Annotated in this window: 51 protein-coding genes and 1 riboswitch (1 of these 52 running past the window's edge); of the genes, 36 read left to right on the plus strand and 15 right to left on the minus strand. The window is 59.0% G+C overall.

Annotation, left to right across the window (positions count from 1 at the left end; all coding sequences use genetic code 11):
* Positions 1-179 precede the first annotated feature (179 nt).
* Positions 180-689, plus strand: a complete 510-nt coding sequence (locus AAHA39_RS00005) for a VC2046/SO_2500 family protein (protein WP_320657047.1) — start codon at positions 180-182, stop codon at positions 687-689.
* Positions 690-778: 89 nt separating this feature from the next.
* Here AAHA39_RS00005 and hpf read toward each other — a convergent pair whose 3' ends face one another.
* The gene (gene hpf, locus AAHA39_RS00010) at positions 779-1,117 is read right to left on the minus strand and encodes a ribosome hibernation-promoting factor, HPF/YfiA family (RefSeq protein ID WP_033113440.1); all 339 of its coding nucleotides are present in this window, start codon (positions 1,115-1,117) and stop codon (positions 779-781) included.
* Positions 1,118-1,487: 370 nt separating this feature from the next.
* On the opposite strand from hpf, the gene AAHA39_RS00015 reads away from it, so the two are divergent.
* From AAHA39_RS00015 to AAHA39_RS00025, 3 genes are all read left to right on the plus strand, one after another.
* Positions 1,488-3,977, plus strand: coding sequence for a putative bifunctional diguanylate cyclase/phosphodiesterase (locus tag AAHA39_RS00015; RefSeq protein ID WP_320657046.1), 2,490 nt, complete (start codon positions 1,488-1,490; stop codon positions 3,975-3,977).
* Between the two features lie 101 nt (positions 3,978-4,078).
* Positions 4,079-5,980 (plus strand): transglycosylase SLT domain-containing protein, encoded by a 1,902-nt coding sequence (locus AAHA39_RS00020; RefSeq protein WP_320657045.1) that lies wholly within the window; start codon positions 4,079-4,081, stop codon positions 5,978-5,980.
* A 176-nt stretch (positions 5,981-6,156) separates the two neighbouring features.
* Entirely contained in the window at positions 6,157-7,155 is a 999-nt protein-coding gene (locus AAHA39_RS00025; protein WP_320657044.1) for a LacI family DNA-binding transcriptional regulator, read from the plus strand.
* Positions 7,156-7,227: 72 nt separating this feature from the next.
* Here AAHA39_RS00025 and AAHA39_RS00030 read toward each other — a convergent pair whose 3' ends face one another.
* Both AAHA39_RS00030 and AAHA39_RS00035 read right to left on the minus strand, forming a co-directional pair.
* Positions 7,228-8,292 carry a 3-deoxy-7-phosphoheptulonate synthase gene (locus AAHA39_RS00030; RefSeq protein WP_342689982.1) on the minus strand — a complete coding sequence of 355 codons (1,065 nt, stop codon included), beginning with the start codon at positions 8,290-8,292 and terminating at the stop codon, positions 7,228-7,230.
* A 118-nt stretch (positions 8,293-8,410) separates the two neighbouring features.
* The gene (locus AAHA39_RS00035) at positions 8,411-10,363 is read right to left on the minus strand and encodes a TonB-dependent receptor domain-containing protein (RefSeq protein ID WP_104015233.1); all 1,953 of its coding nucleotides are present in this window, start codon (positions 10,361-10,363) and stop codon (positions 8,411-8,413) included.
* 266 nt (positions 10,364-10,629) lie between these two features.
* On the opposite strand from AAHA39_RS00035, the gene AAHA39_RS00040 reads away from it, so the two are divergent.
* The 11 genes from AAHA39_RS00040 (at position 10,630) to AAHA39_RS00090 (ending at position 24,357) form a co-directional block, all read left to right on the plus strand.
* A complete protein-coding gene (locus AAHA39_RS00040) occupies positions 10,630-11,778 on the plus strand; it encodes an isochorismate synthase (protein WP_320655904.1) in 1,149 nt (382 codons plus the stop codon).
* On the plus strand, positions 11,775-13,421 hold the full coding sequence (locus AAHA39_RS00045; protein ID WP_320655903.1) for a (2,3-dihydroxybenzoyl)adenylate synthase: 1,647 nt from the start codon (positions 11,775-11,777) through the stop codon (positions 13,419-13,421). Before AAHA39_RS00040 ends, AAHA39_RS00045 begins: the two co-directional genes overlap by 4 nt.
* The gene (locus AAHA39_RS00050; protein WP_320655902.1) at positions 13,418-14,365 is read left to right on the plus strand and encodes an isochorismatase family protein; all 948 of its coding nucleotides are present in this window, start codon (positions 13,418-13,420) and stop codon (positions 14,363-14,365) included. The genes AAHA39_RS00045 and AAHA39_RS00050 overlap by 4 nt, the downstream gene beginning before the upstream one ends.
* Positions 14,362-15,129, plus strand: a complete 768-nt coding sequence (gene dhbA / locus AAHA39_RS00055; RefSeq protein WP_320655901.1) for a 2,3-dihydro-2,3-dihydroxybenzoate dehydrogenase — start codon at positions 14,362-14,364, stop codon at positions 15,127-15,129. The genes AAHA39_RS00050 and dhbA overlap by 4 nt, the downstream gene beginning before the upstream one ends.
* A gap of 125 nt (positions 15,130-15,254) precedes the next feature.
* Positions 15,255-19,244, plus strand: a complete 3,990-nt coding sequence (locus AAHA39_RS00060) for an amino acid adenylation domain-containing protein (RefSeq protein WP_320655900.1) — start codon at positions 15,255-15,257, stop codon at positions 19,242-19,244.
* The gene (locus AAHA39_RS00065) at positions 19,241-20,110 is read left to right on the plus strand and encodes a hypothetical protein (RefSeq protein WP_320655899.1); all 870 of its coding nucleotides are present in this window, start codon (positions 19,241-19,243) and stop codon (positions 20,108-20,110) included. Before AAHA39_RS00060 ends, AAHA39_RS00065 begins: the two co-directional genes overlap by 4 nt.
* 268 nt (positions 20,111-20,378) lie before the next feature.
* Positions 20,379-21,467: a pyruvate dehydrogenase (acetyl-transferring) E1 component subunit alpha gene (gene pdhA, locus AAHA39_RS00070; protein ID WP_320655898.1), complete on the plus strand. Its 1,089-nt coding sequence runs from the start codon at positions 20,379-20,381 to the stop codon at positions 21,465-21,467.
* Positions 21,460-22,446, plus strand: a complete 987-nt coding sequence (locus AAHA39_RS00075; protein WP_320655897.1) for an alpha-ketoacid dehydrogenase subunit beta — start codon at positions 21,460-21,462, stop codon at positions 22,444-22,446. Before pdhA ends, AAHA39_RS00075 begins: the two co-directional genes overlap by 8 nt.
* Positions 22,443-23,543 (plus strand): dihydrolipoamide acetyltransferase family protein, encoded by a 1,101-nt coding sequence (locus AAHA39_RS00080; RefSeq protein WP_320655896.1) that lies wholly within the window; start codon positions 22,443-22,445, stop codon positions 23,541-23,543. The genes AAHA39_RS00075 and AAHA39_RS00080 overlap by 4 nt, the downstream gene beginning before the upstream one ends.
* 206 nt (positions 23,544-23,749) lie before the next feature.
* On the plus strand, positions 23,750-23,959 hold the full coding sequence (locus AAHA39_RS00085) for a cold-shock protein (protein WP_005302803.1): 210 nt from the start codon (positions 23,750-23,752) through the stop codon (positions 23,957-23,959).
* A 92-nt stretch (positions 23,960-24,051) separates the two neighbouring features.
* A complete protein-coding gene (locus AAHA39_RS00090; protein WP_043850543.1) occupies positions 24,052-24,357 on the plus strand; it encodes a hypothetical protein in 306 nt (101 codons plus the stop codon).
* On the opposite strand, the gene AAHA39_RS00095 is transcribed toward AAHA39_RS00090, so the two are convergent.
* The gene (locus AAHA39_RS00095) at positions 24,344-24,592 is read right to left on the minus strand and encodes a TIGR02647 family protein (protein ID WP_033113423.1); all 249 of its coding nucleotides are present in this window, start codon (positions 24,590-24,592) and stop codon (positions 24,344-24,346) included. The two genes, AAHA39_RS00090 and AAHA39_RS00095, sit on opposite strands and share 14 nt — an antisense overlap.
* Positions 24,593-24,837: 245 nt before the next feature.
* Here AAHA39_RS00095 and AAHA39_RS00100 point away from each other — a divergent pair, with 245 nt between their 5' ends.
* Positions 24,838-25,392 carry a hypothetical protein gene (locus AAHA39_RS00100; protein ID WP_320655895.1) on the plus strand — a complete coding sequence of 185 codons (555 nt, stop codon included), beginning with the start codon at positions 24,838-24,840 and terminating at the stop codon, positions 25,390-25,392.
* Positions 25,393-25,551: 159 nt separating this feature from the next.
* Complete coding sequence (locus tag AAHA39_RS00105) at positions 25,552-25,944, plus strand: DUF2750 domain-containing protein (RefSeq protein ID WP_071911694.1); 393 nt, start codon at positions 25,552-25,554, stop codon at positions 25,942-25,944.
* Between the two features lie 98 nt (positions 25,945-26,042).
* On the opposite strand, the gene AAHA39_RS00110 is transcribed toward AAHA39_RS00105, so the two are convergent.
* The 5 genes from AAHA39_RS00110 to AAHA39_RS00130 form a co-directional block, all read right to left on the minus strand.
* Positions 26,043-27,893, minus strand: a complete 1,851-nt coding sequence (locus tag AAHA39_RS00110; protein ID WP_320655894.1) for an extracellular solute-binding protein — start codon at positions 27,891-27,893, stop codon at positions 26,043-26,045.
* Positions 27,894-28,015: 122 nt separating this feature from the next.
* Positions 28,016-28,909, minus strand: coding sequence for an EamA family transporter (locus tag AAHA39_RS00115; RefSeq protein ID WP_182927612.1), 894 nt, complete (start codon positions 28,907-28,909; stop codon positions 28,016-28,018).
* Between the two features lie 122 nt (positions 28,910-29,031).
* Positions 29,032-29,778 carry a DeoR/GlpR family DNA-binding transcription regulator gene (locus tag AAHA39_RS00120; protein WP_060390145.1) on the minus strand — a complete coding sequence of 249 codons (747 nt, stop codon included), beginning with the start codon at positions 29,776-29,778 and terminating at the stop codon, positions 29,032-29,034.
* A gap of 93 nt (positions 29,779-29,871) precedes the next feature.
* Positions 29,872-32,304, minus strand: a complete 2,433-nt coding sequence (locus AAHA39_RS00125; RefSeq protein ID WP_320655893.1) for a formate C-acetyltransferase/glycerol dehydratase family glycyl radical enzyme — start codon at positions 32,302-32,304, stop codon at positions 29,872-29,874.
* 52 nt (positions 32,305-32,356) lie between these two features.
* Positions 32,357-33,253 (minus strand): glycyl-radical enzyme activating protein, encoded by an 897-nt coding sequence (locus AAHA39_RS00130; protein WP_320655892.1) that lies wholly within the window; start codon positions 33,251-33,253, stop codon positions 32,357-32,359.
* Positions 33,254-33,381: 128 nt separating this feature from the next.
* Between AAHA39_RS00130 and fsa the strand changes: the two genes are divergently transcribed.
* Positions 33,382-34,032, plus strand: coding sequence for a fructose-6-phosphate aldolase (fsa, locus tag AAHA39_RS00135; protein ID WP_106552945.1), 651 nt, complete (start codon positions 33,382-33,384; stop codon positions 34,030-34,032).
* 98 nt (positions 34,033-34,130) lie between these two features.
* A complete protein-coding gene (locus AAHA39_RS00140; protein ID WP_320655891.1) occupies positions 34,131-34,319 on the plus strand; it encodes a hypothetical protein in 189 nt (62 codons plus the stop codon).
* Between the two features lie 11 nt (positions 34,320-34,330).
* Here the strand turns inward: AAHA39_RS00140 and AAHA39_RS00145 are convergent, their stop codons facing one another.
* Complete coding sequence (locus AAHA39_RS00145; RefSeq protein ID WP_041209843.1) at positions 34,331-35,530, minus strand: HD-GYP domain-containing protein; 1,200 nt, start codon at positions 35,528-35,530, stop codon at positions 34,331-34,333.
* Between the two features lie 166 nt (positions 35,531-35,696).
* Here AAHA39_RS00145 and rsuA point away from each other — a divergent pair, with 166 nt between their 5' ends.
* Entirely contained in the window at positions 35,697-36,389 is a 693-nt protein-coding gene (rsuA, locus tag AAHA39_RS00150) for a 16S rRNA pseudouridine(516) synthase RsuA (protein WP_279008761.1), read from the plus strand.
* Positions 36,390-36,402: 13 nt separating this feature from the next.
* Here the strand turns inward: rsuA and AAHA39_RS00155 are convergent, their stop codons facing one another.
* A complete protein-coding gene (locus tag AAHA39_RS00155) occupies positions 36,403-37,302 on the minus strand; it encodes a DMT family transporter (protein WP_201906910.1) in 900 nt (299 codons plus the stop codon).
* A 156-nt stretch (positions 37,303-37,458) separates the two neighbouring features.
* On the opposite strand from AAHA39_RS00155, the gene AAHA39_RS00160 reads away from it, so the two are divergent.
* Both AAHA39_RS00160 and yfcE read left to right on the plus strand, forming a co-directional pair.
* Positions 37,459-39,096, plus strand: coding sequence for a peptide ABC transporter substrate-binding protein (locus tag AAHA39_RS00160; protein ID WP_320655890.1), 1,638 nt, complete (start codon positions 37,459-37,461; stop codon positions 39,094-39,096).
* A gap of 10 nt (positions 39,097-39,106) precedes the next feature.
* Positions 39,107-39,649, plus strand: a complete 543-nt coding sequence (gene yfcE, locus AAHA39_RS00165; protein ID WP_236763175.1) for a phosphodiesterase — start codon at positions 39,107-39,109, stop codon at positions 39,647-39,649.
* Positions 39,650-39,693: 44 nt separating this feature from the next.
* Here the strand turns inward: yfcE and AAHA39_RS00170 are convergent, their stop codons facing one another.
* The 3 genes from AAHA39_RS00170 to flgA all read right to left on the minus strand — a co-directional run bounded on the left by AAHA39_RS00170 (position 39,694) and on the right by flgA (position 41,213).
* Positions 39,694-40,110, minus strand: coding sequence for a flagella synthesis protein FlgN (locus AAHA39_RS00170; protein ID WP_041209848.1), 417 nt, complete (start codon positions 40,108-40,110; stop codon positions 39,694-39,696).
* Complete coding sequence (gene flgM / locus AAHA39_RS00175; protein ID WP_041209849.1) at positions 40,107-40,436, minus strand: flagellar biosynthesis anti-sigma factor FlgM; 330 nt, start codon at positions 40,434-40,436, stop codon at positions 40,107-40,109. The genes AAHA39_RS00170 and flgM overlap by 4 nt, the downstream gene beginning before the upstream one ends.
* A 93-nt stretch (positions 40,437-40,529) precedes the next feature.
* Positions 40,530-41,213, minus strand: a complete 684-nt coding sequence (gene flgA / locus AAHA39_RS00180; protein WP_082044087.1) for a flagellar basal body P-ring formation chaperone FlgA — start codon at positions 41,211-41,213, stop codon at positions 40,530-40,532.
* A gap of 144 nt (positions 41,214-41,357) precedes the next feature.
* Between flgA and AAHA39_RS00185 the strand changes: the two genes are divergently transcribed.
* From AAHA39_RS00185 to mgtE, 14 genes are all read left to right on the plus strand, one after another.
* Positions 41,358-42,269 (plus strand): chemotaxis protein CheV, encoded by a 912-nt coding sequence (locus AAHA39_RS00185; protein ID WP_033114353.1) that lies wholly within the window; start codon positions 41,358-41,360, stop codon positions 42,267-42,269.
* A gap of 17 nt (positions 42,270-42,286) precedes the next feature.
* The gene (locus tag AAHA39_RS00190) at positions 42,287-43,111 is read left to right on the plus strand and encodes a CheR family methyltransferase (protein WP_033114354.1); all 825 of its coding nucleotides are present in this window, start codon (positions 42,287-42,289) and stop codon (positions 43,109-43,111) included.
* A gap of 242 nt (positions 43,112-43,353) precedes the next feature.
* Entirely contained in the window at positions 43,354-43,755 is a 402-nt protein-coding gene (gene flgB / locus AAHA39_RS00195) for a flagellar basal body rod protein FlgB (protein ID WP_033114355.1), read from the plus strand.
* Positions 43,755-44,174, plus strand: a complete 420-nt coding sequence (gene flgC / locus AAHA39_RS00200; protein WP_033114356.1) for a flagellar basal body rod protein FlgC — start codon at positions 43,755-43,757, stop codon at positions 44,172-44,174. Before flgB ends, flgC begins: the two co-directional genes overlap by 1 nt.
* A gap of 15 nt (positions 44,175-44,189) precedes the next feature.
* Complete coding sequence (locus AAHA39_RS00205) at positions 44,190-44,942, plus strand: flagellar hook assembly protein FlgD (RefSeq protein ID WP_320655889.1); 753 nt, start codon at positions 44,190-44,192, stop codon at positions 44,940-44,942.
* 10 nt (positions 44,943-44,952) lie between these two features.
* Positions 44,953-46,308 carry a flagellar hook protein FlgE gene (flgE, locus tag AAHA39_RS00210; protein ID WP_320655888.1) on the plus strand — a complete coding sequence of 452 codons (1,356 nt, stop codon included), beginning with the start codon at positions 44,953-44,955 and terminating at the stop codon, positions 46,306-46,308.
* Between the two features lie 146 nt (positions 46,309-46,454).
* Positions 46,455-47,201 carry a flagellar basal-body rod protein FlgF gene (gene flgF / locus AAHA39_RS00215; protein WP_320655887.1) on the plus strand — a complete coding sequence of 249 codons (747 nt, stop codon included), beginning with the start codon at positions 46,455-46,457 and terminating at the stop codon, positions 47,199-47,201.
* 15 nt (positions 47,202-47,216) lie between these two features.
* A complete protein-coding gene (gene flgG / locus AAHA39_RS00220) occupies positions 47,217-48,005 on the plus strand; it encodes a flagellar basal-body rod protein FlgG (RefSeq protein ID WP_201913075.1) in 789 nt (262 codons plus the stop codon).
* A gap of 14 nt (positions 48,006-48,019) precedes the next feature.
* Entirely contained in the window at positions 48,020-48,691 is a 672-nt protein-coding gene (gene flgH / locus AAHA39_RS00225; protein ID WP_209298962.1) for a flagellar basal body L-ring protein FlgH, read from the plus strand.
* A gap of 8 nt (positions 48,692-48,699) precedes the next feature.
* Complete coding sequence (locus tag AAHA39_RS00230) at positions 48,700-49,797, plus strand: flagellar basal body P-ring protein FlgI (RefSeq protein ID WP_071911665.1); 1,098 nt, start codon at positions 48,700-48,702, stop codon at positions 49,795-49,797.
* 43 nt (positions 49,798-49,840) lie between these two features.
* A complete protein-coding gene (flgJ, locus tag AAHA39_RS00235; RefSeq protein ID WP_320655886.1) occupies positions 49,841-50,896 on the plus strand; it encodes a flagellar assembly peptidoglycan hydrolase FlgJ in 1,056 nt (351 codons plus the stop codon).
* 3 nt (positions 50,897-50,899) lie between these two features.
* Positions 50,900-52,900 (plus strand): FlgK family flagellar hook-associated protein, encoded by a 2,001-nt coding sequence (locus tag AAHA39_RS00240; protein ID WP_320655885.1) that lies wholly within the window; start codon positions 50,900-50,902, stop codon positions 52,898-52,900.
* A 4-nt stretch (positions 52,901-52,904) separates the two neighbouring features.
* Positions 52,905-54,113 carry a flagellar hook-associated protein FlgL gene (gene flgL, locus AAHA39_RS00245; RefSeq protein WP_320655884.1) on the plus strand — a complete coding sequence of 403 codons (1,209 nt, stop codon included), beginning with the start codon at positions 52,905-52,907 and terminating at the stop codon, positions 54,111-54,113.
* A gap of 182 nt (positions 54,114-54,295) precedes the next feature.
* Positions 54,296-54,465: riboswitch (M-box (ykoK) riboswitch) on the plus strand.
* Between the two features lie 121 nt (positions 54,466-54,586).
* Positions 54,587-55,930 carry a magnesium transporter gene (gene mgtE, locus AAHA39_RS00250; RefSeq protein ID WP_042033338.1) on the plus strand — a complete coding sequence of 448 codons (1,344 nt, stop codon included), beginning with the start codon at positions 54,587-54,589 and terminating at the stop codon, positions 55,928-55,930.
* A gap of 63 nt (positions 55,931-55,993) precedes the next feature.
* Here mgtE and ppx read toward each other — a convergent pair whose 3' ends face one another.
* On the minus strand, positions 55,994-56,918 hold the 3' portion of the coding sequence (gene ppx / locus AAHA39_RS00255) for an exopolyphosphatase (RefSeq protein ID WP_320655883.1). Its footprint extends 566 nt past the window's final position; 925 of the gene's 1,491 nt are visible here — the last part of the coding sequence; the start codon falls outside the window, past its right edge — the gene reads right to left on this strand; its stop codon occupies positions 55,994-55,996.

The raw sequence follows: 56,918 nt of genomic DNA on the forward strand, positions 1-56,918 counted from the left end.
AGGCAGAGCCGTCAGATTTACAGTCTGATCCCTTTGGCCGCTCGGGAACCCCTCCCCAAGTGCGAGGCGCATACTAACAGATCTTCCGCTTTTGTGAACCCCTGAAGCGGATTTTTCCATTAAAAGAATTGGATATGTGGCCGATAAGAGATGAAATCACCATTTCCAAGAGTTATCCCATGCTACCCAGTTCAATCCGTAATCAGCTGCTCGTCGATGAAGGCCAGTTGGGGCAACGTCTCAACCTGGATCTTCAGCATGGCGATCGGGCTGATTTCCGATTGCAGCTGGCGCTGCTGACCGATGCGGTTGAAGAGCAGCCCTGGTTCGATGCCAAGCCGGCGGCAAGCCCGGACAAGCGGGACTGGCGAGCGTACTTTGAGCTGCGAGAGGCTCAGGTGCTGATGGCCGAGGGGGCGGGGAGTGACTGCAGTGCCATCAATGAGCGGTTGCAGCAGGGGGGGAGCATGGTTGATGTACGGCTCTGGCTGGCACTGCAAACGCCGCCACTGGTAGCCAGACAGCCGCTGATCGATGAGGCGGTGTTTGACAATCTGACGCTGCTGGGGCGCGAAAAGCTGCAACACAAGGTAGCCAGTGTGCCGCGCGAGGAGGATCCGCTGGTGCTGTTGCCGGTGCTCGACCGGTTGCAGCAGGGGGTCGATACCCGTCTTCACTGGCTCAGCTAGGGGCTGCTGCTTTTGTTCAGACAGCTGAAAATCAGGCAAACAAAAAGGCGGGATAACCCGCCTTTATGCTCTTTGTGATCCGCGATGCCTTATGCGTCAGCTTCGTCCGTTTCAACCTGCTCCTTCAACGCGGCATTGGCGCGACGGGCAATGGGTTTTTCGGTATGGCGATTGAGTTGACGCTCCAGTTTTTGTCCCAATTCGTTGATGGCGGCGTAGAGATCCTCATGCTCTGCCTGGGCAAACAGTTTGCCGTTGGGGATGCCAGCACTGGCTTCGACAATGAACATCAGACGCTCTTTGGAGACAATCACATGGGGTGTGATGAGAGGCACCTGAAGACGTTCGAGCTTTTCAAAACGGGATTCGATACGCTCGCGAATAGCCGGGGTGATGTCGATGATTTTGCTGGTAATTTCGATTTTCATATAGGCCCCCTTCGGGTCGTCTTGCTTGTGTCTTCACCTTCAGATTACTGATTGGTGGCACTTAAAATGTGATAAGGATCACAAAATGCGGTCATCATTATTCAGCAACTTATAAATTGTGATCTTTTCCGGTTTCGTGCCAAAAATCGCTTGAGCTCCTTGAAACTGGCAGGCAGTATGACCGGAATAGGATCGTTTCTGTCCCCTCTTGGCAGCACCCTGTGTCGACCTCATATCCGGTTCCCACTGCTTGATATCGCATGTTTGCACTTTGCCCCTCCTGTCTTCGACCTCATGAGCGGATCCGGAGCGGTTGCTGCTGCCTGTTGCTGGACATCAAACGTGGTCGGTTGTTGTGTTGGAGTCATAAATGAAGCATCAAGCCACGCAGGTCATGTGGTTTTTTGATCGGCAGCATGATCAGTGGAGTCTCTCTGATCAGGGCACCTGCCAGCAGTGGCAAGGAAAGGGGGTCCATCCATGGGCCGATCAGCTGCTGCCGGAAGATGAAGCGGGCTTTGCCGACTTCCTCATCCGCCTTCATGAATCACACCTGCCGGAACAGTTTATCGGCCACCTCAGAGATAAAGAGGGGGCCCTCAACCATGTGCTCTGGAGCGGCCAGTTTGTGCCCAACCAGGAGGTCTGCTGTGGTTGGCTGATCCCGCTTGCCGCAACGTCTCTCAAGCTCTCTCTGCCTTTGCTGCAGACCAGTCTGCTCACCCAGCTGGCGCAGGCGCTTTCTGCCCGCACCGGGCTCGACTTCTTCAACACCCTGGTCAAACAGCTCTCCCACATTCTGCAAGTCGATGCGGTCTGGGTCGGTGAGCTGAGCTCGGCGGATCGGGTGCGGGTGCTGGCCGCCGACGGGTTGGCGCTCAAGGATTACCCGCTGGCGGGGACCCCCTGCCAGCAGCTCTATCGACAGGGCGCGGTCTGCCTGGAGGTGCTCTCCGAGCAGGAGGAGTACCAGCCGTGGCTGGCTGCCGGTCAGACCTATTACGGTCAGCCGCTGTTTGATGGCCGGGGGCAACTGCTGGGCCATCTGGCGCTGCTCAGCTCGGCGCCGGCAGACATGGCGAACCTCAACTCGGTGCTCAACACCTTCACTGTGCGGATGGTTGCCGAGCTGGAACGGCTGCAATCAGATGCCCAGATGCGCCTCTCTGCAGTAGCTTTTGAAACCCATGAGGGGATCATCATCACCGACCCGGGATTCAAGATCCTGCGGGTCAACAACGCCTTTAGCCAGATCACCGGATTCGACAGTCAGGCCGTGCTCGGTCTGCAGCTGGAACAGGATCTCTGGCCCAATCTGGGGGGGCTCGGTTATGAGCTCAATCCCCTGAGCCGCTGGCAGGGTGAGACCCAGCGTCTGCACGCCGATGGTCATACCTATCCCCAGTGGGAAATCGTGACGCCGGTGCAGGATGAGAAGGGAGGCATAAGCCACTTCGTCATCTGCTTCGAGGATATCTCCGAGCGCAAGGCCGCCGAACGGCGGATCCAGGATCTCGCCTATTACGACGAGTTGACCGGTCTGCCCAACCGCCGCCAGCTGCATGAAACCCTGGTTCAGACCTTCAACGAGGCGACCCACAGCTGCCTGATCGGCGCGCTGCTCTTTATCGATCTCGATCACTTCAAGACCATCAACGACTCCCTTGGCCACGCTACCGGCGACTGGCTCCTCAAAGAGGTCGCGACCCGGCTCAAGCGGCTGGTGCGTCAGGGCGATTGTCTGGCTCGCCTCGGCGGGGATGAATTCGTTCTGCTGCTGCCGTCGCTGTCGGCCAGCCCGCCCCAGGCGGAGATGCAGGCCGACATCATTGCCGAGCGGCTCATCACCGAGATTGCCGCGCCCTACACCTATGCGGGGCAGGTGCTGCACATCGGTGCCAGTGTCGGCATCACCCTGTTTCCGGATCGGGAGCAGGGTGTGGATGATCTGCTCAAGCAGGCGGATACCGCCATGTATCAGGCCAAGTCGGCCGGTCGCAAGACTCGCCGCTTCTTTGACGCCTCCATGCAGCAGCAGGCGGATCGTCGCCTGCACATCCACAACGAGCTGCGCAACGCCCTCAACCAGCAGGAGCTGACGCTCTACTATCAGCCCCAGCATCTGGTGGATGGCGGTGACATCATCGGCGTCGAGGCGCTGATCCGCTGGCAGCCGGCTGGGCGCGCACTGGTTTCGCCGGCCGAGTTTATCCCCATCGCCGAGGAGAGCGATCTCATCGTCGATATCGGCAACTGGGTGCTCCACGAAGCCTGTGCCCAGTATGTGCTGTGGGAGGAGAACGGAATCCATATCCCGCAGATCTCGGTCAACGTCAGTGCCAAGCAGTTCCATGCCACCGACTTTGTCGAGCGGATCCACGACGTGCTGGCGCAAACCGGCATGGATCCGGCCTGCCTCAATCTGGAGATCACCGAATCCGTGGTGCTGGGCCATGCCGAGGACACCATCAGCAAGATGACGGATCTCAAATCTCTTGGCATCAGCTTTGCCATCGACGATTTCGGTGCCGGCTACTCCTCCCTGAGCTATCTCAAGCGACTGCCCGCCGACGAGCTCAAGATCGACCGCTCCTTCATTCAGGACATCCCCAAGGATGGCGACAACATGGCCATCGTCGAGGCGGTGATCGCCATGGCGCGCCACATGGGGTTCAACGTTACCGCCGAAGGGGTGGAGTCACGCCAGCAGCTGGAGTTTCTCAAGGCGCAGGGGTGCAGCTTCTATCAGGGCTACCTCGCCTCCAAGCCGTTGCCGGTGCCCTATCTGGAGAAATATGTGCAGCGCCTCGCAAGACAAGAGTACCCGCGCGAAATCCAGCTGAGCGGCGTAGAAAAATAGTCTCCTCTCCCCGCTGTCGCCTTGGCTGGCAACGGGTAGAATGGGAGGCAGTAGACCCACCGCCCGCGGGCGGTGTTCTTGCCTCGCAATGGAGATGTTCAGTGAAAGCTGTATGGGGAATTGTTTTGTCGGCGCTGTTTGCGCCGGGTCTGATGGCACAAACAGCGGAGCAGTCGCTGTACCGTCAGGCCTACGATGCGGTAAAGGCCGATGATCAGGCCCGTTTCCAGCAAATTCGAGCCCGTTTGGCTCATTATCCCCTGTTGCCCTACCTCGATTACTACCAGCTCGCCTTTCGGCCCGGGGCGGCCGACTACAACGATGTGACCCGCTTTATCCGCGAGCATGGCGACACCCCCCAGTCGAACCGGCTGGAACGCAGTTACCTTACCTATCTGGCCCAGAGCGAGCAGTGGTCGCAATTCCTGCGCTTCTATCCAGCCAAGCCGAGCTCCACCGATCTGCTCTGCATGCACTATCAGGCGCTCTACAACACCGGCAAACAGGGTGAAGCATTGCAGGGGGCTGGCAAACTCTGGATGAGCGGTCAATCCCGCCCTGACGCCTGCTCGCCGCTCTTCAAGCTGTGGCAAGCATCCGGTCAGCGTACCCAGGATAAAATCTGGCAGCGGATGACCCTGGCTTTCGAAGCGGAGAACCCCAACCTGATCCGTCATCTGGGGGCCAACCTGTCGGGTAGCCTGCAAAGCTATGGCGATCAGATGGTGACCCTGTTCGAACAGCCCGCCAAGGCGATGAATCCCGCCTATTTCAGTAGCAATCCCTACTCAAGGAAGCTGCTCTCGCTCGGTTTGGCCCGTTATGCCAATCAGGAGCCGGAAGCGGTACTGCGCCAGCTGGCGCTCTTTCGCAGCCGCTTTGGCCTGACTCAGGCCGAGGTCAAACCGGTTGAGCGTGCCATTGCCCGTCGTCTGTTGCTGGATCGCTCACTGGCCCAGCGCAGCTGGCTCGACAATACCGTGGCGAGGCTGGCCGACCCCGATATTACCGAGCTGCGGGCCCGTCTCGCGATTTGGGAACAGGATTGGCGCGGCCTTTCCGACTGGGTGAAAAAGATGCCGATGGCGCGTCAGAAAGAGGATCGCTGGCGCTACTGGATGGCGCGCTCTCTCGAGGTGCAGGGGCAGAAGAAACCGGCTCAGGATCTCTATCTGGAGACCGCCAACCTGCGCGGTTTCTACGGGTTCATGGCGGCCCAGCGTACCGGCGTGCCCTACCGCATGGTCAATCAGGGGGTGAAGCATGTACCGGACTGGCGAACAGCCAGCCAGCGCTGGCCCTTCCTGCTGCGGGTGCGCGAGCTGCTGTCGATGAACGAAATCACGGCGGCACGGGCCGAGTGGATCCACAACATGGATCGCAACCCGGTGGCCCAGCGCATCGAGTTTGGTCATATCGCCCTCAATCAGGGGTGGCATGAGCTGGCCATTCTCTCCAGCATCCGCGCTGAGGCGTGGGATGCACTGGAGCTGCGCTTCCCCAAACCCTACACCCAGACCTTCAGTCAGGTGGCGCGGGAGCGGGCGGTCAACATGAGCCTGCTCTACGCTATCTCCCGTCAGGAGAGTGCGCTCTATCCGATGGCCCAGTCACCTGTGGGCGCGCGCGGCCTGATGCAGCTGATGCCCTCGACAGCCAAAGAGACTGCCGGCAAGCTCGGTGTTCCCTATCGCAGCGAACAGCAGCTGTTTGATCCGGCGATGAACGTCCGGCTGGGGAGCGCCTACCTCAAGCGCTTGCTTGATCTCTACGATGGCAACCGGATCCTGGCGGCGGCGGCCTACAACGCCGGGCCCGGTCGGGTGAAGCGCTGGCGCGATCAGAGTGAAAACAAGCCGATGGATGTCTGGGTCGAGAGCATTCCCTACAAGGAGACGCGCAACTACGTGCAGAACGTGTTGTCGTTTGACCTCATCTATCAGCACAAGCTGCAGCAGCCGCTGCGCTTCATGTCGGATCGGGAGCTCAACCACGCCTATTGAGCACGGGGCCGCCAGTCGGCCCCGTTTTCAAATCCCGCAGGCAGCGGGTATCATCAGCAACGCTCTGTTACAAAAGGAAACATGAGTGGTGATCGGGCTCCGGGAAATATTCCAGGGAGCGGGATATACTCGGCCGTCGGCACCAGCAGGTTCCCCTCACAATAAAGGAATGGATAGTGGCAACGATAAAAGACGTTTCTCAGCTGGCAAATGTGTCTATTTCCACCGTATCGCGCGTGATCAACAACACGGCGCAGGTCGCCCAGGAAAAGCGCGAGGCCGTACTGGCGGCCATGAAGGAACTCAATTTTCGGCCCAACAGTTTTGCCCAGGCTCTGGTCAGCAAGCGTTCCAACTGCATCGGCGTGCTGGTCGGCGACCTCTGCGGTGGCCCCTTCTTCGCCCAGATGATGCGGGGCATTGAAACCATGGTCGATCGGGCAAACAAGTTCACCATTGTGATGTCGGGCAACCATGACATTACCCGCGAACGCCATGCCATCCAGGCTCTGCTGCAGCGTCAGTGCGATGCCCTGATCCTGCACAGCAAGGCGCTGCCTGACGAGGAGCTGAGCGAGCTGGCGGCGGGCACCACTCCCATCGTCTTTATCAACCGTCAGGTGCCGGGTGCCGAAGATCGCTGCGTCTGGCTCGACAACAAAGCCGGGATCACCACGGCTTGCCAGCATCTGCTCGATGCCGGTCATCGCAAGATTGCCTTTATCACCTCCGATGACGAGGAGTTCGTCGATGGTCAGCAACGGATGGCAGGCTATTCCCAGACGCTGGGGCGGGCTGGTATCGCCCTTGATCCTGCCCTGATCAGCCGCGGCTTTGCCGACGAGAACGGTGGTTATGTGGCGATGAGCGAACTGCTGGCGCGCGGTGTCGAGTTCACCGCCGTGCTCGGTTTCAACGATGGCATGGTGGCCGGAGCCATCTCCTGTCTGCTGGAGCGTGGTTACAAGATCCCGCAACAGGTGTCGGTGGTGGGGTTCGACGATATTCCCTATGCCCGCTACATCTATCCCAAGCTCACCACGGTGCGTTACCCCATCGAGGAGATGGGCAGCCGAGCCGCCGAGCTGGCGCTGCGTCTGCTCGATCACAAGCCGGTAGAGGGGTTGCCGCTCAAATTCGAAGCCCAACTGGTGGAGCGTGAATCGGTCGCCTGATCTGCGGCGAGAAGTCCTGAGCAATATGGCCCCATCGGGGCCATATCTTTATCTGCCACATGCGTTCCGGTTTTACCCCGCCAGGGCAATACGCTGCTGGCGGCGCGCTTCCACCCCTTCTGCAAGGGTATCGAGCACCACCCGCGTCTGCTCCCAGCCGATGCAGCCATCGGTGACCGACTGGCCGTAGCACAGCGGCTGGCTGGCTATATCCTGGCGTCCCTCCTTGAGAAAACTCTCCACCATGACGGCAGCGATGGTGTGGCAGCCGTTGCCCAGCTGGGCAGCCAGATCCCGGGCCACGAGTAGCTGGCGGGCGTGCTGTTTCTGGCTGTTGCCGTGGCTGCAATCGACCATCAGGCGAGGGGAGAGATGGTGCTGGCGCAGCTGCTCGCCAGCCTCTGCCACATGATTGCTCTGATAGTTGGGCAGGCGGCCACCGCGCAGGATCAGGTGACCATCGGGGTTGCCATGACTGCGCACCAGTGCCAGCCGCCCGTCACCGGAAGGCTGCGGATAGAGGTGCGCAGCCCGGCTGGCAAGGATCGCCTCGACCGCGATCCGGATGTTGCCATCGGTGCCGTTTTTAAAACCGATGGGGCAGGGGAGGGCGGAGGCCAGCTGGCGGTGGAGCTGGGATTCGGTGGTGCGGGCACCGATGGCGCCCCAGCTGATGAGATCCCCCAGATAGAGCATGCTGGTGAGATCGAGAAATTCAGTGGCACAGGCGAGCCCCTCTTGCCCGAGTGCCAGCAGCAGCTCGCGCGCCTGGCGCAATCCCTCTGCCAGCCGATCGCTGCCATCCAGATGCGGATCGAAGATAAATCCCTTCCAGCCGAGCGTCGTGCGCGGCTTTTCGAAGTAGGTGCGCATCACCAGTTGCAGCTGATCCCCGTATTGGCCCTGCAGTTCGGCCAGCCGGCCACCATAGTCGCGGGCGGCGACGGGATCGTGGATGGAGCAGGGACCGATCACCAGCAGCAAGCGGTCGTCCTCTCCATGCAGAATATGGCGGGCTTGCTGGCGGCTGCGCGCTATCTGACGAGCGAGTCGGGGAGGGGCGGGGTGATCTTGCAGCAACTCATCCGGGGTGGGCAGGGTGGCAAGGGGTGATGCGTTCAGTAGTGAGGTGAACATGAGCGATCCTTATGGCAATGGAAACCTGCATGCTCATTGCTGTCCAGTGGGGATCTTCCCCTTATTGTGTCGGGCAACGCAGCGCGGGCATGGGCCCGCGCTGTTGGCTTGATGAGCTTTAGAAGCGGGCCGAGCCACTGATGTAGTAGCTGCGACCCGGCTCCACGTTCTGGAAGGTGGGGTCTTTCTCCTGCAGGCGCACATCGGTCAGGTTGGTGATACCGACCCGCAGATCAAAGTTCTCGGTGACCTTGAAGCCGGTGCCCAGATCGAAAGTCTGATAGCTGGGCAGCTTGTGCAGCACCACGGCCTTGTTGACAGTCTGCTCCGCATATTGGGTGCCGGTATAGGTGGTGCCAACGAAGGCGTTGACCCGCTCGGTGGCCTGCCAGGTCAGCTTGGCGTTGGCCTTGTGCTCCGGCCGTTCGGGCAGGGCCTGACCCTGATCGCCTTCCGCTTTCAGGTAGGTGTAGTTGGCACCCAGATTGATGTCGTCGGTCAGATCGAGCCTACCGGTCAGCTCCAGCCCTTTGGTGGTGGCCTTCTCCAGGTTGTACCAGGTGCGGTCAGTGGAGTTCGGCAGCTGTTTGAAGGTGAGCATGTCGTCGATATCGGAGTAGAAGAGGGTGGCGCTGGTTTCCCAGATCCCTTGCCCTGCGATAACGCCCAGCTCGTAGTTGGTGCTGGTTTCCGGCTTGACCTTGTCACTGCCATAGATGCGGCAACTGCCGCCGCAACTCTCGATGCTGTAGCCATTGGAGTACTGGTGCGGTGCCGGCGCCTTGAAGGCCTGGCTGACACCGCCTTTGACGGTCACCACATCGTTCAGCTCGTACACCAGATAGCCGCGTGGGGTGAAGTGGCTGCCGTAGATCTCGTGGTGATCGTAACGACCGCCCAGAGTCAGGGTCAGGCTGTCGGTCAGGCCGATCTCGTCCTGAGCAAACAGTGCCTCCTGGGAGTGACTCTCCTTGCCGCCGATATCCTTGTAGCTCACCGCATCCACCAGCTCCCGATCCAGATATTCACCACCCAGGGTCAGGTAGTGGTTGGCCAGCGCCAGGTTGGTGTAGCCCTTGAGGGTGAAGGTGTTCTCCTCCAGTTCGCGCTGCTGCGGGGCCGAGTAGCTGGTATTGAAATCATCGATCTGGGAGCTTTCATAGTTGGCCATGACGGTGGTGTCACCCCAGCTCCAGTTCCCCTTGTGAGTCAGGCCAAACAGGTTGCGATCGTTCTGCTGCTGGCGGCTGTGCACCTTGTTGCCGGTCTTGCGGAAGATATCGAGGGGGCGCTCATCCTGGTTGTAGAGATAGTCAAACTCGAAGCGCTGCTGCTCATCCACCAGCCAGCTCAGGGTGGAGGCAAAGTTGCGGGTCTGCTTGGCTTCGATAAGGGGGATGCCATCGGCCGCTTCCGGCGGAGTCCAGGCCTGACGGTCGTACACTTCGCCATTCATCCGGATCAGCAGGTTATCGGTCAGCGGGCCGGTAAAGCCCAGGTTGGTTCTGTGCTGATCGCCGCCATCCTTGCCCTCGATGGCCTTGAAGTCGGCATCGGCTGCCCCTTGCCAGGTTTTGCCCGGCTGCTTGGTGATGATGTTGATGACACCGCCGATGGCATCGGAGCCGTAAAGTGCCGACATGGGGCCGCGGATCACCTCGACCCGCTCGATCATGCCAAGGGGCACCGGAGTGTTGTCGAAGTTGCCACCGCGCCACAGGGCATTGGAGGAGGAGAGGCGTTTGCCATCCACCAGCACCAGGGTGTATTTGCCCGACATGCCGCGAATACCGATGTCGCTGCGGCCATTGGTGTCGGTCTCGGCCTGGATGCCTACCTCGTGGCGCAGCAGGTCGGCAAGGTCATTGACCGGTGCGGCCTTGATCTGTTCGGCACTGATAACCGAGATGGAGGCGGGGGCCGAGCGGGTATTGTGCGCCGTGGTGGTGACGGTGATCACCTCGTCGGCTTGAGGGGCGTTGCTGGCGGCGATGGCTTGCTGGGTCAGCAGGGTGACTATGGTAGTGGCCAGCAGGCTGGGGGCAATAAAACGGGAGGTTGAGGATTTCATTATTTACATCTTCCATAACATTCAAATGATAAGCGTTATCATTATCAAGTTGAATTTGCTCCGATCGCAACTCTTTTTTATCGGCGATGTTCGGTTTCGTTCGCCCCTCTCTTTTGACTAAAAAGAAGTTAATGAAATTGATTCTCATTTGTGTTGATCGTTTTTTCACTCCTTGTTAGGATGCCGCTCACCCTGCGATGGCGTGAGTCAAATGACTCACACTTTGTCGTTTCAGGTAGTGATTCATTCCAAGGAGTAGCACCGTCATGTGTGACCATGCACTGGAAGGAGAGTGGCCCGCCACAGCGGCCGGGCTGGATAAAGTGTGCTGTTTTGCCAGCGGTGACAGGGTACTGGTTGCTTCCGGTATCCACGACAGTTTTACCGGCATTCCACCGGAAAAACTGCTCGCCCATCTGCGTCAGTTGCGCCAGCAGGGGATGGATAATCCCATCGCCATCGGCGCCATTCCGTTTGATACCCAATCCCCCTGGCATCTGGTGATCCCGGCGCAATCGCAGTGGGTCGCAAGGGATGCTCTGTTGCCCGCCCGCTGTTGTCAGCTTCGTGGCGAGGTGAGTGAAGTGACCGGCTCTGCCCACTATCAGGGGGCTGTGCGGGCGGCACTGCAGCAGTTCAGTGAGGGCCAGCTTGAGAAGGTGGTGCTGTCACGCGCCATCGACGTGCGGAGCGCAGAGCAGACCTCCCCCGCACACGCCTTTGGCTCTCTGCTGGCCCAGAATCCGGGCGCCTATGTGTTCCAGATCCCGCTGCCTGAGGGAGAGACCCTGCTTGGCGCCAGCCCCGAGCTGCTGGTATCGCGCAGCGAGATGGCGGTGGTGAGCAATCCGTTGGCGGGCTCCCGTCCGCGCCACGCGTTTTCCGATCAACAGACGGCCAGTGCCGAACTGCTGGGGGCGCAAAAAGATCGCTATGAACATGCGCTGGTGGCCGATGCGGTCGCTGCGGCCCTCTCTCCCTTCTGCCGCGAGCTGGATGTCCCTCTGGAGCCGCAGGTGATCGCCACTCCTACCATGTGGCACCTCTCGACCCGCATCGCCGGGCGGCTCCATGAACCCTCTCCCGTGCTGGCACTGGCGTTGGCGCTACACCCGACACCGGCGGTATGCGGCACGCCGCTCTCGGCTGCGCGTCAGGCCATCTCCCGGCTTGAGGGGTACGATCGCCGTTTCTATTGTGGCGCTGTCGGCTGGATGGATGCCGATGGCAATGGCGAGTGGGTAGTCACCATCCGCTGTGGCGTGCTTGCCGGTAAGCAGCTGCGGCTCTATGCCGGCGCCGGGGTAGTGGTGGGCTCTTCGCCGGAAGCCGAGTGGCAGGAGACCGCCGCCAAGCTCGGCACCATGCTGCGGGCGTTTGGCCTCGAAAGCCGGGAGCCGGAGGTAACTGCATGAAGCCGCTGGTGCCCTTTACCCCCTGGCCCGCCGAGCTGGCAGCCCACTACCGTGCGCAAGGGTGGTGGCGCGGGCAACCGCTCACCGCCCTGCTCGATGACTCCGCCGAACGTTACCCCGAGCGCACGGCCCTGATCTGCGGCGAGCGTACCCTCAGTTATGGCCAGTTAAAGCGTGAGGTCGATGCGCTGGCGGCGCGGCTGGCAGCACGCGGGTTGGGCCATGGCGATACCGCGCTGGTGCAGTTGCCCAACTGCGCCGAGTTCTATATCTGCTGGTTTGCCCTGATCCGCTGCGGCGTGGTGGCTGTGCACGCCCTCTACAGCCATCAGCGGCGCGAGCTGGTGGCCTTTGCCCGCCAGATTGAGCCTGCCTTGCTGGTACTCAGCCCCTCTCACCCCGGCTATGCCGGTGAAACGGGAAGCCTTGTGGCCCTTGACGAGCTGGTGGCGCCTTCCTGTCAGACACTGCTTTTCGAGCCGGCAGAAGGGGGCGATCTTCAGTCAGGATTTGCATGGCGTCAGCCTGAAACCGTGGCTCGTGCTGATGGTTCGCCGCTGACGGCTATCGCGCCAACTCCTACTCCGGCCGATCAGGTCGCCTTTTTCCAGCTCTCCGGCGGCAGTACCGGCACTCCCAAACTGATCCCCCGTACCCACGATGACTATGGCTACAGCGTGCGCCAGAGCGTGGCGGTGTGTGGTTGGGATGCGCGGGTGAGCTATCTCTGCGCCCTGCCGGCGCCCCACAACTTTCCCCTGAGCTCCCCCGGGGCACTCGGAGTGTTTTATGCCGGTGGCTGCGTGGTGCTGGCAAAGGATCCCTCTGCAGCAACCTGTCTGCCGCTGGTGCAGCGCCATCAGATCAACTGGGCGGCGCTGGTGCCACCGGCTCTGGCGCTCTGGCTGGAGGCGGCCAGCCAATATCCGCAGACCTCTCTGGAGTGTGTGCAGGTGGGCGGCGCGCGCCTCAGCCCGGCTCATGCCGAGATGGTAGCGAGCCGCCTTGGTTGCCGCTTGCAGCAGGTGTTCGGCATGGCCGAGGGGCTGGTCAACTACACCCGCATCGAGGATGACCAGTGGCACATCGTCAATACCCAGGGTCGCCCGATGAGCCCGGGTGACGAGGTGGAGGTACGGGATAGCGACGGACGCCCCTTGCCCGATGGTGAGTGCGGTGAGCTCTGGACGCGTGGCCCCTACACCTTTCGCGGCTATTTCAAGGCTGATGCCCACAATCAGCGGGCTTTCGACCGGGACGGTTTCTACTGTACCGGCGATCTGGTCTGCCGCTTGCCCGGCGGCCATCTGATGGTGGTGGGGCGCAACAAGGACCAGATCAACCGGGGCGGGGAGAAGATCGACGCCCTCGAGATTGAAGAGTTGCTGATTACCCATCCAGATGTGCGGCAGGCGGCGCTGGTCGCCATGCCCGATCCCATGCTCGGGGAGCGCAGCTGCGCCTTTCTGATGTGCCGCGAGCCCCTCAATCTGCCCCGCTTGCGCCGTTTCCTGCGCGAGCAGGGGGTGGCCGATTACAAATTGCCCGATCGCCTGGTGCTGGTGGAGCAACTGCCCCACACCCCGGTCGGCAAGATAGACAAACAGAGGCTGCGCGAGCAGCTCGCCAAGGAGTGTGCATGACCATTCAATCCCTCGCCGCCTATCCGCTGCCTACCGCTGAGGAGCTGCCCACCGGGCGGGTGAACTGGCCTTTCGAACCGGGCCGGGCAGCCTTGCTGGTCCACGATATGCAGCACTATTTCGTCGATTTCTACGGGGCGGACAATCCGCTGATCAATCAGGTCATCGACCATATCGCCATCCTGATCCGTCAGGCGCGTGCTCTCGGCATGCCGGTGGTCTATACCGCCCAGCCCGCCGAACAGAGTCAGGCCGATCGGGCGTTGCTCAATGACATGTGGGGGCCCGGATTGACCCGAGCGCCGGAGCGTCAGCCGATTGTTTCGGCGCTGGCCCCCGAGCCGCAGGATACGGTGCTGACCAAGTGGCGCTACAGCGCGTTTTGCCGCTCACCGCTGGCCGAGCTGATGGCCGAATGGGGGCGGGATCAGCTGGTGATCTGCGGCATCTACGGCCATATCGGGGTGATGCAGACGGCGGTCGATGCTTTTATGCGCGATATCCGCCCCTTCCTGGTGGCAGATGCCATCGCCGACTTCTCCCGCGAGGATCATCTGCTGGCGCTCTCCTATGTCAGCCGCAATGCCGGTCGGGTAATTACCGTGGCCGAGGTGATGGCGGCCAGCAAACGTCCCCTGAGTCGAGAGTCACTGCGTGATCTGGTGTTGGCGCGGCTGCCCGCCGAGATGCAGCATGAGCAACCCACTGAGGATGACAACCTGCTCGACTACGGTCTCGACTCGCTGGCGGTGATGGGGCTGGTGGAAGAGTGGCGTCAGCAGGGGCTGGTGGTGGAGCTGTCCGAGCTGGCCCGCACGCCGACCCTGGCTCAGTGGTGGGAGCTTCTCTCCAGTCAGCACAATGTCAGCCAGCTCAATGTCAGTCAGGATACGGCTTATCAGGTCAACGAAGATCACGTCAGCGAACCGGAGTGCACCCCATGAGCGAGTGGCAAGGTAGAACCGTCTGGGTGACCGGCGCGGCGCAGGGAATTGGCCATGCGGTGGCGCGCACCTTTGCCGAGGCGGGGGCCTGCGTGGTGGCGTTCGATCTGCAACTGGCCGAGGCGCTGCCCGGCAACGTGAAGAGGGTGGTGATTGATGTCAGCGACAGCGAGGCCGTGACCCGCTGCTGCGAACAGCTGCTGGATGAGGGGCTGGGGCCCGATGTGCTGGTCAATGTCGCCGGCGTACTGGCGACCGGCAGGCTCGATGAGGTGGATGACGCCCTTTTGCAGCGCACCTTTGCCATCAACACCTTCGCCCCCTTCTACCTGATGCGGGCCCTGACCCCCTGGTTTCAGGGGCGGCGCAGGGGAGCCATCGTCAATGTCTCCTCCAATGCCGGTCGGGTGCCGCGAGTGGGGATGGGCATCTATGGCGCCTCCAAGGCGGCGCTGACCAGCCTCACCCAAACGGCAGGGCTGGAACTCGCCCCCTATGGGGTGCGCTGCAATCTGGTGTCGCCGGGCTCGACCCGCACCCCCATGCTGTATGGCATGTGGCAGGAGGGGGAGGTGGAGCAGCAGGAAGGAGAGCTGCGCACCATCGCGGGCCTGCCCGGGCAGTTCAAGCTGGGGATCCCCCTTGGCAAATTGGGAACACCCGACGAGGTGGCTGCCTGCGTGCTGTTTCTCGCCTCCGATGCCGCCAGCCATATCACCTTGCAGGATCTGGTGGTCGATGGCGGTGCCACCCTGGGGGTCTAGCCCGCGCGCTGCCGATCTGGCAGGCGTGACACTCTCTTTATGGAGGAGGCCTTGCCTCCTCGCTTTTCAGCCATGCGGGCAGGGGCAAGCCGCTGCCCGCTCGATGTTTGCGCAAGGACATTCCCATGGAACAGACAATGGCGATGCGCGCCACCCATCAGCGTGGGGAGCACCCGCGCTGGCCGCTTACCACTGCTCAGGCGGGCATCTGGTTTGCCCAGCAAAAATACCCGCAGAGCCCCGCCTGCAATACCGGCGAGTACTGGCTGCTGGAGGGGGCGCTGGCTCCCCATCACTTCACCCGAGCGGTGCGTCAGACCATCGACGAGATCCCCGGTCTGCACTGCGCTTTTGTGGCCACTGCCGATGGCCCGCAGATGGTGGCCAATCCCGCTTGCTGGCAGCTGGCAGAGCGGGATCTGCGCAGCGAAGCCGACCCGCTTGCAGCCGCGCAGGCCGAGATGCGTGCGCAGCTGGCCGTCCCCTTCAATCTGGCCGGGGGGCCACTGTTTGCCACTACCCTCTATCGCCTTGGTGAGGGGCGGTGGGCCTGGTTTATTGCCGTGCACCATATTGCCATCGACGGCTTTGGCCTGAGTTTGCTCTGCCAGCGGGTGGTGAGCTGGTATGAGGCGCTTTGTGCGGGTGAGCAGCCTGCTCCCTGTCGTTATGCGACCCAGCAGGAGTTGTTGGCCGAGGAGGCGGCCTATCAGGACTCACCGCGTGCCGCGCGGGATCGCGATTTCTTCGTGCAGCAGCTGGCCGGGGTGGAGAACCCGGCGTCGCTCTCCCGCCGTCCGGCGCAAGGGCCGGGCTCCACTTATCGGCTTGAACAGCGACTGGCTGGCCGCCAGTGGCAGGCATTGGTGGCGCGGGCGAGCCGCTCGGCCTGTCACCCCTACAGCCTGCTGCTGGCGGCGGTGGCCAGCTATGTGCAACGGATGAGCGGCGCTGGCGAGGTGGTGCTGGGTATTCCGCTGATGGGGCGGCTGGGCTCAGCGGCGGCCGATACTCCCTGCATGAAGGTCAATGTGGTGCCTCTGCGCATTGAACTGAGCGGCACCAGCCGGGTAGGGGAGTTGCTGGCACAGGTCGAGCGGCAATTTGTCGCCCTGCGCCGTCATCAGGGCTGCCGTCAGGAGTGGTTGCAACAGCGTCAGCCGGGCCAGCCGTTGTTTGGCCCTCAGGTCAATCTGATGCCCTTTGCCCGAACCCTCAGCTTTGGTGAAGGGCACAACCAGGTTCGTGGCGAGGTGCAGGTGCTGGCGGCGGGGCCGGTGGAGGAGTGTGCCTTCTATTTTGCCGAGGAGGCAGGCGCGATGACCCTGATCCTCGAAGCACATCAGGGGCGCTTCAGCCAACAGGAGAGTGAACGTCATCTGGCCCGGCTGGTAGCTTATCTCGCCGCCTGGAGTGAGGCGGATGACGAGGTCCTGGCAGTGCGCTTGCCGCTGCTGCTGCCTTGCGAGCAGGCTGAGCTGGCGCGCTGGAACCAAACCGACCATCCGCTGCCGACTACCACCCTGAGCGCACTGCTGGCCGAAGGGCTGGCGGCGGCGGATCAGAGCGCCATCGCGCTGGAGTGTGGCGCCGAGCGCTGGCGTGTGGCCGAGCTGCGCCAGCGTACCCGCCAGCTGGCCAGCTATCTGGCGGGGAGGGGCGTGGGCCCCGGTTGCCGGGTGGCGGTGGTGATCCCGCGCTCTCCCGAGCTTATTCTCGCCCAGCAGGCCATCATGGCGGTGGGGGCCGTCTATGTACCCGTTGATCCGGACTATCCGGCGGAGCGGATCGGCTACATTCTCGCCAGCAGCGACCCTGCGCTGGTGCTGACCAGTCGCACCTTGCGGATGCCGCTCGATGTGGCCGCGCCACTTGTCTGCCTCGATGCCCCCGGTGTGGCAGAGCAGCTGGCGGCGGTAGAGTTGGCAACGACAGCACCTTGTGAGCTGCCAGCCCCCAAGCCGGAAGATGCGGCTTACATCATCTACACCTCCGGTTCGACCGGTCGGCCCAAAGGGGTGGTGGTGAGCCACGGCGCCATCGTCAACCGGCTGCTCTGGATGCAGCACATGTATCCCATCGGGCCGGCGGATCGGGTGCTGCAAAAGACCCCGGCCGGTTTCGATGTCTCCATCTGGGAGTTTTTCTGGCCCTTTATGACCGGGGCGCGGCTGGTGCTCGCCAAACCGGGCGGCCACAAGGATCCCGCCTACCTTGCCGAGCTGATTGAGCAGGCCGGGATCTCCACCTTGCACTTTGTCCCCTCCATGCTGCAGATCTTCGTCGCACAAGCCGAGCCTGCGCGTTGCCGCGCCCTGCGCCAGGTATTCTGCTCCGGCGAGGCGCTGCCCGCGGATCTGGTGCAGCGTTGGTATGGGGCATTTTCAGCACCCCTGCACAACCTCTATGGCCCGACCGAGGCGGCGGTGGATGTCACCTGGTACCCCTGCCGGGCAGACGAGGCGGTGACCAGCGTGCCCATCGGCTATCCGGTCTGGAATACCAGCATCCACATTCTCGACCCCTTGTTGCAGCCGGTGCCGCCCGGTGTGGCAGGCGAGCTCTGGATCGGCGGCGTACAGGTGGCGGAGGGCTACTTTGGTCAGCCCGAGATCACTGCCGAGCGCTTTATTGCCAACCCCTTCGGGACGGGACGGCTCTATCGCAGCGGCGATCTGGCTGCCTGGCGCGAGGATGGCGCCATTGAGTATCTGGGGCGCCTCGATTTTCAGGTGAAGATCCGTGGCCAGCGCATCGAGCTGGAGGAGATCGAGCAGGTACTGCTGCGCCATCCCCGGGTGGCGCAGGCGGTGGTGCTGGCTCCCGAATTTGCCCCCGGCGATCGCCGTCTGGTGGCCTATGTGGTGGCCGCAGATAGTAGCGAGTTGACGCTGGCCGAGTTGGCACCCGCCCTTGGCGCCGCCTTGCCCGACTACATGGTGCCGGGGCTCCTGGTCACTCTGGCCGAGCTGCCGCTCACCCCCAATGGCAAGCTGGATCGCAAGGGGTTGCCGCTGCCCGACATGGCGTCGGCGGTCGGTCAGGCGTTGCCGAAAACCCTGCTGGAGGAGCGGCTCTGTCGCCTCTTCGCCGAGGTACTGGGGCTGGCGCGAGTCGGCGCCGACGATAACTTCTTTGCCCTCGGCGGCCACTCCCTGCTGGCGGCGCAGCTGGTGGTGCGTATTGAAGAGTCGCTCGGACAGACGCTCACTCTGGCCAGCCTGTTCGAAGCACCGAATCCCGCCCAGCTGGCGCGCCGTCTTGGCGGCGAGCGGGAGGCCATGCCCATGCTGTTGCCCTTGCGGGCGCCCGGTGCCCAGTCCGGCGTATCAGGCCGCACCCTCTTTTGCGTCCATCCCGCAGGGGGGCTCGGCTGGTGTTATGCGCCGCTGGTGCCCCATCTGCCGACCGATATGGCGGTCTATGCCCTGCAGGCAAGGGCGCTCTGCCAGCCGGATGCCCCGCTGCCCGCCAGCTTCGACGAGCTGGCACTCGACTATGTGACCGAGCTGCGTCGTCAGCAGAGCGAGGGCCCCTACTGGCTGCTCGGCTGGTCGCTGGGGGGCATGCTGGTGCACCGGATGGCCGCCATGCTGCAAGAGCAGGGACAGGAGGTTGCCATGGTGCTGCTGCTCGATGCCTACCCCTGTCAGCAGTGGCAGACCCAGCCGTTGCCCGACGAGCAGCGGATGCTCGATGCGTTGCTGCGGATGGGAGGCATTGCGGTTGCGGACGATGCGCTCGATTCCCTTACTCGGGGCGACGTGGTGGCCCGACTGGGTGCAGAGGGGAGTGCGCTGGCCATGCTCGACGAGCAGGTGGTGAGCGCCATGATTGAGCTGGTGGGCCACAACAACCGGCTGATCCGTCAGCCGGTCGACTACTGCTACCACGGGGAGGTGATCTTTATCGAGGCGTCAGCCTCCCGCCAGCCCTGGCTGGATGGACGCGGCTGGGAGCCGCTGACAGAAGGCAAAATCCGCTATGAGCGCTTCCCCTGCCTGCATCAGGAGATGGTCCATCCCGACTGGCTGGCGCAGGTCGGCGCCCTTATTGGTGAGCGGGTCGATGGGGTCGGGCAACAACCGCACATCCGGCAGGAGGGGGGCGCATGACCCCGGTTGCCGCCATCCGGGAAGCCTTGCTGGCGGGCAAGCTGGTGGGACTGGGGGAGCCGCACTGGCACCCGGATTTTATCCGGCGCCAGCACGCCTGGCTCTGGGATCCGGCGCTCTGGGGAGTCATGACCGATCTGGTGCTGGAGTGTGGCAACCGACGCCATCAGGGCTTGCTCGATGCCTGGCTGACGGGGGAGGATAGCTGGCAGGGGGAGCCGCTGACACTGGCGCGGCTCTATCCGGTCTGGCTCGACTCCTGCGCCTTCCCCGCCTGGATGGCCCCCGAGTTTCCGGCCCTATTCGCAGCCCTGCGCCAGAGCAATCTGGCGCGCCCTGAACATATGCGGCTGCGGGTGCATCTCTGCGAGCCCTTATTCGAGTGGCAGGAGATGAGCCCGGAGCGGTGGCAGCAGCACAACAGGGGGCGGGATCAGGCGCTGGCCGACTATCTTCTTGCACTTCCCGCGCGCGGCGTGGTGCTGCTGGCGGGGGCGCGCCATCTGCTCAAAGCCGCAGGGGATCCCCACTTTGCTCAGCCGACGCTGGGCCAGTTGCTGGAGGCTGCACGGCCGGGCTGGCTGCAGGTGCTTCACCCCTGGCCATTAGTTGATGGGAAGGGAGATAGGGAAGAGGAGCGGGTGTGCGAGCTGGCCGGGATTGCGACCGCCGATCTCTATCCTCACTGGCCGGTGCATCCGCCGCTGGAAACTCTTATCGACAGGTTGGTGCGCGTGGCTGACAGGGGGCGGGAGATGCGAATTTGCCCCACCTTGCTGGCCGAGCCTTGGCGCAGCCGCTTGCTAAGTCGCGCTCACTTGCTGCCAGCTGGTATGGCCCGCCAGCTGCAACAGTGGCTTGCGTAACTACTGGCTGGCGTAACCGCTGACTTGAGTAACAGAAGGGGGGGCAAGGCTCCCCTTTTCAATATTTGGCATCCTGCATTCAGCACGGCAAAGTTGCACCATTTACGGCATACCTTGCCGCTCATCGCCGAAAATTCAGCACCTTCGCTACTTTAAAGAAGTTTCTACTGGTCTTACCTGAGTAAATCCCTTTGCTTTTTATTTAACAAGGTATTTACATCTAAGTGTCACCAGCATCGGTGACGCCTACAACGGCAAGGAGCCAGTTATGACCCATGTCGACATCCCTTTCCTTCGTTACCTCGATGCGGAAGGGTGCCCGGTCGCCACCTTACCGACCTGGCTGGACAAGGCGATACTGCACACCTTCTACCGCAATATGGTGATGGTGCGCAGCTATGACAAAAAAGCGATAGCGCTGCAACGAACCGGCAAACTCGGTACTTTTCCCTCCCATCTCGGCGCAGAAGCCGTGGGGATTGGCATTGGTCTGGCCATGCAGCCGCAGGATGTCTACGTTCCCTACTATCGGGACATGCCCACCCTCTATGTGCGGGGCGTGCCGATGGAGAAGAACCTGCAATATTGGGGTGGTGACGAGCGGGGCAGTTATTTGCTCAAACCCGATGGGACTCCCTCTGAAGATCTCCCCATCTGCGTCCCCATCGCCACCCAGATCACCCATGCCTGCGGTATTGCCTCGGCCTTCAAACTGCGTAATCAACCGCGCGTCGCCGTGGTCACCATCGGCGATGGCGGCACCTCCAAGGGGGATTTTCTGGAGGGGCTCAACTGCGCCGGTGTCTGGCACCTGCCGATGGTGATCATCGTTAACAACAACCAGTGGGCTATCTCGGTGCCACGCAAGCTGCAATCGAGCGCTCCTACGCTGGCTCAGAAGGGAATTGGCGCAGGGGTACGCAGCCTACAAGTGGATGGCAACGATGTGGTCGCGGTCTACGATGCCGCCCGCAGTGCCGTCGAACGGGCCCGCAGTGGCAAGGGGCCGACTTTGATCGAGGCGGTCAGTTATCGCCTCGGCGATCACACCACGGCCGACGATGCCACTCGCTATCGCGATGGGGCCGAGGTCGAGGCCGCCTGGGCGAAAGAGCCGGTCAAGCGGCTGCGCCAGTTTATGCACAGCCAGGGGTGGTGGGATGAGGAGCAGGAGCAGAGCCTGCTGGCGGACGCCACCCGGGAGGTAGAACAGGCGGTTGCCCGTTATGAGGCGATGGCGCCCCAGCCACCGGAGGCGATGCTCGATTATCACTACGCCAGCCTGCCCGCCGAACTCTTGCCCCAGCGCGAGCGAGTGATTGCCAAGGGGATGAAGCAGGAGGTTGGCCATGAGTGAGATCAGTCTGCTGGAAGCGGTCAACATGGCCCTTCACTACGAGATGGAACACGACCCGGATGTGGTGGTGTTGGGCGAGGATGTGGGGGTCAACGGCGGGGTGTTTCGCGCCACGGTTGGCCTGCGCGACAAGTTCGGTTTCAAGCGGGTGATCGACACGCCGCTGGCCGAAGGATTGATCGCCGGGGTAGCGGTCGGCATGGCCACTCAGGGGCTCAAGCCGGTGGCTGAGTTCCAGTTTCAGGGCTTCATCTTCCCCGGGATGGAGCAGATCATCTGTCAGGCGGCGCGGATGCGAAACCGCACCCGTGGCCGCCTCTCCTGTCCCCTTGTCTATCGCTCCCCGTATGGCGCTGGCATTCATTCGCCTGAACATCACAGCGAGAGTATCGAGGCGCTGTTTGCCCATATCCCTGGGCTGCGGGTGGTGATCCCCTCCAGCCCGAGACGCGCCTATGGCCTGCTCCTGTCGGCCATTCGCGATCCGGATCCCGTGATGTTTTTTGAACCGGACCGCATCTATCGCTCGATGAAATCCGAGGTGGTGGATGACGGTGTCGGCTTGCCGCTGGATGTCTGTTTCACCCTGCGTCCGGGTCGGGATATCACGGTAGTGGCCTGGGGAGCCTGCATTCAGGAGGTGATGCGGGCGGCGAACCTGCTGGCCGAGCAGGATATCCAGTGCGAGGTGCTGGATCTGGCCACCATCAAGCCGCTGGATATGGAGACCATCCTCACCTCGGTGCGCAAGACCGGCCGTTTGCTGGTGGTGCATGAGGCGTGTGGCAGCTTCGGGGTCGGGGCAGAAATTGTGGCGCGGGTGACCGAGCAGGCACTTCCCAGCCTCAAGGCGCCGCCCAAACGGCTGACCGGCGTGGATGCAGCCGTTCCCTACTATCGCAACGAAGCGTATTACCTCATCACCGAGCAGGATATCGCCGATGCCGCTCACCAGCTGATGGAGAACCAGTGGCTATGAAATTTTTCAAATTACCGGATTTGGGGGAAGGGTTGGCCGAAGCCGAGATCGTCGAGTGGAAGGTGAGTGCTGGTGATACCGTCGAGGTCGATCAGGTGCTGTTGTCGGTGGAAACGGCCAAGGCGCTGGTGGATGTCCCCTCTCCGGTGGCCGGGGTGATCGCCCGTCTCTGCGGCGCCGAAGGGGATATCCTCCATATCGGTGCGCCACTGGTGGAATTCGAGGGGGGTGAGGATGATGGCACTGTGGTGGGCAAGGTGAGTGCCCATCAGCAGCATATCGAGGATCATTTTGTGGTGGGGGCCATTGCCCCGGGGGGGGCGCTGGTGCAAGCCATGCCTGCGGTGCGACTGCTGGCACAAAAACTGGGTCTGGATATCGAACGGATCAAGGGAAGTGGCAGTGGCGGTATGGTGACCGAGCTGGATGTGCAGCAGGCGTTTGAGGCTCAGCAGAGCAGTGGCAACGAATTCCTCAAAGGGTCACGGCGGGCCATGGCCAAGGCGATGGAGCTCTCTCATCAGACGGTAGTGCCGGTCAGCATCACCGACGAGGTGGATTTGCGTCACTGGCGGCCTGATGAGGATGTGACGGTGCGCCTGATCAAGGCCATTGGCGTGGCGTGCCGCGCCGAGCCCTCGATGAACGCCTGGTTTGATGGTGAAACTCTGTCAAGACGGCTGTTCAAAGAGGTCAATGTAGCCATCGCGGTGGATTCAAAGCATGGCCTCTATGTGCCGGTGATGGAGAACGTGGCTGAGCGGGAGGAGGCCGATCTGCGGCAGGGATTGGATAGGATGATCGCCGATGTGAAGGCGCGCGCCGTGCCCCGCGAGATGTTGCAGGGGGCGACTATTACGCTCACCAACTTCGGCGCCATTGCAGGCCGTTATGCCAGCCCTATCGTGACGCCGCCGCAGGTGGCCATCATAGGGGCGGGCAAGTTGTTCGAGAAAGTGGTGTTCATCCATGGGGAGGCTCGCCCGGTGAGGGCGTTGCCGCTGTCGATGACATTTGACCACAGAGCCTGTACTGGCGGCGAGGCGGCACGCTTCCTCAAGGCACTGGTACAAGCGCTGGAAGCGCCGACCCTGTAACGGTAGTGCCCTGCCGTTGGCAGGGCACAAATTTGTTTGCGTAATCTACAAAGCCACGTATAATCCTAGGCAGCTTGAAAGGGCGATAGTTATGTCAATGAATTTGATGTTTTACATCTTTTCCTGTTGTTCATAAATTAATCCCGTTTTTTGAGCTTTACCCGCTGAAAAGCATAAGTAATTATTTTGAATACAGGTTTAAAGATATGTCTAACATGATCACCGGTACCGTTAAGTTTTTCAACGAAACCAAAGGTTTTGGCTTCATCCAGCAAGAAAACGGCCCGGACGTTTTCGTTCACTTCAGCGCCATTCAAGGTAACGGTTTCCGTACCCTGGCTGAAGGTCAGCGCGTACAGTTCTCTGTGACCCAAGGTCAGAAAGGCCCGCAGGCTGAGAACGTAACTGCTCTGTAATTCTTACAGAATTTAAGAAAGCCGTGGTGCCTCTGGTACCACGGCTTTTTGTTTATATGGCCTTTGTTCCTGACTCATACGGTGTGTGAATCATGTTCCAGACCCTGTTGCTCCTGACAGCATTGACCCCGATTGTGGATGAGCCCGTGCCGGTACAGGCAGCTATGGAGGCAGAGAGGGTTTGCCAGCAGTTTGTCCATGTGCGGCTAGGTGAAGAGCGGCAACCGGACGAAATTGAGGCCCGCCTGATCCCCGACAGGGAGTCAGAGTGGCTGGTCGATGGCAAAGTAAAAGGACCCGAAGGTCCTTTGCTGTTTGCCTGTCATCTCCATCAGGGAGAGCGCTGGGAGCTGCTCAATTTTTCGCTGTGGGCTCCCCAGCCGGTCAAAGCGGTTTGAGTGCGACCAGCAGGTGCTGCAGATGCTCTACCATGGTCATGCCAAACGGGGTGAGGTAGCCGCCATCTTCGGCACTGATGAGCCCCTGCTGATGCAGGCGAACCGCTGCCTGGCACAGCTCTTCAGACATGTCGCTGCGTAATTTGATGCCCAGGCTCATGTTGGCCGGATCAAAGCATGCCAGTATCTTCAACTGGTTTATTACGTCATCAGAAATCTGATCGATACCAATCATGGATCTACTCCTTACGCTAAAGATGTATGCAAACTAGCACTCCCGGATCCACTTTAGTGGGCGCTGGTTCAAACTATTGGTCTTTGTCTCTGCCATACCCTACCGAGTGCTGTTTTTTTGGGCGTAATCAGATGGTTGCCACTTCTCCCTACAAGCCCCTCACCATGCCAAACGTGATAGGATAGAGCCCTCCTGTTAACCGGACGGTTCGCTTGCGACTGTTCGCCCAGTTCAAGGTATTGCTCATGGTCAAGATCACTCTGGTATCCCTGCTGCATTCACACTCTGCCGGTTTTCCGGTCTACCCCGTCTCGCTGTTGACCTCCTTGCTGGAGAGTCATGAGGGTGATCTGTGGTTGCCTGCCCGCAAGGGGAGCGATATTGCCCAACTACGCAAGCATGCCAAAGGGGCTCAGGCCCGTGAACTGGCAAGTCTCGATGCCGGCTGGTGCGACTTTGCCACCGGTAAGGAGGGGGCGACTGCCGAGCTTGATGCCCTGGCCAACTACGATGCCGAGATGATGGAGAATCTGCAGATGTATTGGCACAGTGCGGCCAAGATCAACAGTCCCATCAGTGACAACCTGTTCGAGCTGCGTCGCGAAGTGGTCGATGAAGCGCACGGTACCAAACTGGCGACAGCCTGGCTGGCGCAGCAGCAACTTCGCTTCGAGCAGTTGATGAGCTTGGCGGCGAGTGGTCGGGATCAGCTCTGCTTTGTCGAGGTCGAGTCAGCCTACTGGCTGCGGCAAAAACTGAGTGAAACAGCGGATGTGGAGCTGATCACCCCGGCGTTTTAATCCGGCCAATGTGGCGAGCCTGGCTTTTTTATCCGGCTCCCTGCTCTATCCTTATGGGCGTTTCGCTTCCCCCGTCTGGCGTCAGGGGGCGGCAGGCTGGACAAGCTGACCACAAGATGTGAACATGGCGCCCTTTATCGATTGAGAGAGACTTGGCCAATGAGCTATGAACTGAGCGACACCGAGCGCAATGCCGCGCTGCAACTGAACGCTGACTACCGTTACGATCACTTCATCAGCAAGCTGGTCGAGCATGAAGAGCTGTTTGTGCTGACTGACGAGCACGGCGTCATGATGCTGACTACCGACGATGAAGATTGCATCCCAGTATGGCCGCATCCGGAATACGCCAAGGCGTGGGCCGAAGGGGAGTGGGCCGAGTGCAAGCCGCAGTCCATCACTCTCAAGGTGTGGCTGGAGCGCTGGATCGACGGCATGGAGCAGGACGAACTGTGCGTCGCCGTGTTCCCGACTCCGGATCAGGAAGGCATTGTGCTGGAGCCGGCCGACATCGCTGACGCTATTGCCCAGAAGCAGGCCAAGCGTGGCTAATCGCCCCCAGCTCGACGCGAGCAACTGAGGTTGCAAAAAAACCGGTTGCAAAAGAAGACCCCGCCAGTGTGCGGGGTCTTTTTGTATCTGCCGCTGGTTCAGGACTGCTTGAAGCGGGTATCGACCTGAGTTACGGGAGGGAAGCTCTGGCCGCTCTTGATGGCCTCCTGCGTTTCACTTTTTACCTGTTCGTCGATCCAGAACAGACCGCCATAGCTGTAACCACTGTTGCCGCCATCGAGGGGCCAGTGGAGCAACTCGCTCTTGGGTGTAGCGGGCACCTTGGGCAGTTTTATCCAGCGCCAGGCCCCATCACGGGTGTAGGGCACCTGATAGGTGGGCACGAAGCTGGCCAGCTCATAGAGCCTCTGCTGGATCTGGCGCGACAGCTCGGCCTTTTTGCCAAAATCGAAAGCCTTGTCGTACTGCTCTACCAGGGCGGTCATCGCCTCGTCATCGATGTTCATGATGTTGTTGGTTTGCGGTTTGTGGGCGTTGATCTTGTGAAAGTGCTCCCAGTAGGCAGGGTAGCGACCAGAACTCCAGGCCATCCAGGCACTCTGGTGCTTTTTCTCCAGCATCGACTTGAAACCGGCCGAGGCGTCCATCAGGTTGAGCTCCAAATTGAGTCCCGCCTTCTTGGCCTCTTCCCGCAGCAGGGTCAGACGCTGGGCGTGCTCTGCCGTGGTGTAGGTGATGGTCAGGGTAAGCGGCTCCCCCTTGCCGTTTTGCAAAATACCGTCAGGGCCGGCGGAGGTGAAACCCGCCTTGGCAAAGTAGGAGCGTGCCAGTTTCGGATCGAAGGAGCGGGCCTTGAGCTCGGTGTTGGTAAAATCTCCCTGACCCGCGCCGTAGCTGTTGAGGCGCTGATAATCCCCCCGCAGCAGGGAGGTGAGCATCTTGTCGATGTTGAGAGCGTGCTGGATGCCGAGCCGCACATCGAGATTGCTCAGCAGCGGATCGGCGGTGTTGAGATAGAGGCCCGTGGGGGATTGCGGGGTCTGGTTGTAGAACCAGAGCCGCTCGATATAGCCCTTCTCGAACTCCGGAGTTTTGCTCTTGTCATGCCACCAGTTGGGCATCACCAGTGGGAAGGTATCGAGCTCGCCGCGCAGGAAGTACTGCCAGGCGATGTTCTGATCCCTGATCACCTTGATCTCGAGTCGTTCGGGATTGAAGCGGTGCTGGAAGTAGCGCTCGTCATTGCCCCACCAATCATTGACCCGCTTGAAAGTGACCGACTTGCCCTTCTTCACCTCGTCGATCTGGTAGGGGCCGGTGACCGGCAGCACCTTCCAGTTGTACTCCTTGACCCAATTGCTGGTGAGCTTGATGGCATGGCTTGGCTCCGGGCTGATGGGCAGTGACTCCAGCAGATCCTGGCGACTCTTTGCAATGCCGCTGGTGATGGAGAGGGTGTGGTCGTCAAAGCGGGTCACATCGACAATCTGGGTACTGTAGTAGTTGTTGTACCAGGGATCGTTTATCTCCTTGCTGCGCATCATCTTGAGGGTAAACACCCAGTCATCGGCGGTAACCGGTTGGCCGTCCGACCAGCGAGCCTTGGGGTTGATGCGAAAATAGAGGGTCTTGTTGTCGGAGCCGAAAGCCCATTCACTCGCCAGCATCGGCATGGGGTTGCCGGTAATTGGGTGAGTGGCCAGCAGCGGCAGGTTGGTCTCCCTGACATAGGCGGCAAACGCCCCGTTGGAGTCGGGCCCGAACTTGCGCAGGGTGAGGGGGAAACTGGTGACGAAGTCGCGGAATGTCCCCCCCCGTTTGGCAGCAGGATCCGCGTAAACGGGATCCGTGTTGTTGCTCTCCCACTTCAAATCGGCTGGCAGGGTGGCGCTCCAGCCGTAGTGACTCAAACAGAGGGTCAGGGTGATGGCACTGGTGCGAAGAAGGCGCGGGATGATCCGGGATCCGGCGGTGAATGTCGATGGCATATCCTTGCTCTCCTGATAGCTGCGTCCTGCAGGTCACCTGATGGTGGCTTCAGCCCCGTTGGGGGCTGGCTCATGATGGAAATTTTCCTCGCCCCGGTCAATGGCGGCGGGCAAATAACGGATCAGGCGGCGGCCTGCGGTTTGAACCAGCGCAGCCGGCCGCCCAGCAGATGCACCACAAAGCCGAGTAGCACCAGCGCAGAGCCCAGCCACTGCAACGCAGTGGGATGCTCGTCCAGCAGCAGGGCTGCCGCTACCATACCGACACAGGGCACCAGCAGGGAGAGGGGAGCCACCTGTGCTACCGGATAGCGCATCAGCAGCCGCCCCCACAGGCCGTAGCCGAGCCAGGTGGCGACAAAGGAGAGATAGAGCACGCACAGGAAACCCTGCCAGCTGATATTGAGCAGGCTGCTGGTCATCAGTTCCGGCCCCTCGAACAGCCAGGAGAGTGCGAAGAAGGGGAGGATGGGCACCACTCCGCCCCAGGCGATAAGGCTGGGCAGCGTGGTTTGGTAGTGCAGCCCGATCTGGCGATTGATGACGTTGCCAAGGCCCCAGCAGGCGGCCGCGCAGAGGGTCAGCACGAAGCCGAGCAGGGTGAGATTGCCTTCGCCATGGGTGGCGATGAGATAGAGGCCGGCCCCTGCCAGCGGCAGGGCTATCCAGTGGTGGGGTTGCCAGCGTTCACCCAGCCAGATCATGGCGAACAGCAGGGTGAAGACTACCTGGGATTGCAGTACCAGTGAAGCCATGCCCGCCGGCATGCCGAACTTCATGGCGCAGAATAGAAAGGAGAACTGGCCCAGACTGATGGCACCGCCATAGGCCAACAGCCAGCGCCAGGGCATGGCGGGTCTGGGGACCAGCAAGATGGCGGGAAAGACCACACCGACAAAGCGCAGCGCCCCCAGCAGCAACGGGGGAATGCCCTCCAACCCCCATTTGATGGCGACGAAGTTGAGCCCCCAGCAGAGAATGACCAGTGCGGCCAGAAACTTGTCCTTGATGTGCATGCGGCGTCCTTCGGTTCGTGGCCCGGGAGAGGCCAAAAGAGGACGAGCATACCCCAGCCTCGGTGGGCGCCGTCAAGCCGGCAGGCGGTGGAGCAACCTAGCAACGGGGGGCAAGGTGCGATTCAGGCGGCGACGCAGTGCACTGTGATGCCACGCGCGGCCAGGGTGGCCCGCATGGGGGCGGGCAGGGCGTCGTCGGTGACCAACACGCCGATCTGGCCCGGCATACCGAGCGGGCTCGGGTGGATGGCGCCGAACTTGCTGCTGTCGGTGATGACCACATTGGTCACCCCCTTGGCCAGCACGCTGTTGACCACGTCTGCCCGCATCATGTCGCGGCCGGTGAAGCCCATCTCGGGATGAAAGCCGTCCACCCCGATGAAGGCCTTGGAGAAGTGCACCTGCTCGATGCACAGTCGGGTCAGCGGCCCCACGACGCTCTCGCTCTGATGCTGGAACAGGCCACCGAGCAGCACTACCTGAGCCTGGGTGTCGCGCAGCAGGTGGGCGATGTAACTACTGATGGTGATGATGGTGACCCGCTTGTGCAGGGCCAGATGGCGGGCCAGCAGGGCGTTGGCGCTGCCCCCCTCGATAAAGACCGTCTCGCCATCCTCCACCAGCTGGGCGGCCCGCTCGGCGAGGCGCTCCTTGAGCAGGTAGTTGATGTTCATCCGGGCATCGGGGTCGTCGCTCTCCAGCGCCATGGCCGAGCCGTGCACCCGCTTGAGCAGCCCCTGCTTTTCGAGAGCGGTCAGGTCGTTGCGCACCGTCACCTCCGAGACCCCGGTACGTTGGGATAGCTCGCTCACGCTCATCTTGCGGGCCTGATGGACCAGGGTGAGGATCAGTTGGTGGCGTGGGTTCATGGGACCTCGCTGGTTGACAGTGGATAGCGGCAAGCCACCCCGCGGGTGGCTTGCCGGTCATATAAGGGGCACAGCTGCCCCTGGTGGGGCCCGTCAGAGACTGTGCTCGGTTCGGGCGATGATATCATCTTGCGCATCGGGGGATAAGGCGGTGAAGAAGGCCGAGTAACCCGCCACCCGCACCACCAGATCCCGGTACTGATCGGGATGGGCCTTGGCCGCCAGCAGGGTTTCCCGCGAGACGATGTTGTACTGCACGTGCCACCCCTTGTGTACCTCGAAGAAGGTGCGCAGCAGGCTCATCAGCTTGGCCTTGTCCCGCTCGTTTTCAAGGCTGGCCGGGCTCAGCTTCTGGTTGAGCAGAACGCCGCCGAGAATGGCCGCCGTGGGCAGCTTGCCAAGGGAGTTGAACACCGCCGTGGGGCCGAGGCGATCCGAACCCGACGAGGGGCTGGCCCCTTCCGCCAGCGGGGTGCGGGCGTGGCGGCCATCAGGGGTGGCCATGGTGGCCGCCCCGAAGGGTACGTTGGCCGAGATGGAGGAGGTGCCCGCATAGTAGGTGCCGCCGATGGGGCCGCGCCCGAAACGGGTGTTGTGCAGCCCCTTGAGTTCGTCGATGTAGCTCTGGTAGGCCTGTACCAGCAGCATGTCTACCTCGTCCAGATCGTTGCCATATTTGGGGGCGGCATTGGTGAGGCGCATGCGCAGTTGCTCGCCTTTGACCCCGGCAAAATCCTGCTCGAGTGCTTCGGCCAGTTCACTCTGATCTACCACCCCCTGTTCGAACACCAGTTTCTTCAGCGCCGCCAGACTGTTGCCCAGGTTGGCGATCCCCACTTGCAAGCCGGAGACCCAGTCATAGACGGCGCCCCCCTGCTTGATGGTCTTGCCGCGCTCGATGCAGTCATCCACCAGGGCGCTGCAGAGAATGTCGTGGGCCTGAGCCTCCAGCACGCTGTCGACCACGCAGTCGATCTCGATGGATTTTCGGGTGAAGTAGCGCACCTGCTCGTCCCAGCGGGCCATCACCTCGTCGAAGTGGCCGAACGTGCCATCCCGCAGCGACTGGGGCTGAGGCAAAAAGACCTTGCCGGTGGTGGCATCGCAGCCACCATCGAGCGCCGCCAGCAGGATGCGGGCGAAGTTGATAAAGCTCATGCCGGTGCAGCGATAGCCCCACTTGCCGGGCACTGCGGTCTCGATGCAGCCGATGGCGGCGTAGTGGTGGGCATCCTCCTCACTTACCCCGAGCTTGATGAACTCGGGGATCACCACCTCGTCGTTGTTGAAGGCGGGCATGCCAAAGCCGCAGCGGATCACCTGAATGCAGGCGTCGAGAAAATCTTCGCTCATGCCGGCGTGGTAGCGCACCGAGAGGTTGGGCTGGGTCGAGCGCAACTGGCCACAGGACTCCAGAATCGCGTAGGAGAGACCGTTGACCGCGTCATGGGCTTTACCCCCCTGCCAGTTCTGGCCGCCGATGGTGACGTTCTGATAGAGCGGGCTGCCGGCGGATGCCTTGGAGTGGGTGCCGGAGCGGATCTTGTTCACCTCCAGCAACTTGAGCCAGCACCCTTGCAACAGCTCGATGGCGCGTGTCCGTGGCAGGGATTCCGACAATTCCACCTCGCGGCGATACCAGGGATAGAGGTACTGATCCATCCGGCCAAACGACACCGAGTGGCCGTTAGACTCGATCTGCAGGATGAGCTGGATGAAGTAGCAGAGCTGCAGCGCCTGCCAGAAGGTCTCGGGGGGCCGGTGGGCGATGTGAGCGCAGTTGAGGGCGATGGTCTCAAGTTCACTGCGGCGCTCGGGGCGCGATTCCTGTGCTGCCATGTCGCGGGCCAGCGCGGCGTAGCGTTCGATGTGCAGGCTGACGGCATCGAAGGTGATGGCGACGGCCTGTAAAAACTGCTCGCGTTGCAGATCGGCCCAGTCAGCCAGATCGAGCCGGCTGCGACGCTCGGCTACCTTGGCCTTGAGGCCATCGAGACCGAGGGCAAGCAGCTGCTCGTAATTGACCGCGAGGTGGGCATCCCCCGAGGTCATGTTGCCCTCGGCCTTGATGATGCCGCTCTCAAGCAGTCCCTTCTGTTCATCGGTAAAGAGGCCGTAGCAGCGATCCTGCACCGTCTGGCCGCGCCAGAAGGGGGTGAGGGTGTGGATGATCTGCTTGTCTCTCATGCTCACCGCAAAGCCGGCACCGGGGCGGTCGGCCAGCTCGTCGATCTCCTTCTCGATCCAGCCCACCGTGTATTCGGGAAAGAGCGGCGCCGCCCGCACCTGACTGGCCTGGTTGCCGACGATGAGCTCGTCGTGCTTGATCCAGATGGTGCGCTCCTTGAGGTGGTGGGCCAGCGCCAGGGCGCGGCGCACCGGCAGCGGCCGGGCCAGATGGGCCTGATAGGCCTCGGTGTAGTGACGGGCGCGCTCGGTGCAGACCGGCGGTTGGACGATGTGGATCAGGCTCTCCTTGTGGGCACGGATCCGCGGGGGCAGGGTAGTGAGGTCGAGCTGGGTCATGGTCTTATCCTCTGGTCATTGGGCAGTGAGTGGCTGATGTCATGGGGTGTTGCTAGCCCCGGGTGAGTGGGGTCAGCCCTTGCGCACGGGCACACTCATGGGCAAAGGCGAGCAGTGCCGGGTCATCGAGTGGCTGCAGGGGGGCCTGATAGGGTTGGTCGAGCAGGGCGTATTTGCCTGCGCCCAGGGTGTGGTAGGGGAGAAAGTGGATCTCCTGCACAGTGCCAAGGCTGGCGGCAGCTTGGGTGATGGCCTCTATGGATGCGTGGTCAGCATTGAAGCCGGGGATGAGCGGCACCCGGATCTGCATGGCCACGCCGCGCTCGGCCAGACGCTTGAGGTTGGCCAGGGGCAGGGCGACCTTGCCGCGAGTCCAGTCGAAGAAGCGCTCCTCATCCACATGCTTGAGATCCGCCAGCAGCAGGTCGAGGTGGGGGAGGCTAGGTTCAATCTGGTGCCAGGGCACGTGCAGGCAACTTTCCACTGCGGTATGCAGTCCCTCGGCCTTGCAGCGGGCCAGCAGATCGGCAGCAAATTCGGGCTGCATAAACGGCTCGCCACCGGAGAGGGTCACTCCGCCGCCGCTGCGCTCGAAGAAAGGGCGGTCCCGCAAGATGGTGGCCATCAGGGTGTCCAGGCTCTCCTCTTGGCCGCACACCTGCAGCGCTTCGCTGGGGCAGAGGCCGCGCAGCCGTTCCACATCCTGATTGCCGAGGGCTGAGCGGACGAGCTGGACACCCTGGCTGTCACGCAAGATTGCCGGACAGGCATCGCTGCAGAGCCGGCATCCCTCGATGCATTGGCGCCGGTCGAGTAGTATGTCCGGCTTGGGAGAGCGGCTTTCCGGGTTTTGACACCAGCGACAGGCCAGCGAGCACCCCTTGAGAAATACCAAGGTGCGAATGCCGGGGCCATCGTGAGTTGAATATCGTTGCAGGTCAAAAATCATACCGCCTCCTTTTGTATTTGCATTCTATTTGCTTTCGTTCGAAAGTTGATTTGATTTTGATCAACTAAATTGCAGATGTTATCTGGCTAAAATGGCGACAGATTGAACATCCCTTTAAGGAGTCAGAGATGGAGCTTTATCTCGATACTGCCGATGTGGCTGCGGTGCGCCGCTGGTCACGGATCCTGCCGCTGGCTGGCGTCACCACCAATCCGTCCATTACCGCGGCAGGCGGCATGCCGCTGACCGAGTTGCTGCCCGCCCTGCGGGAGGTGCTTGGGCCCAAGGCACGCCTGTTTGCCCAGGTGATGACCAAGACCGAGACCGAGATGGTGCGCGAGGCGTTTGCCCTGCGTGAACTGGACCGCGATCTGGTGATCAAGATCCCGGTATGTGAAGAGGGATTGGCGGCCATCAAGACCCTGACTGCCAACGGGGTGCCGACGCTGGGGACGGCGGTCTATACCCCGCTGCAGGGCTGGCTGGCGGCGGTAGCGGGGGCAGAATACGTAGCGCCTTACGTCAACCGGCTGGATGCGCAGGGGGGCGACGGCATCGCCACCGTGCAGGAGCTGCAGCAACTGCTGGCGCTGCATGTTCCGGGCAGCAAGGTGCTGGCGGCGTCGTTCCGCACGCCGCGCCAGGCGCTCGACTGCCTGCTGGCGGGCTGCCAGTCCATCACTCTGCCGCTCGACGTGGCCGAGCAGCTGCTGAGAGTACCGGCGGTGGATGCGGCGCTGGCAAAATTCGATCAGGATTGGCAGCAGGCATTTGCCTGAACCTGATTGAAGGCAAGATGACGGGGTGGCAGAGGGCTAAGCTATAAGGGAGAGCCCGACGTGACGGGCTGGTGTCGATGGCTAATCGGAGGTGCCCCATGAGCGACCATACCCTGCTGCCCCATGGTGAAGATCTGCGCCGCGCCGTGCGCTGGCTCAGCGAGCACCATCAACACGACATCCGGGCCATCGAAGAGGCGTGCATCCGCTTTGATCTGTCGCCGCTGGATGAGGAGTTTCTCATCCAGCATTGCGCCGAGCGGCGGCGAGAAGGCGAGTCGGGCTAGACGGAGCGGATTTAGACGAAGTTGGCCAGATTGATGCCAAACTCCTTGGGATCAACCGTGTTCTCGATGGTTTCCTGAACCCCGTTTTTGGCGAGATCCAGCCACTGCACATCAAGGTAGTGGCGCTGGGTCGCGTGATAGATCACCTTGACCACCGGCTTGAGCGGCTCCTGCTGATTGCGCTGCATGACAATGGCCAGCCGCTGGTTTGACAGCTGCACCAGCGTACCCACTGGATAGACCCCCATGCATTTGATGAACTTGGTGACCAGCTCGGCATCGAAGTGACTGTGCAGTCCCTTGAGCAGGATGCGAAACGCCTGGGTCGGTTGCATCCCCGCCTTGTAGACCCGATCTGCAGTGATGGCATCATAGACATCAACAATGCCGCTCATGCGGGTATAGAGCGAGAGCTGATCGCCTTTGAGCCGCTGTGGATAACCGGTGCCATCGAGCCGCTCGTGGTGATTGGCCGCCACTTCCAGCATGGTGGGGGTGATGCCGGGAGTGTTGCTCAAGATCTCGTAGCTGTGCACCACATGCTGGCGCATGATGGCGAACTCCTCGTCGGTCAGCTTGCCCGGTTTGTTGAGCACCTCGTCGGGCGTCATGATCTTGCCCACATCGTGCAGCAAGCCCCCGAGCGTCAGCTCCTTGAGCACGCTGCGCTCCAGCCCCAGATAGCGGCCAAAGTTGGCCAGCAGGATGGCGACGTTCATGGAGTGCTCCATCAGGTAGGCATCCTTGGCGCGGATGCGAGCCAGACAGAGCATGGCGTCGCCGTGGGTAAACATGGTGTCTACCATCTCTTCGGCGACTTCGGCCAGCGGGGTGATATCGATGGGTTCGCCTGCCTTGAGATGGCTGATGAACTTGCCTTGCAGCTCGCGAGCTTCCTGATAGAGGCGGCGGATCTTGAGCTCCTTGCCCTCACCGTTGGCACTGACCCGGCGTCTGGCCTGATCGCTGCCGTTGCCAAGTTCGGGCGACGCGACCGCTTCGCTCTCGGCATGACCCAGCTTGCTGCGGGAGAGATCGATCCGCACCGTGAGAACACCCTGACGAACCAGATTGGCAATTTGTCCCTGAGTGGTGACCAACCCCATCTGGGCAATTTCCATTCCGCCTGTCTGACTGGCAATAGCGATGACATACATGCCGGGTTTTAGCTGATTGACGGGGATGACAGGATAGGATGCTTGAGACTTCATGGCGGCTTCCCGAGGTTTATTATTATGAGTATCGCCCGTGATGGGCCATAGCGCAGTGTAACATCGGATGGCCACTTCGTCACAATTGGCCGCCCGTTAACAGTGGCGTTGTCGCCCCCGCCAGATATAATGTTGCCCCTTTACTTTTTGGACTCCGAGGTTGTGAATGCGGCTTGATAAATTTCTGTGCGACTGTTCCGATTTGACCCGTTCGCTCGCTGGCAAACTGATCCGTCAGGGTGAGGTCATGGTGGATGGCATCGTGGTCAAGCAGCCGGCGTTTCACATCAATGAAGAGAGCCAGATCGAGTTCGACGGCGTCACTCTCACTCTGGATCGCCGCAATCGCTACTTCATGCTGCACAAACCCGAGGGATATGTCTGCTCCAACGAGGATCCCGATCATCCGACCGTCTTCTTCCTGATGGATGAACCCTCCATGGGCAAGCTGCACGTGGTGGGGCGCCTTGACCTCGACACCACCGGACTGGTGCTGGTGACCGATGATGGTCAGTGGTCCCATCGCATCACTTCTCCCCGCCACGAGTGTGCCAAGACCTATCACGTCTGGCTGGCCGATCCGGTGAGCCCGGATGCCATCGCCCTCTTTGCCGAAGGTGTGCTGCTGCGCAGTGAAACCGAGAAGACTCGCCCTGCCCAGCTGGAGTTACTGGGGGAGTGCGAGGCGCGTCTCACCATTCATGAGGGCAAGTACCATCAGGTGAAGCGGATGTTTGCCGCCATCGGCAACAAGGTGGTGGGTCTGCACCGCGAGCAGGTCGGTGGCTTGGCGCTGGATGAAGATCTGGCACCCGGCGAGTACCGTGAACTCACCGCAGACGAGATTGCTCTCTTCTAAATCCTCCCGGGTGTCAGTGGCCGCTGGCACCCAGTACCAGCACTGTGCCCAGCGTGGCGAGCAGGGTTCCGCACCATGCCGCCGCCGAAGGCCGTTCCCCCGAGTGCCACCACAAGAGCGGCAGCAGGATCACCGGCGTGGTGGAGGAGAGGATCGCCACCATTCCCACGTCGCCGTGTCGCAATGCGAGCAGGATCAGCGTCATCCCGAGTGCCATGGCCAGAAAGCCGTTGATGGCAATCATGCCGAAGATTTGACGGTTGATGGGACGAAATGCTCGGGTCAGCGGCAATCCGGTCAGCCGCAATGCGCAGTGGGCCAGCAGGGCACTGACCATCCTGACTCCCGATGCACTCACCGCATCGACGTTGCCGCTCATCATGACCGGCTTGGCGATGATGGCGCCCAGACTCTGACAGAGGGCGGCGGTGAGGCCCAGCGCTACACCGATGGTCAAACTTCCCCGTATCCGCTCCCATTCGCTGCCACTGCTGCGTCGACCAAACAGAATGGCCAGCATGACGCCGGCAAAGACCAGCAGGGCACCAGTCAGTCGCGAGCCGGTCAACTGTTCGTTGAAGATCCAGAGTCCGAGCAGGGCAGAGAAGAGGGCATGGCAGGAGAAGAGCAAACCGCTGCGCCGCGGGCCGAGCCGGTTCATGCAGGCGTAGAGCGCGGTGTCGCCGATAAAGATGCCGATCAGGCCGGACAGGGCGAGCAGGGGAAGGGTGCTACCGGAGAGGGTGTGCCAGCCGCCTGTCAGCAGACTGATGCTGCCAAGCATCAGGCTGACCAGAAACATCCGCCAGCGGCTATAGGCAAACGGGCCCAGATGGCGGGCTGGTTTGACCGAAATCAGGGCGGCAACTGCCCATAAACTGGCCGATGCGAGAGCCAGCCACTCATAACCCATAAAAACTCCCGAAAAAATTAACCCTAAAGACTCCATCTCCGGGGCAAGCCCGATACAATACGGGGCGTTTTCGGGGATAACAAGGGCGGCATCAGGCATTCATCAGGCGCGCCGTCGGCCTTCCCCTCCTGCAGTGGTTTTATTCGAGGTTTTGTCATGAGGTATGGTCTCTTCCCCCGGCTGGCGCAACGCTGGCTTTCCCCGCTTTTACTCGGTGTGCTGGCGTTGCCGCCGGTATACGCCACTACGGTGGAGATGGCGCCCCGCTTGTCGGATCGGCAGGTGCTGGTCAAGGGTAATGGCGGTGAACCCGACTCTCTGGATCCGGCGCTGATGCGCAGCGGTTTTCCCGGGGAGGAGGTGTTGGTGGATCTCTTTGAAGGTCTGGTTAGCGAGGATGGCCAGGGACGCATTGTTCCTGCCCAGGCTGCGCGTTGGGAAGTGAGCGAAGATGGCCTCGAGTGGCGGTTTTTCCTGCGCCCCCAGTTGAAGTGGTCCAATGGTGATCCGCTGGTTGCCGATGACTTTGTCTACGCCTGGCGCCGGCTGCTTGATCCTGCCCTCGGTTCCCCCTCGGCGACCTTGCTGCTGACTGCCGGGATCAACAATGCCCAGTCCATCTATGCCGGTGCGCTGGAGCCCGCCAATCTCGGGGTCGAGGCGCAGAGCGCCCAGATCCTGAAGGTTACTCTGGAACGACCGGTGCCCTATTTCCTGCAGCTCATCAGCCAGCTGCCATTCGTGCCGGTCAATCAGCAGGCGATCGCCCGTTTTGGCAAACAGTGGACCGAGCCCGGCAAGCTGGTGAGCAATGGCGCTTACCGCTTGGCAAACCGGGTGACCAACGAGCGGCTTGAAGCGGAGCGCAACAGCAATTACTGGAATGATCGCCATACCCGCATTCAGCGAGTCACCTATCTGCCCATTGCCTCACAACATGCCGAGCGCTTGCGTTATGAGGCGGGGGAGATACAGCTGACCAACCGGGTGTCGCCCGACTATTACCAGAAGATGAAGCAGAGCGATCCGTTGCGAGTCTGGGGATCGCCGTTGCTGGGCACCTATCTCTACACCTTCAATATGCGCCGCCCCGAGTTGCAGGATGTGCGGGTGCGCCAGGCGCTCTCCATTGCCATCGACCGCTATCAGTTGGCCAAGTCGGTGATCGGTCAGGAGGATCTGGCGGCCTGGTCTCTGGTGCCTGATATGCCGGGTTACTCCCACCTCTCTCTCCCTGTGGCACTGGAGGACCAGATGACCCGCCAGGCCAGGGCCGTTGCATTGCTGACCGCTGCCGGTTACAGCAGTGCTCATCCACTCAGGCTTAGCATTACCTACAACACGGCTGATACCCACAAGAAGATTGCCACCTTGATTGCCGGTATGTGGCGTCAGTTGGGGGTTGAGGTCACGCTCAACAATCTGGAGTGGAACAACTATCAGGTCGCCAAGGATAGCGGTGATTTTCTGGTGGCAAGAAGCTTTCTGTTCGGTGATTACGTCGAGCCCTCGGCCATGCTGAACAGTTTCCGCTGCCAGGATCTGCGCAACGAAAGCGGTTACTGCAATCCCGATTTTGATCTGTTGCTGGAACAGGCTACCAGCACTCTGGATGAGAAGAGCAGGGTTGCACTCTATCAGCATGCCGAACAGCTGCTGATGGAAGAGGCGCCCATCATCCCCGTGTATCATTACAACCAGATGCGATTGGTTGATCCCACTTTGCACGGGCTGCCCAGCCAGAATCTGAAAGGGACGATTGCCACCAAGGATCTCTATTTCGGCCCGCTGTAAGGAGCACCTAATGAAACTTGCCATTATTTCCGACATTCACGGCAGCATCACTGCACTGGGTCAGGTGCTGTCACGGCTGGACACCTGGCAGCCCGACCACTACCTGTTGCTCGGCGATCTGCTCAACCACGGCCCTCGCAATCCCGTGCCTGAAGGATACAACCCGGCTGCAGTTGCCGAGCGGCTCAACGAGCTGGCCCCCTATATCATGGCGGTGCGGGGAAATTGCGATTCCGAAGTGGATCAGATGCTGCTCGCGTTTCCCATCACAGCCCCTTACAACCAGCTACTGGTTGATGGGCGCCGCTGGTTTATGAGTCACGGTCATCTCTACCGCCCCGATGAGGTACAACTGCCTGCGGACAGTGTATTTTTGAGCGGCCATAGCCATGTTCCGGTACTGGAGCGGCAGGGAGACCAGATCTTGATGAATCCGGGCTCCATCTGTTTTCCACGCGGTGAACTGCCGGCCAGTTATGGCTGCTATGAGGCGGGAGTCCTGAGCGTCAAGAGTTGTGTCGACGGGCGAGAATTACTGCGACTGGCGCTGTAGGTCTTATTGATTGTAGAAAGTGGCAAGGCCCGACTCGTCGAGAGTCAGGCCTTGATACCGAAGGAGCGGGTACCTGAGCGGGTATTGCCCTTGGCATCGTAGGTGAGGCTGTTGCGATCGCGCAGCTGGCTCAGAAAGCTCGCCAGACGGCGATTGGAGACAATACTGAGCTCCAGCAGTCGACCGTTGAGGTCATTTTGTTCCTGACAGGCATCCAGTTTTTCCCGGATCCGGGTCATCTCGTCAGGATAAGCCGCCAGTTGCTGAGCCAACTCAGGCAATTGGGCCAGCTGTTTATCCAGACTCTCTATTTCAGCAAGCAGCAGCTGTTTTCGCTCGGTGAGCTCGGGCAGGGCCAGTGCCTGATGCTTTTCGAGCAAGGAGAACTCCTCTTCCAGAATGCTTTGCATCTGGCTGAGGTGTTCATCCTGGGTGTGCAGTAACGAAGGCAGATCCATCATCCGAGAACTTTGTCCAGATTGGTCTCAAAGCTGAACATCTTCTTGGCCACAGCTTCGCTGTTCACCTGATATTCGCCACTGGCAACGGCTTTTTTGAGCCGCTCGACCTTGCTTTCGTTGCCGGTAGAGGCCGTATTGAGATTCTGCTGCATCTTTTGCAATTGTTGGGCCTCACTGGTCAAGGAGACGGAGTCCAGCTTGACTGCAGCCGCTTTATTTTCGGGCTCTGGCGAAGAAGAGGTGACTGACTTGTTGCCTGTCCCCTGGCTGCTAACGGTGTTTTGCAACCGATTATTCGCCAAGTTGTTGATATTGTTGATGGCCATTTGAGTTACCTTCGTCTGCTTTAAGGTTTGCTTACCTGTTTATCGGTGCGGCAGGTCAAAACTTTAGAAAAAAGTTGGTGATAAACCCGACATTTAAAAAGCGACCGTTACGGCACCGACTGCACTGACTTTTCCTTCGACAGTTTTTCCGGAGCGAATATTAACAAGCTTGATGATCTCTCCGAAGCTGCCATCTTGCAAGGCTCGGGCCATGGTTTTGATCTGGAAGCTGCTATTTTCGGCTGTCAGAGTGACCTGATCTCCTTTGCATACTACACACACCTGACTCAAACGGATTGGTTGCCCCGGTTTGATTTCTCGTTTGCTGCGTACGCCGACCAGCATGCTCATGTCGGTCAGGTAGTCGCCGCGGATCAGCGTCTGATCCTGATAACCCAGTTGCAGCTGGCTTTCACTCAATAGGTCGCCTTTGGCAATCGGAGCGTTGACCGTTACATAGGGCTTCTGGATGCTCACTCGAACCGGAAGATAGACATCCCAGGGTTTGTCTTCCTCACATTTCAGGTAAACTGTTGTATTACGGCGAATTTCCATTTTTCCAGGTAAGCTGATGGTCAATAGATCGTCGCAGCGGGTCAATGGAAGTCGGTCATCAAGGGTTGCCGCCGTTACTTCAGCCCTGGCATCTAATGGCACCTCGAGCTGGTTAAACACGAACTCTTGTGCTTTTTCTTGCAAATAGGTGGTGACGTCCGAGGCGTGGCTGGAAGAGATGCTGCCAAAAAAGAGGCTGATGAGTAAAAGTCGGTTAATCATTTTTGCTCGTTGGTCGATAAGTTGTTCACGCATATCACCATATTTAACTATGATTGCTTCAGAATCTGTTCGTTGTCACATCGATAGTCTGACGCAATCCATCACGCATGCATGATTAATGCCAAGCGTTTTTAGGGAGTGTTTATGGCCAGTATCCTGGACTCGGTCAACCAACGTACCCAGCTAGTGGGGCAAAACCGGCTGGAGTTGTTGTTGTTTCGTCTCAATGGACGTCAAAGATTTGGCATCAACGTATTCAAAGTGCGTGAAGTGTTGCAGTGTCCTCCCTTGACCGTGATGCCCAAGCTGAACTCCTGCATTCGCGGGGTAGCGCATATTCGGGGTCAGACTATTTCGGTTATTGACCTGAGCATGGCGATGGGCAAACGTCCCATTGAAGACCTGAGCAAGTGCTTCATTATTATCTCCGAGTACAACCGCTCCATTCAGGGATTTTTGGTTCACTCGGTCGAGCGCATCATCAACATGAACTGGGAATCAATTCTACCGCCGCCGAAGGGGGCAGGCCGTATCAACTACATGACGGCTGTTACCGAAGTGGACGGTGAGTTGGTTGAAATTCTCGACGTTGAACGCATCCTCAACGAGATCTCTCCGGTCTCCACCGAGGTTAGTCAGGAGCTGGTTGAAGCGAGTGTTGAACACCCCACTCTCGGACGCCCTGTGCTGGTAGCTGATGACTCATCTGTTGCTCGTAAACAGGTTCAACGTGCACTTGAGGCGATCGGGGTTGAGTGTGTATTGGCAAAAGATGGCCGTGAAGCATTGAACATGCTGCTCGAAATGACCAAAAATGGACCGATCAAAGAGCAGATTGCCCTCGTCATTTCGGATATCGAGATGCCGGAGATGGATGGTTACACCTTCACTGCCGAGATCCGCAATAATCCCAACCTCAAAGATTTGCATGTTATTCTGCACACATCCCTCAGTGGAGTATTCAACCAGGCAATGGTGCAGAAAGTGGGGGCCAACAATTTTATCGCCAAGTTCCAACCGGATGAATTGGCCAAGGCCGTACAAAACGCACTCTAATAAAGAAGAACAGCTGCATGAAGACACTTTCGGACGACTTATACAAACAGTTCAGCAATTTTCTGGCAGTACAGAGCGGAATCGTGCTGGGTGATAACAAACAGTATCTGGTGAAGAGCCGTCTTTCACCTTTGATGGCTCAGTTTGGCATCGAGAGTCTGTCTGACCTGGTTACCCGTGCAATGAGTGTGCGAGAGCGTGACCTGAAAATGGCAGTGGTAGATGCCATGACTACCAACGAGACTCTCTGGTTTCGTGACACCTATCCGTTCCAGTTGCTGACTGACAAGATTTTCCCTGAACTGGGTAAAAGTGGCCGCCCCGTCAAAATTTGGTCTGCGGCGTCATCATCTGGTCAGGAGCCATACTCCATTGCCATGACGGCGCTGGAACAGCAGATGAAAAAACCTGGCACCCTGCCTGGTGGTGTACAGATCGTGGGAACGGATATTTCGACTACCATGCTCAACCAGTGCAAAGAGGGTGTCTACGACAGCCTTGCATTGGCGCGGGGCTTGTCACCTGAGCGCAAGAAGATGTTCTTTGAACCCTACGGTGACAATAAAATGCGGGTGGTGGAACGAGTCAGAAAATTGACCACGTTCCGTCCCTTGAATCTGCTGGAAAGCTATAGCTTGCTCGGTAAATTTGACATTATTTTCTGTCGTAACGTGCTAATTTATTTTGCCCCGGAAGTTAAGTCAAAGATCCTCAACCAGTTTGCTGCAAGCCTCAATCCGGGAGGATATCTGATGCTGGGGGCATCAGAGTCACTGGCCGGTTTGACTGACCGATTCGAGATGATCCGTTGCAATCCAGGGATTGTTTACAAGGTGAAATAGGCCTTCAATCCGCACTCCTGCAGGATTGACAGAATAGCGGCAATCTCACCCCAAAGGGAGGCACAATGCCTCCCTCTTTATTTATGCCAGAAGCCCTCTGTGCGTGGATCTTCCATCGTCAGCCTGTTTATTGGCGTGTTCCGTGCTTTCTGATGATGCAACCCCTTCCTTGCTTACCTTTCATTACCAGTTGTTTGTGGCATAGCTCTTGCTTGGAAACAGTATCAAGCAGGAGGTGAGCTATGGCTCTTTCATTCGACAAGGCATTTGGTGTTCATCAATACACGCTGGGGGTCCGTGCCAAGCGTGCAGAAGTGCTATCCAGCAATATTGCCAATGCCGATACCCCAGGCTACAAGGCCAGAGATATCGACTTTGCACAGGCATTGCAGGATGCACAGCACCAACAACAGGGGTTTGGTCTGGCGACCACCAGCGAAAAACACTTTGCCTTGAATATGGATGCCCCCGGTTCGGTTCAATATCGCAACCCGTTGCAGCCCGATACTGGAGACGGCAATACGGTGGATGTGCAGCAGGAGCGCACAGAGTTTCTGCGTAACAGCCTTGAGTATCAGACCTCCCTTGAATTCATGAATAGCAAGATCAGCGGCCTGCTCAAGGCGCTGAAAGGAGAACAGTGATGAGTTTGTTCAAGGTTTTTGACATCGCAGGCTCTGCCATGAGCGCGCAGACCGTGCGGCTCAACACTGTTGCCAGCAACATGGCCAACGCAGATAGCGTCAGCTCCAGTGTGGAAAAAACTTACCATGCCCGGCGGCCAATCTTTGCCGCTCAGCTCGATCAGGCTATGTCTGATAATCAGGGCTCGGTTGGGGTAGAGGTGAAAGGGATTGTGGAGAGCAAGGCTCCATTGCTCAAGGAGTACAACCCCAATCATCCGATGGCAGACAAGGATGGCTTCATTTTCAAGCCGAACGTCAACATGGTTGAAGAGATGGCGGACATGATCAATGCCTCGCGCAGCTATCAAACGAACGTTCAGGTTGCAGACTCGGCCAAGAAAATGCTTCAGCAGACGCTGAATCTTGGCAAGTCCTGATAGGGGGAATGCAACATGGCCAATACAAATGGTGTGAGTGGCGTTAACTATGCGTCCACTCAGACAAATGGTACGACAACAGCGCCAAAGAAGGAGCTGGATCAGGCTTCATTTCTAAAATTGCTTACGATGCAGCTCTCGTATCAGGATCCCTTCAAGCCTGTTGATAATGCCCAGATGCTTTCTCAGATGGCGTCCATGTCCACCTCGGAGGGGATTAGCAGCTTATCTACTCAGATGGGCAAGCTTAATGAACAGATGGTCTCCAGCCAAGCTCTGCAAGCCTCTTCCCTGGTTGGACAGAATGTGTTGCTGCAAAGCAGTACCGGATTTTTGGATAAGGAAGGTTCTTTAACTGGTGTCGTTGCGGTTGGTACGACGAACAAGTATGCCAGTGTCAAAATTACCGTCGAAGATGAGAAGGGGCAGGTTATCAAAGAGTTTCCCCTTGAAGGTGATCAGATGGGTAACGTCGAGATTGCCTGGGATGGAACAGATAAAGATGGTAAGCGTGCTCCATCAGGGAAATATGTGCTTAAGGCCAGTGGCAATCTTGATGGCAAGTCGGAGAGTATTACTACTTTTGCTTATGGCAAGGTGGAGAGTGTTGCCTTGGGAACAGCAACAAGCCCGACCCGTCTCAATTTGAAGGGGCTAGGTGGAGAGTATTTAAACAACATCCTGCAGGTGTCAGGAATTAATTCAAATCAGACGACAACGTCATCAAAGACAACGTCATCCAAGACCACGTCGACATCATCGATCTAAGGAGCTGGATATGTCATTTAACAATGCTTTAAGCGGTGTCAACGCGGCACAAAAAGACTTGAACGTCACTGCTAACAACATTGCCAACGTCAATACTATGGGCTTTAAAGAGTCTCGAGCCGAGTTTGCGGATGTTTATGCCAACTCCATTTTTGTCAATGGCAAGACTCAGGTCGGTAATGGTGTCGCGACAGGCGCTGTTGCCCAGCAGTTCCATCAGGGGGCACTGCAATTTACTAATAACGCGCTGGATTTGGCGATCCAGGGTAACGGTTTCTTTGTTACTTCCGATGGTCTGACCAATCTGGATCGCACCTATACCCGTGCAGGTGCTTTCAAGCTCAATGAAAACAGCTATATGGTCAACAACCAAGGTTCATATCTGCAAGGTTATGAGATAAATGCGGATGGTACCCCGAAGGCAGTCAGTATCAATGCAACCAAGCCGATCCAGATTCCGGATCGCGCTGGTGAGCCTGTGAAGACAACCAAAATAGAAGCAAGTTTTAACTTACCGTCAACGTCAACGACTAAACCGCAACCATTTAATCCTTCAACCTTTGACCCCAAAGATTCAAAAACGTACTCGTCATCCACTTCAGTGGTTATTTATGATTCTCTGGGAGAACCTCATACTATTACTCAATATTTTGTCAGGGATGCAGATACTATCGATCCGACTAAACCTGCAGATCCTCCGGCTTGGCGCATGTATCTTTATCAGGGTGACAAGCCTATTGATATCGAAAATGGAACCGCACCAACGATGGCTGCTGGCCTCAATCAAGCACCAAAAGCGGCTAAAATTACATTTGGCTCTGATGGTAAAATGACGGGAATTATTCCAACCTCACTCAAAACTGAACCACTTGGCACTGTTGGTGCAACTGGTGCAGGCATTATTACTAATGGCGCTGATCCAACTCAGCAGATTGATATCAGTCTTGATTCGGTGACTCAATATGCTTCACCTTTTGAAGTCAGCAAATTGACACAGGATGGCTCTACTGTTGGCCGTTTGACTAAGGTTGAGATAACACCGGACGGAATAGTCTCCGCAACTTATAGTAATGCCACCACCATCAAAGTCGCCATGGTCGCTATGGCCAAGTTTGCCAACTCGCAAGGGTTGACTCAGGTGGGCGATACTTCCTGGCGGCAATCACTGCTCTCTGGCGATGCCTTACCGGGTACCCCCAACTCGGGCACATTCGGTACCATCAAGTCCTCGGCACTTGAACAATCCAACGTGGATTTGACCTCAGAGCTGGTGGATTTGATCACTGCCCAGCGTAACTTCCAGGCCAACTCCCGTTCCCTGGAGGTCAACAGCTCGCTGCAACAGACCATCCTGCAGATCCGTTAATTGATCTACTGGCTATTTTAAGAGGGGGACTGATGTCCCCCTCTGTATTTCTGAGTCCAGGCTCCCCTCAATATCCCTCCAATTTTTCCTGTTGGCACTCAAATTGCAGTTCCCTCATCAGAGTCATCTGTTTGACGGAGAATCCCATGGATCACCTGCTTTACATCGCCATGTCCGGGGCCAAAGCCAACATGAATAGCCTTGCTATTCGCAGCAATAACCTCGCCAACGCCAATACCACCGGCTTCAAGTCCGACTTCGAGCAGGCGCGTAGTATGCAAAGTTTTGGGGAGGGCTTGCCCAGTCGGGTATTTGCCATGACGGAGCGTCCCGGTCAGAACTTGCAGCATGGCATGTTGATGACAACGGGTCGGGATCTTGACGTGGCTGTTGATGGGCCGGGCTGGATTGCAGTGCAGGACCCCAAAGGGGGTGAGGCCTATACCCGCATGGGGAACTTGCAGGTGAGTGCCACAGGTAATCTGCAGACCTCAACCGGTCTGAACATCGTAGATGATGGTGGCCAGCCCATCGTGCTGCCGATGCCGATGGAGAAGCTTGAGATCAACCGTGATGGCACCATTACCGGTCGGCCCGAAGGTGCGGCGGCTAACCTGTCTGAGGATTTTCAGCGGATCAAGCTGGTTAACCCGGCTGCCAATGCGGTAGAGAAGGGTACTGATGGCCTGTTTCGTCGCAAGGACGGCCAAAATGAACCGGCCTCAGCTGCTGTCGGTCTGATTGCCGGCTCTCTGGAAGGTAGCAACGTCAATGTGGTGGATGAGATGACCAACCTCATTCAACTGCAGCGTCAGTTCGAAACCCAGATCAAATTAATGAAAACGGCCGAAGAGAATGATGAGGCCCAAACCCAGTTGCTGCGTATCAGCTAACCAAGGAGTTACACCATGAATCCTGCACTCTGGATCAGCAAGACCGGGTTGGATGCTCAGCAGACCAATATTTCGGTCACCTCGAACAACCTGGCGAACGCCAGCACCGTGGGCTTCAAAAAGTCGCGGGCCATCTTTGAAGATCTGCTTTATCAGAACATCAACCAGCCAGGCGGACGTTCCTCGGCGAATACCGAGCGCCCGTCCGGCCTGATGCTGGGTGCCGGTGCCAAGGTGGTGGCGACCCAGAAAGATCACAGCCAGGGTAACGTGCAAACCACAGATAACTCCCTCGACCTGATGATCAGTGGCCGCGGCTACTTTGAAGTGCAGTTGCCGGATGGCAGCTCAGCCTATACTCGCAACGGTCAATTCACCCTGAACAGCGAAGGGACCATTGTCACGCCCGGCAATGGGTATCCTCTGCAACCGGAGATCCAGATCCCGGAAAACGCACAGAGCGTGACGGTTGGCGAAGATGGTCAGGTCTCCGTTCAGCTCAAGGGGGATGGCGCATCTCAGGTTGTCGGCCAGATCACTCTTTCTGATTTCGTCAACGCCAGCGGCCTGCAGCCGATGGGGGAGAACATGTTTGTGGAAACCCAGTCCAGTGGCGCGGCCATTCAGGGAACTGCGGGGGCCGATGGTATGGGCGTGGTGAAACAGGGGATGCTGGAGACCTCCAACGTCAATGTGACCGAGGAGCTGGTCAACCTGATCCAGGCCCAGCGGGTTTACGAGATGAACTCCAAGGTGCTCTCGGCGGTGGACGGCATGATGTCCTTCCTTGTACAGCGTACCTAAGTAGGAGGTGCATGATGAAAGCCGTATGGATGCTGGGCTTGCTGGTACTGGGTGGTTGTACCTCGACCCCCAATACCCCAAAACCCGATGATCCCGAGTTTTCTCCTGTTTACGGGGAGTCGGAGCCGGTCTCGGTGAGACCGACAGGGGCGATCTTTCAGCCGGAGCAGGTCAATGGCATCTATTCGGATATCAAGGCGCACAAGGTGGGTGACATCATCACCATTCAGCTGGCTGAATCGACCTCTGCCTCCAAAAAAGCCAACACCCAGAGTGGCAAGGACAACAAGTTCAAACTTGATCCGGTTAGTTTGGGCGGCGTGCCGGTGACGGCGGGGCCTTATGACCTCTCAGCCAGCATCGGCCAGACAGGTGCGTTCAAGGGACAAGCCAAGGCGGATCAGAGCAATAGCCTGCAGGGGAATATCTCGGTCAGCGTGGCCAAGGTACTGCCCAACGGCAACCTGATGGTGCGTGGCGAGAAGTGGATCATGCTTAATAATGGCAACGAGTATATCCGTATTACCGGTCTTATCCGGCCAGAGGATGTGACCTCTGATAACAGCGTTTCATCCCAGAAAGTTGCCAATGCCCGAATCTACTACGGTGGTACCGGTGATCTGGCCAATACCCAGGAACAGGGATGGCTGACCAGCTTTTTCAATGGTCCCTGGTGGCCGCTCTAGGAGATGTTATGAAGTCACTCCGTCTTGCCGCACTCCTCTGCTGTCTGTTGCCGCTGGGTATGGCTCATGCCGCCCGGATCAAGGACATCAGCTCGGTTGAAGGGGTTCGCACCAACCAGTTGATTGGTTACGGGCTGGTGGTCGGTCTGCCCGGTACTGGCGAGAAGAACAACGCCTTCACCGAGCAGACTTTCCGCACCATGCTCAACAACTTTGGCATCAAGGTGCCGGACAATATCAAGCCCAAGATCAAGGATGTGGCGCCTGTGGCTATTCATGCCGACTTGCCGCCCTTCTCCAAACCGGGCCAGACCATTGATGTCACGGTTTCCGCGATTGGCGAGGCGAAAAGCCTGCGTGGCGGTACTCTGCTGCAGAGCTTCCTCAAGGGGCTGGATGGTCGGGTCTATGCGGTTGCCCAAGGCAGCCTGGTAGTTGGTGGTCTGGGCGCCGAAGGGGCGGATGGCTCCAAGGTGGTGATCAATACCCCGACCGTCGGACGCATTGCCAACGGGGCAACCGTCGAGCGGGAAGTACCCAATGCGTTCAGTCAGGGCGATACCATCACCTTCAACCTGAACCGCCCGGATTTTACTACTGCACGCCGACTGGCTGATGTGGTGAACGATCTGGTCGGCCCCAATACTGCGCAGGCACTCGATGCCACTTCGGTCAAGGTCTATGCGCCGCGTGATCCGGGTCAGCGGGTCTCCTATCTCGCGACCATCGAGAATCTGGAAGTGGACCCGGCCAATGAAGCGGCCAAGATCATCGTCAACTCCCGAACCGGCACTATCGTCATTGGCAGTGAAGTCAGGTTGAAACCAGCGGCTATCAGCCACGGCGGATTGACCGTCACCATCGCGGAAAATCAGCAGGTTTCCCAGCCCAATCCACTCTCTGGCGGGCAGACCACAACCACCAACAGTTCGACCATCAACGTCAAGCAGGAGCAGGGGCGGATGTTCAAGTTTGACACTGGCGCCACGCTTGATGAGCTGGTTCGGGCCGTCAACCAGGTCGGGGTTGCTCCCGGTGACCTGATGGCCATCCTCGAGGCGCTGCAGCAGGCAGGCGCCATCGAAGGACAGCTGATCATATTGTAACAAGCGGCAAGGGGTTGCCACGGGCGGCAAAGAGGTAAGCAAAATGGCGGAATTTGACACTAACAGCGGTATCAATCTCGGGGTCGTGCAGGACGTAAAGAACCTTGATCGCCTCCGTCAGATGAGCAACAGCAAAGAGGGGCAGGCGGAAGCGCTCCGGAGTGCATCGCGCCAGTTTGAGTCAATTTTCACCCAGATGATTTTTCAGGGGATGCGGCAGGCCAATCAGGTGTTGACCCAGGATAGCCCGTTCAACAGCAGCTATACCCAGTTTTATGAAGGGATGCTGGATGAGCAGCGTGTTTCCGATATGACCAATAAAGGTGGGTTAGGTCTGGCCGATATGGTGGCCAAGCAGCTCTCACCGGCCACCTTTACCCACAAGGATGGACGGGTGCTCAAGATGCCGCAGCGCACGGAGCGTGCCTACAAACCCTACGAACCGCCCACCGGGGCTGCCAATGATTTGATTGAAGCCTCTAAAGTTGGCAAAGATTTTGCTGAAAAGGGCATGGCAGAGGATAAACCTGCGCTCACAATGCCGGTACGCCTTCACCGTACCGTGCCGCCGATGGGCATTGCCGCCCAGGCTGGTAGCAGTGCCGATGGCAAAGAGTTTGATAGTCCGGAAGAGTTTGTGCAGCGCTTGATGCCACTTGCCAAGAAAGCGGCCGACAAGCTGGGACTAAGCCCTGCGGTACTGGTGGCTCAGGCCGCGCTGGAAAGTGGCTGGGGCAAGCGGGTGATCAAGGATGGCGAGGGGAACGTAACTCACAACCTGTTTGGCATTAAGGCTGATCCCCGTTGGGAGGGGCCCAAGGCAGTGGTGAGTACGCTCGAGTATGAGGAAGGGGTTGCATCACGCCAAAAAGCGGCCTTCCGCTCCTACGACTCTTTTGAAGAGAGCTTCAACGATTACGTGGATTTTCTCACCACCGGCTCCCGTTACAAGGGGGCGTTGGCCAAAGTGGACAGTCCGGATCACTACTTTGAAGCGCTGCAAAAAGCCGGTTATGCCACGGACCCTCACTACGCCAACAAACTGAAACAGGTATTGCGCAGCGATGCGATTGCGCAATACAACGAGATGGAGCTGTAACATATGGCAAGCGATCTGCTTGGAATTGGTTCATCAGGTGTGCTGGCACAGCAACGCCTGCTGCAGAGCACCAGTAACAACATAGTGAACGTCAATAGCCAGGGCTATGTGCGTGAGCGTACGCTGGTGTATACCAATTCTGTTGGTCTGGGTACTGGTGATATCAAGACCGAGCGGATCCTCAACAGCTATATGCAGGGGGAGGTGCGCCGTGATACTTCTGCCTACTATGCATCCTTGACTCATTATGATCAGCTTTCCTCTGTGGACAGGTTGCTGGGGGATACCAGCAACAGCGTAGGGGCTGCCATGACCTCGTATTTCAATGCTTTCCACTCTGCCAATGAGTCACCAGCCGGCATTGGTGGCCGCAAGGTTGCAATGACCGAACTGAGCGGCATGGTCAATCGGTTTCACACCCTCTCGGCCCAGCTCGACAAGCAGAGTGACACTATCAGCACCCGCATTGAGGACGAGACCAAGCAGGTTAATAGCCTGCTTACCAGCATCAATGACCTGAATCAGGCCATCATGCGTACTCAGGGCTCACCAGAAGAGAACCTGATGCTGTCTGACCAGCGTGATGAGGCGATTCGCCAGCTTTCAGAAAAGATGGATATTCGCACCATCCCTCAGGCCAATGGCAGTGTGCTGGTCAACATGAGTACCGGTCACTCTCTGGTTCTGGATGGTGGTGTGGCCCAGTTTAAGGTAGTGGCAGGGGACCCTGATTCGCGCAACCAAGAGCTGCAACTGACCCTGGGTGATAATCAGGCTCTTATCGATCACGATACCTTCGGGGGTACTGTGGGTGGGCTGTTCAAGGCTCGTACTGATCTGGAGCCGACCAAGCGCGAGTTGGGACAACTTTCTATTGCCATGGCCGATGCCATGAACCAGCAAAACCGGCTGGGGATGGATCTGGATAACGAGCTGGGTAGCGATATTTTCACCCTGCCCACCAGCAAGGGGTTGCCTTACAACTCCAACGGCGGTACTACAGGTGCTACGGTCAGTTTTGTACCCGGTAAGGGAACAGAAGTGACCCCCTTTGACTACGAGATCCGCTTTAGCAGCGCCACAGGTTATGAGGTCTTTTCACTGGACAAGGATGGCAATGCGACCTCGGTTGCGACAGGGACTACGCCACCTGCCACTTTCCAGATCCCGGGCCACGGTATTTCGGTGGATTTGACCGGCGCGCCAGTTGCCGGCGACAAGCTGCTGTTGCAACCAGCCAAGAGTGCCGCTGCTGGCATAACGCAAAATATTACCCGGCCGGAAGATTTGGCTTTGGCTTCTCCGCTCAAAGCACAAAAGGCCACAAATAATACAGGTAGCGCCGATATCAAGCTGGAGGGCGTATTCAACACCGGGACCGGTTCTGGGTTTGGTACCAACACGCTAAATGCGGCTTCCCCTCAGGCCGTCAAAATAAACGGCGTTGGCGACTATGAGGTCTATGACAAAGGGGGCACGCTGATTGGTGTGGCTCCGGCAGCCAGCAAGGGGAAAAATTTGATGGCTGCATTGCAACTGCCACCTCCCGCGGTGGGCTCTGTCTATGCCAATCCCAAACAGACCCCCGGCTACGAGTTCAGCATTAGCGGCACGGTCAGGGCTGGCGACACCTTTACGCTCAGCTATAACACCAATGGTTTTGCCGATAACAGTAATGGTCTCGCCTTGGCCGATTTACAGAATAAGGATCTGGTGCGCAAGAGCACCAATGGTGGTACCACCAACGATAAGATGACCTTCAATGAAGCCTATACCGGGCTGGTTATGTCGGTGGGTAACAATACCAGCCAGGCGAAGACTTTGCTCAAGGCCAATGAGTCCAAGCTGATCCAAAGTACCGGTATCTATGAAAGTGTCTCCGGGGTCAATCTGGAAGAGGAAGCTGCCAATCTGATCCGGTTCCAGCAATCCTACGCGGCATCGGCCCAGATCGTCAGTACCGCCAAAACCATTTTCGACACACTGCTTGCTTCCGTGAGGTAACGTCATGCGCATTACGACCAACATGATCTACGACCGGAATATCTATTCCCTTAACAGTGCCAATGAGCGGCTCAATACCGCTTATCAGCAGCTGCAGACCGGCAATAAGTTCCAGACGGCCGGTGAAGACCCAGCAGGCATGAGCCAAAAAATGGCGCTGACCAAGGAGATCGACCTCTTCAAGCAATATGGGGTCAACGGTAGTCTTCTGGAGAACAGCCTTGGTCATGAAGAGACGGTATTGACCTCCCTGAATACCGCCATGCTGAGTGCGCAAACCCTGATCCAGAAATCACACAATGGCTCCATCAGCATGGATGACCGCAAAGCCATCTCCAGTGAACTGGAAGGATTGCAGCAGCAGATGTTTGATCTGATGAACAGCAAGAACTCTCAGGGGGAATATATCTTCGGCGGCAACCAGAGCAAGACCCAGCCCTACGTGAGAGATACCAACGGCAAGTTCATCTATCAGGGGGATACCGGACAGCGCGAGATCCAGGTTTCGCCGACCGTCAAGATTGCCGCCAATGACTCGGGGCAGGATCTCTTCGAGATTGTGGCGACCAGGCGCACAGCCAGTGCAGGGACTGCCAATATCAAGGTGGGCATCGCGGATCAGGGCAACTTTGATAACTTTTTCCAGGCAAACTACAACTCGGCGCTAGCCAGCAATGACTACACCGTTTCCACCACAATAGGGCCTCCCGATACCTATCAGATCAAGGATTCCGGTGGTGCTACGTTGCAGACTGGAAATTACACGCCCGGTACCAAGATCCCGTTCAATGGCCTTGAATTGACGCTCGATTTGCCAGCTGGTGGAGCAGCACAGCAGTTTTCGCTCAATCCGCCAAAGAATGACAACATCCTCAATGGCATGTCCGACTTTATCAATACGCTGCGTGATCCGAGCGTATCTGCCGATACGTTTCAGAGCAAGGTGGCCGATGCAACCGTTCACATGAAGAACGCCCGCCTGAACATCGATCATGGGCTAGGTGAACTGGGCGGCCGGATGAACAGTCTGGAGCAGGTGATGGGTTCCAACGAGGGATTGAGTACTCTCAACGCCGAGGCGAGGGCCAAGGTTTCCGAGGCCGATCTCTACGAAGTAATATCCACGCTGGCGAAAGAGGATGCAGCGCTGAGTGCGTCACAACTTTCCTTCAGCAAGATAAGCAGGTTGACCCTGTTTGATTACATCCGCTGAATCTACAAAAGGCCCTATCAGGGCCTTTTTGCATATTGGGCAATCCCATCGTTGAGCCATGATTGGTCAGTAATTGTAACAAGCTGTTACCTATGGCGGTTTCTGGCTAAACCGGGGTTGACCTTGTTGTGTGATTGGACAATTATGCCGCCCGCACAACAGAGGGTTGTGCAAGTTTAATTGCAGCATCTCGTTAGGCGAGGCTCCTGTATAAACACAGGCCACTGATCTCACGACGTCCAGAGACGCCCAAGATCAGGACAGTTTTCATCGGATTAAGGTGTAAACCCAAGTGGCTTCCGGCATGCCGGATACGTTATGCAGTGCTAAAGCTGGTACGTGGGGATGATGACACGCCGAACGGCGTCATTTCCTGCCTATTACTCGTCAATCAAATTGCTGTTTTCTTTCAGATGGCGAACGGATCTCCGCTCGCGCTCAGGCTTGCCTGAAATCACATGGGATTATTTGTGATGAAGAAAACACACACCATTCTCAACCGTCATCAACTGCTCGATCTCGCCAGCCTGCAGGGTTGGCTGGAACACAATCTGGATCCGGTTCAGCGTGCCGATCAACTGCTGACCCTGCGTCCGGAAGAGCTCAACTGCATCTTTGATACCTTGCCTGTGCCGCAGGGGGCTGAACTTATCGCTTCTCTCTCGGCAGAAAGTGCGGGTCGCCTGTTGCAGCGTATGCATGGCAGCATAGTTACAGTCTTGCAAGAGGCCATTCCCCGTCGCGAGATGGTGGCTATCCTGCGCAAGCTCGGCCGTCAGGATCGCACCATGCTGTTGGCGCGTTTTCCGACCCAGGCTCAGGCCATGTACTACTCCCTGCTTGACTGGCCTACCGAGTCGGTCGGGGCCAACATGCGTCATGAATACCTGGCCGTGAGCGAACAGGACACCGTGGGCAAGGCCAAGCAGCTGATCCACGATGCCTGGGACAATGCCCAGCTGTTTCGCCACATCTATGTGGTCAACGCGGATGGGCGTCTGCAGGGGAGCATCTCGCTCAAGACTCTGCTGATCGCTGACCCGCTGGCCAGCGTCGCAACTCTGATGGACCGTGAAACGGTGCGGATCAATGCTCGGGCGGATCAGGAGCTGGCGGCACGCCTGCTGATTGACCGCGACTTGTCGGTGTTGCCGGTCGAGGATCAGGGACGGCTGGTCGGTATTTTCCACGTTGATGATGCCGCCGATATCCTGGAGCTCGAATCCACCGAGGATGCCGAGATGCAGGGTGGTTCATCGCCGCTGGATACCCCCTATCTGCAGGCAACGCCCTGGCAGTTGTGGCGCAAGCGGGTGGGCTGGTTGCTCATTCTGTTTGTGGCCGAAGCCTATACCGGCACCGTGCTGCGGGCTTTCGAGGAGCAGTTGGAAGCTGCCATTGCCCTGGCATTCTTTATCCCTCTGCTGATCGGTACCGGTGGTAACAGCGGCACCCAGATCACCACTACCATAGTGCGTGCCATGGCGGTCGGGGAGGTGAGTTTGCGCAACCTCGGCACTGTGCTGAAGAAGGAGCTCTCTACCGGTTTGCTCATTTCGGCGGCCATTGCGCTGGCGGCCTGGGTGCGGGCCTGGAGTCTGGGGGTGGGTCCCCAGATTGGCATGGTAGTTACTCTGACCATCATCGCCATCGTGCTCTGGAGCGCCACTGTGGCGTCGGTGATCCCCATGGTGTTGCGCCGCTTCCGTATCGACCCGGCGGTCGTATCGGCTCCCTTTATCGCGACGCTGGTGGATGGTACCGGTCTTATCATCTACTTCGAGATTGCCAAGTTGCTGCTGCCCGAACTGCAGTAAACCACAACCTGAGAATGCAAAAGGCAGCCCACGGGCTGCCTTTTTTACATCTCTCTTTGCGGTTCAGCCGAGCTGGAACAACAGTGGCCAGCCCTGCTCCTGGCAATAACGGTGCTCCTTCTCCAGATTCTGCATCAGGAGACGGTTCTCCTCGCACCAGTCGATCGGCAGGGTCACTACCAGCTGATCCCCTTGTACCGCAACTTTCCACTCAGGCAGCAGGTTGTCCTGGCGCTTGTGGTGCGCGGCTACCGCTAGGCGCAAAATGCGGATGCAGCGCAGCACCGTCTGCAGGTCGTGGTTGGGCAGGGGCGGTAGCTCGGCGAGTTTTAGCCCCTTGCGCTGGAAGCGTACCAGCGCGGCCAGCAATGCCTGATCGTCCTGGTTGAAGCCGGGCAGGTCGGTGTGTTGCAGGATATAGGCGGAGTGGCGGTGGATGCCGCTGTAGTTGATGGCAAGGCCAATTTCGTGCAGCCGCGCCGCCCAGCCGAGGATGGCGCGATAGGGCTCTATCTCCATCTGCCAAGGCTCTTGCAGGGCATCAAACAGGGTCAGCACGCTCTGCTCCACCCGGGCGGCTTGTTTGCGGTCCATCCGGTAGTGGGTGCCGAGGGCTTGCGCCGTCCGTTCGCGGATATCGTGGTGCTGCAAGCGCTCCTCGAACTCATACAGCAATCCTTCACGCAGGGCTCCGTCAGAGTAGTCGAGCCGCTCGATGGGCAGCGAGGTAAACAGGCCGAGCAGGATGGCGACCGCGGCGGCAAACACCTCCTGACGCTCCTCGGTGAGCCCGGCCAGTTTGAGGTTATCGACCCGCTTGTGTTCGATCATCAGCGCCTTGAGCCGCTCCAGCCCCTCCAGCGTAATGCTGCCGTCAGTCAGCCCCTCACCCTGTAGCACGTCGCGCACGGTGCGGATCGAACCTGAGCTGCCAAGACAGCTCTGCCAGCCCAGCTTGCGGTACTGGTTGACGATGGGGGCGAGCTGG

The organism is Aeromonas sp. SE22, from assembly GCF_038739755.1.
Lineage (GTDB): Bacteria > Pseudomonadota > Gammaproteobacteria > Enterobacterales > Aeromonadaceae > Aeromonas > Aeromonas jandaei.

Bases quoted from the DNA above. Each gene is read 5' to 3' on its own strand.
- AAHA39_RS00005 (WP_320657047.1), top strand. From the start codon at position 180: ATGCTACCCAGTTCAATCCGTAATCAGCTGCTCGTCGATGAAGGCCAG.
- hpf (WP_033113440.1), bottom strand. From the start codon at position 1,117: ATGAAAATCGAAATTACCAGCAAAATCATCGACATCACCCCGGCTATT.
- AAHA39_RS00015 (WP_320657046.1), top strand. From the start codon at position 1,488: ATGAAGCATCAAGCCACGCAGGTCATGTGGTTTTTTGATCGGCAGCAT.
- AAHA39_RS00030 (WP_342689982.1), bottom strand. From the start codon at position 8,292: ATGTTCACCTCACTACTGAACGCATCACCCCTTGCCACCCTGCCCACC.
- AAHA39_RS00035 (WP_104015233.1), bottom strand. From the start codon at position 10,363: ATGAAATCCTCAACCTCCCGTTTTATTGCCCCCAGCCTGCTGGCCACT.
- AAHA39_RS00040 (WP_320655904.1), top strand. From the start codon at position 10,630: ATGTGTGACCATGCACTGGAAGGAGAGTGGCCCGCCACAGCGGCCGGG.
- AAHA39_RS00045 (WP_320655903.1), top strand. From the start codon at position 11,775: ATGAAGCCGCTGGTGCCCTTTACCCCCTGGCCCGCCGAGCTGGCAGCC.
- AAHA39_RS00050 (WP_320655902.1), top strand. From the start codon at position 13,418: ATGACCATTCAATCCCTCGCCGCCTATCCGCTGCCTACCGCTGAGGAG.
- dhbA (WP_320655901.1), top strand. From the start codon at position 14,362: ATGAGCGAGTGGCAAGGTAGAACCGTCTGGGTGACCGGCGCGGCGCAG.
- AAHA39_RS00060 (WP_320655900.1), top strand. From the start codon at position 15,255: ATGGAACAGACAATGGCGATGCGCGCCACCCATCAGCGTGGGGAGCAC.
- AAHA39_RS00065 (WP_320655899.1), top strand. From the start codon at position 19,241: ATGACCCCGGTTGCCGCCATCCGGGAAGCCTTGCTGGCGGGCAAGCTG.
- pdhA (WP_320655898.1), top strand. From the start codon at position 20,379: ATGACCCATGTCGACATCCCTTTCCTTCGTTACCTCGATGCGGAAGGG.
- AAHA39_RS00075 (WP_320655897.1), top strand. From the start codon at position 21,460: ATGAGTGAGATCAGTCTGCTGGAAGCGGTCAACATGGCCCTTCACTAC.
- AAHA39_RS00080 (WP_320655896.1), top strand. From the start codon at position 22,443: ATGAAATTTTTCAAATTACCGGATTTGGGGGAAGGGTTGGCCGAAGCC.
- AAHA39_RS00085 (WP_005302803.1), top strand. From the start codon at position 23,750: ATGTCTAACATGATCACCGGTACCGTTAAGTTTTTCAACGAAACCAAA.
- AAHA39_RS00090 (WP_043850543.1), top strand. From the start codon at position 24,052: ATGTTCCAGACCCTGTTGCTCCTGACAGCATTGACCCCGATTGTGGAT.
- AAHA39_RS00095 (WP_033113423.1), bottom strand. From the start codon at position 24,592: ATGATTGGTATCGATCAGATTTCTGATGACGTAATAAACCAGTTGAAG.
- AAHA39_RS00100 (WP_320655895.1), top strand. From the start codon at position 24,838: ATGGTCAAGATCACTCTGGTATCCCTGCTGCATTCACACTCTGCCGGT.
- AAHA39_RS00105 (WP_071911694.1), top strand. From the start codon at position 25,552: ATGAGCTATGAACTGAGCGACACCGAGCGCAATGCCGCGCTGCAACTG.
- AAHA39_RS00110 (WP_320655894.1), bottom strand. From the start codon at position 27,893: ATGCCATCGACATTCACCGCCGGATCCCGGATCATCCCGCGCCTTCTT.
- AAHA39_RS00115 (WP_182927612.1), bottom strand. From the start codon at position 28,909: ATGCACATCAAGGACAAGTTTCTGGCCGCACTGGTCATTCTCTGCTGG.
- AAHA39_RS00120 (WP_060390145.1), bottom strand. From the start codon at position 29,778: ATGAACCCACGCCACCAACTGATCCTCACCCTGGTCCATCAGGCCCGC.
- AAHA39_RS00125 (WP_320655893.1), bottom strand. From the start codon at position 32,304: ATGACCCAGCTCGACCTCACTACCCTGCCCCCGCGGATCCGTGCCCAC.
- AAHA39_RS00130 (WP_320655892.1), bottom strand. From the start codon at position 33,253: ATGATTTTTGACCTGCAACGATATTCAACTCACGATGGCCCCGGCATT.
- fsa (WP_106552945.1), top strand. From the start codon at position 33,382: ATGGAGCTTTATCTCGATACTGCCGATGTGGCTGCGGTGCGCCGCTGG.
- AAHA39_RS00140 (WP_320655891.1), top strand. From the start codon at position 34,131: ATGAGCGACCATACCCTGCTGCCCCATGGTGAAGATCTGCGCCGCGCC.
- AAHA39_RS00145 (WP_041209843.1), bottom strand. From the start codon at position 35,530: ATGAAGTCTCAAGCATCCTATCCTGTCATCCCCGTCAATCAGCTAAAA.
- rsuA (WP_279008761.1), top strand. From the start codon at position 35,697: ATGCGGCTTGATAAATTTCTGTGCGACTGTTCCGATTTGACCCGTTCG.
- AAHA39_RS00155 (WP_201906910.1), bottom strand. From the start codon at position 37,302: ATGGGTTATGAGTGGCTGGCTCTCGCATCGGCCAGTTTATGGGCAGTT.
- AAHA39_RS00160 (WP_320655890.1), top strand. From the start codon at position 37,459: ATGAGGTATGGTCTCTTCCCCCGGCTGGCGCAACGCTGGCTTTCCCCG.
- yfcE (WP_236763175.1), top strand. From the start codon at position 39,107: ATGAAACTTGCCATTATTTCCGACATTCACGGCAGCATCACTGCACTG.
- AAHA39_RS00170 (WP_041209848.1), bottom strand. From the start codon at position 40,110: ATGATGGATCTGCCTTCGTTACTGCACACCCAGGATGAACACCTCAGC.
- flgM (WP_041209849.1), bottom strand. From the start codon at position 40,436: ATGGCCATCAACAATATCAACAACTTGGCGAATAATCGGTTGCAAAAC.
- flgA (WP_082044087.1), bottom strand. From the start codon at position 41,213: ATGATTAACCGACTTTTACTCATCAGCCTCTTTTTTGGCAGCATCTCT.
- AAHA39_RS00185 (WP_033114353.1), top strand. From the start codon at position 41,358: ATGGCCAGTATCCTGGACTCGGTCAACCAACGTACCCAGCTAGTGGGG.
- AAHA39_RS00190 (WP_033114354.1), top strand. From the start codon at position 42,287: ATGAAGACACTTTCGGACGACTTATACAAACAGTTCAGCAATTTTCTG.
- flgB (WP_033114355.1), top strand. From the start codon at position 43,354: ATGGCTCTTTCATTCGACAAGGCATTTGGTGTTCATCAATACACGCTG.
- flgC (WP_033114356.1), top strand. From the start codon at position 43,755: ATGAGTTTGTTCAAGGTTTTTGACATCGCAGGCTCTGCCATGAGCGCG.
- AAHA39_RS00205 (WP_320655889.1), top strand. From the start codon at position 44,190: ATGGCCAATACAAATGGTGTGAGTGGCGTTAACTATGCGTCCACTCAG.
- flgE (WP_320655888.1), top strand. From the start codon at position 44,953: ATGTCATTTAACAATGCTTTAAGCGGTGTCAACGCGGCACAAAAAGAC.
- flgF (WP_320655887.1), top strand. From the start codon at position 46,455: ATGGATCACCTGCTTTACATCGCCATGTCCGGGGCCAAAGCCAACATG.
- flgG (WP_201913075.1), top strand. From the start codon at position 47,217: ATGAATCCTGCACTCTGGATCAGCAAGACCGGGTTGGATGCTCAGCAG.
- flgH (WP_209298962.1), top strand. From the start codon at position 48,020: ATGAAAGCCGTATGGATGCTGGGCTTGCTGGTACTGGGTGGTTGTACC.
- AAHA39_RS00230 (WP_071911665.1), top strand. From the start codon at position 48,700: ATGAAGTCACTCCGTCTTGCCGCACTCCTCTGCTGTCTGTTGCCGCTG.
- flgJ (WP_320655886.1), top strand. From the start codon at position 49,841: ATGGCGGAATTTGACACTAACAGCGGTATCAATCTCGGGGTCGTGCAG.
- AAHA39_RS00240 (WP_320655885.1), top strand. From the start codon at position 50,900: ATGGCAAGCGATCTGCTTGGAATTGGTTCATCAGGTGTGCTGGCACAG.
- flgL (WP_320655884.1), top strand. From the start codon at position 52,905: ATGCGCATTACGACCAACATGATCTACGACCGGAATATCTATTCCCTT.
- mgtE (WP_042033338.1), top strand. From the start codon at position 54,587: ATGAAGAAAACACACACCATTCTCAACCGTCATCAACTGCTCGATCTC.